Here is a 41369-nt window from a genome sequence, read left to right on the forward strand (position 1 = left end):
AAAGCAGAGGCGGAAAACTCTAATTTAGGCTGCCACTAAAAAAGGGATGTTTACATTGGGTTTTCTTATGGTCAAAGATCACACGGTAGCCATCATCGCTTTTATGCACCTCAGACCATGTTAGCTTTTGTATATCACTCCATCGCATACCTGTGAGACAACTAAACAAGAAGGCTCGTTTGAGAACGTCATAGCGGCACTCCGCGGCGTATATGGCCTTGATTTCATCCTCTACCAGGTAGCTCCGTTTGTTTTGCTTGGGTTGAATGCTTTTGACTTCGTTGACCGGATTTCGATGAATAATCCCCTGGTGAAAGGCTGCGCTCAGGGTTGCTCTGACCTTGTTGAAGTAAGAAGATGCCGTATTTTTGGAAAGCAGGGTGTCAGATTTTGTTCTTGCTTCGTCCAACAGGTAATGTCTGAAGCCTTTTAACCGTTCAGCATCCATGTCCTTGAAAGAGAGCTCCATGCTTCCGCAGTATCTGCGCAGATGCATCAGCGTTGATTCCCAGATAGAAACATTAGATTTGCTGTCCGTCTTGCGCTTTTCTTCGATGATCTGCTCCATATAATCAAAGAAGCTCTGCTGCTGTCGCTCAGCATCTTCAAAGTGATGTTCATTCCTGGCCAGGTCAACTATTGCCTGCGCCCGAATTTTCTCGGCCAGTGCCAGTGTGTCCTTGTTGTAATCTCGCTGTGATTTATCTTTAGGTTTGGCATAAATGAATAGATCAAGTGACTGGCGTTTACGCCTCTTAACCCGTTTACCCTGGTCATTGATGACTGAGCCATAATGTCTGGTCAGCAGCAATTGTTGCCGACCAGCACTGTCAGGTGATTTCTTTTCGATAGATAGTTTCATGAGTGTCCCCTTGATTGGTGGTCCAAAAGTGGCCCACTGAAATAAGGGTGGTGGGCCGTTAGAGGCCCATTAATAGCAATCAAGGAAAGGAATAGGAAGACAATGGCTAAGTTAAATATATGAATATATTAGATATTTTAACTTTGTTTGGTGTTTGTTTTCCTTTGTTTGACCCGGCTATTTACCGATACAGAATGAACTGAAAATCCGGCCTAACAGGTCGTCCGAGCTGAATTCCCCGGTTATTTCATTGAGATGCTGTTGCGTCAGTCGCAGCTCTTCTGCCAGCAATTCGCCAGCCAGGTGGTCATGCAACTGCTGTTCTCCTATGGCCAGGTGTTCGGCTGCGCGGGCTAATGCATCCAAATGACGGCGGCGGGCAATAAAGCTGCCTTCACCTGTTCCGTCAAAACCCATGCAGGCTTTTAAATGCTCACGCAGTTCAGCTATCCCAGAGTTGGTTTTGGCTGATATATGAAATACCGGGAACTCTCCACTGCTGCTGGCGCCGACAGTTTCACCTGTTAAATCTGCTTTGTTGCGAATGACGGTCAGGCCCAGATCTTTCGGTAAACGGGCAATAAAGTCTGGCCAGATTTCAGCTGGGCTGCTGGCTTGAGTGGTGGTGCCGTCGACCATAAACAACACGCGGTCGGCTTGCTCTATTTCCCTCCAGGCGCGCTCGATACCAATCTGTTCCACTTTGTCTGTGGCCTCGCGTAAGCCTGCGGTATCGATGATATGCAGCGGCATACCGTCAATATGAATATGTTCCCGCAACACATCCCGGGTGGTACCGGCAATTTCGGTCACAATAGCCGCTTCACGACCAGCCAACGCGTTCAGCAGGCTGGATTTACCTGCATTAGGGCGGCCGGCTATCACCACGCGCATGCCTTCACGCAAAATGCTGCCTTGGGTGGCCTGGCGCTGAATTGCGTTTAAATCACTGATAATGTCGCGTAAATCGCCTGAGACTTTGCCGTCGGATAAAAAGTCGATTTCTTCATCCGGAAAATCAATGGCCGCTTCGACGTACATTCGAAGATAAATGACTTTCTCTACCAGAGCATGAATTTTACGCGAGAATTCACCCTGCAAAGAGTGCATGGCTGAACGGGCTGCCTGCTCACTGCTGGCGTCAATTAAGTCGGCAATGGCTTCGGCCTGGGTTAAATCCAGCTTGTCATTGAGAAAAGCCCGTTCAGAAAACTCACCTGGGCGGGCGATGCGAACTCCTTTTAACATCAGCACCTGGCGCAACAACATATCCAGCAGTACAGGCCCACCATGACCTTGCAGTTCCAGCACATCTTCGCCGGTAAAGGAGTTAGGCCCAGGGAAGTACAGTGCTATCCCCTGATCGAGCACCTGACCCTGATGGTCGAGGAAAGGCAGGTATTCGGCATATCGTGCTTTGGGTACTTTACCTAACAGAGCCTGTGCCACCGCGGTTACAGCAGGGCCTGATACCCGGATAATACCTACGCCTGCCCGGCCTGTTGCGGTGGCCTGAGCGGCAATAGTGTCTGTACTGTACATAAAACCTCTTCTTTACCAACAGGTTGCAGATAAACAAAAGGCCTGTTGGTGAGGGTACCAGCAGGCCTTGGTCAGACGGTGACGCTTTTAAGCCCTGCTATACAGGCCTTTTTTCTCCATGCCACGATAAATGTAGAGCATCTGAGCCAGGGAAATCAGGTTGCTGACCACCCAGTACAGCACCAGGCCACTTGGGAACCAGAGGAAGAACACTGAGAACACCACAGGCATCCACAACATGATCTTCTGTTGCATAGGGTCTGTCACTGTCATGGGTGTCAGCTTTTGCATAATAAACATACTGATGCCATATAAAACCGGCAGTACGTAATAGGGGTCTTGTACGGATAAGTCTTGGATCCACAAGGCAAAAGGCGCTTGACGTAATTCAACACTTTCCACGAAGACCCAATACAACGCCAGGAAAATCGGCATTTGGATCAGCATTGGCAGGCAGCCCCCCATAGGATTAACTTTTTCCTTGCGGTACAGTTCCATCATGGCCGGGCCCAGTTTCTGCCGGTCATCTTTGTAGCGGGCCTGAATTTCATCCATTTTCGGCTTCAGGTTGCGCATCTTCGCCTGAGATTCGTACTGCACTTTGGTGAGAGGGAACATCAAACCTTTGATTAACAGAGTAATAATGATAATGGCCACACCCCAGTTACTGACAAAACCCTGGATCAGCGTCAACAGCGCAAACAAAGGCTGAGAAATAAACCAGAGGAAACCATAGTCCACTGTCAGATCCAGGCCATCTGCCAGGTTAGCCAGGTGGTCTTGATCTTTAGGCCCAGCATAAAAAACGGAAGTTAAAGTCTGGGTTTCACCCGCTGGAATAGTGACTTCCGGGCCTCGGGCTCCAATCACTCCATTGCCATTGCTCACCAGGCTGTACAGCTGATTATCGGTGTCTTTTTGTGGGATCCAGGCTGCAACAAAATAGTGTTCCAGCATGGCAACCCAGCCACCTTTGGTCGGAGACAGCAGGTTGGTTTCCTGCATATCTTCGAAGTCGTATTTTTCATAACGTTTTTCACTGGTGGAGTAAGCGGCGCCGCGGTAAATCGGCATCATCATGCTGCTGGTTTTGCCACCTTCAATGGTCTGGATCAGGTGTTGATAGGGCTGCACCAGTTTGGTCTGGTCTGAAGTATTTTTCAGCAAATATTCTACCCGGACATCGTATTTGCCTGCGGTAAATACGTAACGTTTTTCAATTTCCAGACCGTTGTGCTGGTAAGTCAGCGGAACAACCAGTTCTGTTTGCCCTTCGGCCAGCTGGTACTCCGTTTGACCTACGGTGTAAACAGGGCGACCATTGTTGCGCTTGTCATCTGGGCCGTCTGCCAGTAAACCTGATTGTGCTACATACTCAAAACCATTGAGTTTGCGCATCAGCTGATAAGGTTCAGGGTTGTTTAAGGCCAGAGTGAAAGCTGGCAGTTTCAGGTCAACAATGTCGCCGCCTTTGGTGTCTATCACCAGCTCCAGTACGTCAGTTCGTACCTTAACCTGTTGTGCTGTGGCGGGAGTCACTGCTGGCTTGGCGCTGCTACTGGTGTTACCCAGCTGTAATTCGGCAGAATTGCCCGCTGGCTGGCCATTTTGTGTCGCTGTTGCTGTGGCAGGTTTGGGCGCATGGTCCGTCTGCCAGGCTTGCCATAACAATAAGCTGACAAAAGCCAGGGCGATCACTAATAAACTGCGTTGAGAATCCATCTGTTAGTTAGTCTCTTTCTGCTGTTGTGGAACCGGGTCTTCACCACCGGGATGTAAAGGGTGACATTTTAATAGACGTTTGGCGGTTAACCAACTGCCTTTTACCGCACCAAAACGATCAATGGCTTCAATGGAATAGTGAGAGCAGGTTGGGTAAAAACGACAATTAGAGCCAAGCATGGGACTGAGCACCAGCTGGTAACCCCGAATGGCTTTAATCAGCAATTTTGCTGTAATGCCTGATATTGGCGTTTGATCTTGCCCCATAATTTTTCCAGTTGCTTATGCAATTCTGCATTCGGCGTTGTACTGATGTCGCCTTTGACCAAAAGCACCAAATCGACCGGTGGTAACTCATGCTGATGCAAACGAAAGTTATTGCGGCAGCAGCGTTTAATCCGGTTGCGTTGCGTGGCTAATTTAACACGTTTTTTAGCAATGGTCAGACCTAATCTGGGCGCAGGCCTTTGATTGGCTTTACAGAGGATGGTGAAAAGAGGAGAAGATACCCTGAAGGGTTCCTGGAAGACATTGTTAAATTCGCTGGGAGTTAACAGCCGTAACTCCCTGCTGAATGTGTAGCTGACCACGCAGCGACCAAGCTTAAACTTGAGTCAGGCGTTTGCGGCCTTTAGCACGACGACGTGCTAATACTTGACGACCATTTTTGGTAGCCATGCGAGCACGGAAGCCGTGATTGCGTTTACGTTTTAAAACGCTAGGTTGAAAGGTTCTTTTCATAACTTCGTCCGTCCGGTCGATATTTACTAAGGGTCTGTGTTTTAGTAAGTACCAAAACGCAGCGATTAAAAAAGAGCGCGAATTTTAAGGGAGCCTTTGCGCCTTGTCAACGCAGATCCTCACCTTTCCACCCTCTGATCCTTGTATTTTTTTCATTCAGCTGAAAGTTGTCCACAAGCAAGCCGTTTCGTATTGAATAAAATGTGACTAAATACCACCGGAGGTCTGCTCAGTTTAAGCAGAGACTGCGCTATTTCTAATTGGTATAACTAATTAATTTTCAATTAAATTAGTTAGTTATTTGTCATTTTTGGCCGCTGCCTGCTTCAGCAGTGATTTTTGCAAAAGTCAATATTGAAGTTGTGGATAAAGTCAGTTCATAATGCTGCTCGTTTCATTGACGCCGGCCCGACTTCATCAGAATAAACAGGGGCTTTCTGGAGATAAAGGTGTATCAATCCGTTTGGAAAAACTGCCTTGAAGCTTTGCAGGCTGAGTTACCTGCCCGCGATTTCGGTACCTGGATCCGTCCGTTACAAGCCGATAGTTCTGATGATGCCCTGACGTTGTATGCACCCAACCGTTTTGTACTGGACTGGGTTCGTGACAAATACCTGAACCGGATCAATGAGTTGATCCAGGGGTATTGTGGAGATCATGCGCCGCGTTTACGTTTCGACGTTGGCTCTTCGCAAAAAGTCAGCCCTGCACCTGTGCAGACATTGCCAAAAGTGGCCGTGGCTAATCCGGTGGCTGCCGTGGTCGAGCCAGCGCCAAAAACCATTGTGAACAGCAATGTGAACCCTAAACACAACTTTGATAACTTTGTCGAAGGTAAATCAAACCAGCTGGCTCGGGCGGCCGCCCGTCAGGTGGCCGACAACCCTGGTTCAGCGTACAATCCTTTGTTCCTCTACGGTGGAACTGGTTTAGGTAAAACCCACTTATTACACGCAGTCGGTAACGGCATTCTGGCGAAGAAACCCGATGCCAAAGTTATCTATATGCATTCTGAGCGTTTTGTACAGGACATGGTCAAAGCGCTGCAGAACAATGCCATTGAAGAATTCAAACGTTACTACCGTTCAGTGGACGCTTTGCTGATTGACGATATTCAGTTTTTCGCCAAAAAGGACCGTTCACAGGAAGAGTTCTTCCATACCTTTAATGCCCTGCTTGAAGGCAATCAGCAGATCATTCTGACCAGTGATCGTTATCCAAAAGAGATTGATGGTGTGGAAGAGCGGCTGAAAAGCCGCTTTGGCTGGGGTCTGACTATTGCGATCGAGCCTCCGGAACTGGAAACCCGCGTTGCGATCCTGATGCGTAAGGCTCAGGAAATTAACATTCGTTTGCCTGAAGAAGTGGCCTTTTTTGTCGCCAAACGGCTTCGTTCCAATGTTAGGGAATTGGAGGGGGCGTTAAACCGTATCTCGGCGAATGCCAATTTTACCGGTCGTCCTATCACCATTGATTTTGTCCGTGAAGCGCTTCGCGATATGCTGGCTTTGCAGGACAAGTTGGTCACCATTGAAAATATTCAGAAAACTGTGGCTGAGTATTACAAGATCAGGGTGGCTGACTTATTATCAAAACGCCGCAGCCGTTCAGTGGCTCGGCCCAGGCAAATGGCAATGGCGCTGGCGAAAGAGCTGACCAACCACAGTTTGCCGGAAATTGGTGATGCTTTTGGTGGCCGCGACCATACCACAGTGTTGCATGCCTGCCGTAAGATTGAGTCGCTTAAAGAAGAAACCCATGAAATAAAAGAAGATTTCCAGAATTTAATCCGGACTTTGTCTTCATAACACTAGGGACTGATGATGCAATTTACTCTTGACCGGGACGCTCTGCTGAAACCATTGCAAATGGTATCTGGTGCTATTGAGCGTCGTCACACTTTGCCTATTTTGTCGAATGTCTTAATTGAAGTCACTGCCGAAGGTCAGTTAGTGCTGACCGGGACCGATCTGGAAATTGAGTTGGTTGCCCATGCCCCGGTGCAGCAGGTCCAGGTGCCGGGCCGTATTACAGTGCCAGCCAAAAAGTTGCTGGATATCTGTCGTAGTTTACCGGACAGCAGTCTGCTTGACGTTGTCGTGCAGGGAGACAACTGTGTGGTCAGCACAGGCAAAAGTAAATTTACCCTGTCAACGCTGAGCGCTAACGACTATCCGAACCTGGAAAGCTGGGCTGGCGAAGTCGAATTGCAACTCGAACGTCAGCAGTTGCGGCATTTGCTGGATGACACGGCTTTTTCGATGGCGAATCAGGACGTGCGTTATTACCTGAATGGCCTGTTGTTTGAAGTGGACAATGGTGTATTGCGTGCTGTCGCCACAGACGGCCATCGTCTGGCGTTAAGCACGCTGGATGTTGCCGCGACATCTGGCCATCAGAAACAAATTATTATTCCGCGCAAAGGTGTGCTGGAAATTATGCGCCTGCTAAGCGCCGACGAGCAGCTAGTCCAGTTGAGTTTAGGGCAAAACCATATCCGTCTGACCGACAGCCAGTTTAGCTTCAGCTGTAAGCTGATTGATGGTCGTTTCCCTGATTACCGTCGTGTGTTACCACGTAACAGCACAAAAAAGGTAACGGCACATCGTGACGTCTTAAAAGACGCCTGTATGCGGGCGTCCATTCTGTCGAACGAAAAATACCGCGGCGTGCGTTTTACCCTGTCGGGCCAGAATGAGCTGCAGATAGTGGCGAATAATCCTGAACATGAACAGGCCGAAGAAGTGATCGAAGTGGAGTATGTTGGTGAGGCGCTGGAAATCGGCTTTAACGTGGGTTATTTGCTGGATGTCCTGAACACGCTGTCAACCGATTTGGTGATTATGAATTTAAGTGACGCCAACTCCAGTGCGTTAGTCGAAGGTGTGGGTAACCACACTGGTGCTATGTACGTTGTGATGCCAATGCGTTTGTAAATTATGGCGTTACGCTCGCTGCGGTTGCATCGATTCCGCAATATTGAACTGGCGGAATTAGCACCGCATCCCGGTATTAATCTGGTCTGTGGTGCCAATGGCAGCGGTAAAACCAGTGTGCTGGAAGCTGTGTATCTGCTTGCTCATGGCCGCTCTTTTCGTAGCAACCGTCTGGATAAAATCATTCGGCATCATACGGACGACTTTATTCTGCATGCCAGTATCGATCTGGCCGGTCAGGCCGCCAGTTTAGGTATACAACGCCAGCGGGAGCAGGATTTGCTGATGCGGTTGAACGGCGACAACCTGCAGCGTTTATCTGATTTGGCGTTGTTGTTGCCTGTGCAGCTGGTGACACCTGAGACCTTTAAGTTGTTACTGGGGGGGCCCAAAGAGCGGCGACAGTTTTTTGATATGGGGTTGTTTCACGTGGAACAACGGTTTTTTCCGTTGTGGAGCAAACTGCAACGTATCCTGAAACACCGTAATGCATTGCTGAAAACCCAGAAGCGTTACAACGACGAGTATGCTTATTGGGATCAGAATCTGGCAGAGTTGTCTTTTGAACTGCATGGTCTGCGCCAAAGTTATATTGAGACACTCACTCAGGCGTTAAACCCATTGATGACCACTATCAACTGGGCGGAACAGCTGGAACTGCAACTTTACGCCGGTTGGCCTGAACGGATACAGAGTGCTGCAGAGTTGCAACAACTGTGGCAGCAGAATTTCAGTCAGGATTTGCGTCTGGGGCATAGCCAGTATGGCCCACAAAAAGCTGATTTAAAGCTGAAAGTACAGCAGCAGGCAGTGGAAGAACTGCTGTCGCGCGGGCAACTCAAGGTTTTATTGTTTGCGCTGAAGGTAGCGCAAAACAACTTAATTTATAGCTACGGCCAGAAGCGGCCGGTGTTATTAATAGATGATTTGGCGTCGGAATTAGATGATAATTCCAAACGTCATATTTTTAGTTTTTTAAACACCATTAACTCGCAGGTGTTTATTACTGCGATTAATGCTGACCAGGTTTTACCATCAGTACCGGAACAAAACCCGGCATTGTTTCACGTGGAACAAGGGCAGATAACAAAACGGACAGAATGAGATGGCCGAAGAACATAATTACGATTCGTCGAGTATCAAAGTATTAAAAGGCCTTGATGCAGTACGTAAAAGACCCGGTATGTATATCGGTGACACGGATGATGGCTCAGGCCTGCACCATATGGTATTCGAGGTGGTGGATAACTCCATTGACGAAGCTTTAGCGGGTTATTGCTCTGACGTTTTTGTCACCATCCATTCCGATGGTTCAGTATCAGTACGCGACAATGGTCGTGGTATTCCAACCGATATGCACGAAGAAGGGGTGTCAGCAGCCGAAGTGATCATGACGGTGTTACACGCCGGTGGTAAGTTCGACGACAACTCTTATAAAGTGTCTGGTGGTTTGCACGGTGTGGGCGTGTCGGTGGTGAATGCTTTGTCTGACAAACTGGAACTGACCATTCGCCGAAAAAATCAGGTGCATTCTCAAATCTACCGCTTAGGTGTGCCGGATGCTCCTTTGGCTGTAGTTGGTGAAACTGATTCCACGGGAACTGAAATTCGTTTCTGGCCAAGCCCGACCATCTTCAGCGACATCAACTTCCACTACGATATTCTGGCGAAGCGTCTGCGTGAACTGTCATTCCTGAATTCTGGTGTCAGCATCATTCTGACCGATGAACGGGAAGATAAGCGAGACCACTTTAAATACGAAGGTGGTATCGAAGCCTTTGTGCAATACCTGAACCGTACCAAAACCCCTGTGCACCAGAAAGCTTTCTACTTTACGTCCCAGCGTGAAGAAGATGGTATCTCAGTGGAAGTGTCGATGCAGTGGAATGATTCGTTCCAGGAAAACATCTACTGTTTTACCAACAACATTCCTCAGCGTGATGGTGGTACTCACCTGGCCGGCTTCCGTTCTGCTTTGACGCGGGTACTGAACACTTATATGGAAGCCGAAGGTTTTGCCAAAAAGATGAAAGTGGCTACCACAGGTGATGACGCCCGTGAAGGTCTTACCGCCGTTATCTCTGTCAAAGTGCCAGATCCGAAATTCAGCTCGCAGACCAAAGATAAACTGGTGTCCAGCGAAGTGAAATCGGCGGTTGAAAGTGCGATGCACGAGAAGCTGAACGAGTACCTGCTGGAAAACCCGGGTGAAGCCAAAATCATCGTCAGCAAAATTGTCGACGCTGCCCGTGCCCGTGAAGCTGCCCGTAAAGCCCGCGAAATGACCCGTCGCAAAGGCGCATTGGATATCGCAGGCTTACCAGGCAAACTGGCTGACTGCCAGGAAAAAGACCCGGCGTTATCCGAACTTTACCTGGTGGAGGGTGACTCTGCAGGTGGTTCAGCCAAGCAGGGACGCAACCGCAAAAATCAGGCTATTCTGCCGCTGAAAGGTAAGATCCTGAACGTGGAAAAAGCCCGCTTTGACAAGATGATTTCATCGCAGGAAGTGGGGACCCTGATCACGGCCTTGGGTTGTGGTATTGGTCGCGAAGAATACAACCCGGACAAAACCCGTTATCACAGCATCATTCTGATGACGGACGCCGACGTTGACGGTTCCCACATCCGTACTTTGCTGCTGACCTTCTTCTATCGCCAGACGCCTGAGCTGATTGAACGGGGGTATATCTATATTGCGCAGCCACCACTGTATAAAGTGAAGAAAGGCAAGCAGGAACAGTATATTAAAGACGATTCAGCCTTAACTGAATTCCTGACCACTTTGGCGCTGGATGAAGCCAGCCTGCATGTGAATGCCGATGCACCAGGTATTGGCGGTGCCGCACTGGAAAGCCTGGTGCAGCAGTACCATAAGGTACAGAGCATTATTGCCCGCTTAAGCCGTAAGATCCCAATCAATCTGCTGACTGAGCTGGTGTATGTGCCAGCTGTCACTGTGGACATCTGCAAAGATGCCGCCGCGACAGAGGCCTGGGTGAAAAACCTGGTGACTCGTCTGCAAGAACGTGAGGGGGATGGTTCCAGCTACAGTTTTGCCGTCACAGAAGACCGTGAGCGTCAGTTATCTGTGCCAAAAGTGATTATTCGTCAGCACGGCATCGACAACGAATATGCTCTGCATTACGACTTTATCAACTCGGTCGACTATGGGCGTATTGTGGAGTTAGGCAACGCGATTCGTGACCTGATGGAAGAAGGTGGTTACATCCGTCGTGGTGACAAAACCAAACCAGTACAGAGCTTTGCTGAAGCGCTGGAATGGCTGATGGCTGAATCGAAAAAAGGTTTGTACATCCAGCGCTATAAAGGTCTGGGGGAGATGAACCCGGAGCAGCTGTGGGAAACCACCATGGATCCAAACACCCGTCGTATGCTGCGTGTCACTATTGAAGATGCCATCGCAGCCGATCAGTTGTTTAACACGTTGATGGGGGATGAAGTAGAACCTCGTCGTAACTTTATTGAAGAGAACGCACTGAAAGTCGCGAATCTGGACGTGTAACTGCTCTGTCTGAGAAAGGGCTCCGGGAACGGGGCCTTTTCTGTTTTATAAACCAGTAAAAACCCATAAAAATCACGGTCTACGGCTACAGTTCAAGGCCGCAAATGGGTATACTTTTCAGTCATTTTTTGAAGTCACAGGTCAGGCGAATGCAAAAGTACGACATCAAGACCTTCCAGGGGTTAATCCTGGCATTACAAGATTATTGGGCGCGTCAGGGCTGCGTTATTGTGCAGCCATTGGACCTGGAAGTTGGGGCCGGTACTTTCCACCCTATGACCTTCCTGCGCAGCTTAGGTCCAGAGCCAACCAACGTCGCTTATGTGCAACCATGTCGCCGTCCGACAGATGGCCGTTACGGTGAAAACCCAAACCGTCTGCAGCATTATTACCAGTTTCAGGTGATCTTAAAGCCATCGCCAGACAATATTCAGGAGCTGTATCTTGGCTCATTACGTGAATTGGGCATTGATACCCTGGTTCACGATATCCGTTTTGTGGAAGACAACTGGGAATCGCCAACGCTGGGCGCCTGGGGTCTGGGCTGGGAAGTCTGGCTCAATGGCATGGAAGTGACTCAGTTTACGTACTTCCAGCAGGTGGGGGGCTTAGAATGCCGCCCGGTCACAGGCGAAATTACTTATGGGTTAGAGCGTCTGGCCATGTATATTCAAGGCGTCGATTCTATTTACGACCTGATCTGGACGGACGGTCCGTTAGGCCGTGTGACCTACGGTGATGTGTTCCTGCAAAACGAGATTGAGCAGTCCACCTATAACTTTGAATACGCCGACGTACCGGCATTGTTTGCGTACTTCGACCAATGCGAAGCGGAAAGCCAGCGTTTGATTGAAGCGGGCCTGGCATTGCCGGCCTATGAAAAAGTGATGAAAGCCTCGCACGCCTTTAACCTGTTGGACGCCCGTCACGCTATCTCCGTGACTGAACGTCAGCGTTACATTTTGCGGGTTCGCACTCTGGCCAAGGCTTGTGCTGAAGCCTATTACGCCGCGCGCGAAAAGCTAGGCTTCCCGTTATGCCGTAGCAGTAAAGAAAGCCAGGAGGCCTGACAGTGGAACAAGATTTTTTTGTAGAAATTGGCACCGAAGAGTTGCCACCAAAGGCGCTGAAGACCTTAGCCACAGCGCTGCAACAGAATATCACGGATGAATTGGTTAAACTGGATTTAGCTTTCAGTTCTGCTCAATGGTATGCCGCACCCCGCCGTTTAGCTGTGCGCGTGAACGGCCTGGCGGAGCAGCAAGCCGATAAAGAAGTGGAAAAACGTGGTCCGTCCTTAGCCGGTGCTTTTGACGCCGCAGGCAATCCTACCAAAGCGGCCCAAGCCTGGGCTCAGGCCAATGGCATCACCGTCGACCAGGCACAAAAACTGGAAACCGATAAAGGCGCCTGGCTGGTTCATACCGCCAGGGTACTGGGTGCAGCGACAACAACTTTATTGGAACAGGTGGTCAATACCGCGTTGGCCAGGTTGCCAATTGCCAAACCAATGCGTTGGGGGGCTAACGACGCCGAGTTTATCCGCCCGGTTCATACCGTCATTATGCTGTTTGGTAAGGACGTGGTACCGGCCACAGTGCTGGGTAAAGTCGCAGGCCGTGTGACGCCTGGTCATCGCTTCCATGCGCCAGCTCTGGTTGAAATTGCTGATGCGGATGCCTATCTGCCGAACTTAGAACAAGCCTATGTGGTGGCAGACTACGACAAGCGTAAAGCCTTTATCCGCGCGGAAGTGGAGAAAACCGCCAGCAGCCTGAACGGTGTAGTGCCGATGGATGAAGACTTGCTGGACGAAGTGGCGTCCTTGGTCGAATGGCCTGTGGTGCTGGTGGGCAGTTTTGAAGAGCGCTTCCTGCAAGTGCCACCTGAGCCGCTGGTGTCCACAATGAAGGACAATCAGAAGTACTTTCCGCTGCTGGGTAAAGACGGCAAGTTGCTGAACAAATTCATTTTTGTCGCCAACATTGCCAGCAAAGACCCAAGCCAAATCATCAGCGGCAACGAAAAAGTGGTGCGTCCACGTCTGACCGACGCGCAGTTTTTCTTCCAGACAGACCGTAAAACCAAACTGGTAGAGCGTTTGCCGTCGTTGGGGACTGTGTTGTTCCAGCAAAAGCTGGGTACTTTGCTGGAAAAATCTGAGCGTATCGCCAAAGTGGCGGCTTTTATCGCCGGTAAAATTGGCGCCGATACACAGCATGCCGAACGCGCTGGTCTGTTGTCCAAAACGGATCTGATGACCGACATGGTTGGCGAGTTCCCGGAAGTGCAGGGTGTAATGGGGATGCACTATGCCAGGCTGGATGGTGAAGCTGAGGCAGTTGCCGTGGCACTGAACGAGCAATACAAACCTCGTTTTGCCGGCGACAGCCTGCCAAGCCAGCTGGAAGCTTGTGCTGTGGCTATTGCCGACAAGCTGGATTCGTTGGTCGGTATTTTTGGTATTGGTCAGGCGCCTAAGGGCGATAAAGACCCCTTTGCGCTGCGCCGTGCCGCCATTGGTGCTTTGCGTATTATGGTTGAGAAACAACTGCCACTGGACCTGGTCGAACTGATTGAGTTCAGTAAAACCACTTTTGCCGACAAACTGACCCAGGCGACAGTGTCGGATGAAGTACTGGACTTTATGCTGGGCCGCTTCCGCGCCTGGTATGAAGCCGAAGGTGTGAGTGTCGATGTGATCCAGGCTGTGTTGGCCCGTCGCCCGACCAACCCGGCTGATTTTGACCGTCGTGTCAAAGCGGTAGCGGAGTTCCGTAAACTCGACGCCGCTTTGGCATTGGCTGCGGCCAATAAACGGGTGGGGAATATTCTGGCCAAAGTGACCGAAGCGATCCCTGCGCTGGTTAATGAAACACTGTTAACTGAAGCGGCCGAAAAAGCACTGTACAGCGCCATCGTTGCGGAGCTGGCGTATCAGGCGAAAGTCGACAACTACACAGAAGCGCTGGCGCATTTAGCGGCGCTGCGTGACGTTGTGGATCAGTTCTTTGATCAGGTGATGGTGAATGCCGACGACGCTGCAGTGCGGTTAAACCGTCAGGCGTTATTGGCACAGCTGCGTGACTTGTTCCTGCGTGTTGCAGATATCTCCGTACTGCAATAACCTTGTCCGATCGCTAAATAAAAAAGGAGCTTAATCAGGCTCCTTTTTTTATGGTCTCATAAGGTCAAAGTCGTTCAGCTTAGTTTGCTGTGGTTTGTGGGGACTTCAGTTTAGCTTTGCGAGCCATAGTGTCGGTCAGCTTACCTGTAGCGGCCCAACCGATCAGTGCCGCCCAGGCAATCCAGGAAAATCCGGCCGGAATATTCAGCAGGGCAATTTTTCCCAAATGCTTGCGGTTAAACAGGCTGGCCAGCAGGGTGGGCAAAAACCACACCAACAAAAACAACACAATAAAACCTGCCAGAGTAAAGCCATTCATTGCCATCAACTTCGCAGTAAAATCATTTATAAATTCCATAAATCTCTCCATAAGTTTATTTAAATCAATTAGTTAACATTTTTCCCATGGGCAGGGCACTGACCCTCATAAGGGACTGAAGTATCCTTATGCACTTTATTGGGTTCGTTAAATAAGTCGTTGAATAATCGCGATCTGTTACAGAAAATAAATTTTTATTTTTTCGTAACAACTCCTTGGTTACGGCAGACTAGAAGAAAGTGAGATCCAAATTGATTCAGGGAAGAAAGCGGCAGAACTATGAGCAAAACAGCCCATCAGCAGGTGCTGGCATTATGGCAACAGTACAAAGCGGCTATCAGCCGAACCTTGTTGGGTTATGAAGCGGACCCTTCATTACGACAGGACCTGACGCAAGAATTGTACCTGGCCTTGTATCATTCGGCCGAACGACTGGCAGCCGCTGAAAATCAGCGCGCTTACCTGTTTCGGGTCATGCACAATGTGGCTGTGGATCATATAGCCAGGGCCAGCCGACAGCGCTGGCAGTCATTGGAAGAACAGGATTTACCGGACGAGTTGGTGGAGCCTTGCCCTTCAGAGCTGAGGGCTTCAGAGCAACAAAGTAACCTATTGTTGAAGGCGGTGCAGCAACTGTCGCCTGCACACCGTCAGGTTGTCTTACTGGCCATGGAAGATACAGACCCACAGCAGATAGCAGACATCCTGGGTTTAAGCCATGGCGCAGTGCGGGTTCGGCTAAGCCGGGCCAAAGTAGAATTACAGGAGTTGTTAGACCATGTCAGAGCCCGTTGATTTTTCTGAGTTAGCCAAAAGCTGGCAACAGCAGCAGCCCGAGATAGATCTGGACCTTGTAGGCGCCTTGCAGCGCCAGCAACGACGACGTTGGGTTGCAGTGGCTGAATTGATTGCCAGTGTGGTGATGCTGGCTGGAGCCGGAGCTGCCTGGCTGCTACTGCCAGCCTGGTTAGGGGGCTTATCTGCAGTGTTTTTGGCTGTAGGTGCGCTGGTGCAGGCAGTATTAAGCTGGAAGCTGCATTTACCTTTGTTGGCTTATGCCGACTGGAGCAGTTCGGGTTTGCTGCAGTTCAGGTTGCGCAGTCAGCAGGCATCAGTCCGTTATTTAAGTTACAACCAGTACAGCTGTGTCGCCCTGTTGTTTTTTATCCTGCTGATGTGGGGCTTAGCCTGGTGGCAGCCACAGCAGGTTCCTGATTCCTTGTTAAACGCATACAGTCTGCTGGTGACTCCGCTCTGTCTGACAGCTTGGCTCTGGTTAGAACAAAAGAAAAAAGTGGCCAAAGCACAGTTGGAGCATTTACAGACTTTGATCAGCGAGCTGGCGGCAGGCTGAGTTATTGATTCAGCCAGCGCCGGAACGCGGCGGTGCGGGTTTTACTGGTCAGCAGGGCCTCTTTGTTGCCGGCACAAAACACGGCCAGGCTGTCTTTATTGTAAGGCTCAATACGCACTACAGCGTCTATATGGATCAGATCACTGCGGTTCAGCCGGAAAAACTGCTCTGGGTCGAGTTGGGTTTCCAGCTCAGAAAGGTTCGTCTCCTGCAGCACATGTTGCCGTGCCTGCAGGTCTGTGGCAACCAGAGCACCGCCAGCAGCCTGGATCAGCCATACCTGTTCCACCGGTAGCACCAACAACTGCTGATTCTGACGAATCAAAAATCGTTTCTTAAACCCTGCTTTGTGGTGAACAGGCTGCTGCAAACGACGCTGTTCCAGATTCGACATCGCTTCAGTAAAACGACTGTAGGTATAGGGTTTCAGCAGATAATCCACCGCCTGATACTGAAATACCTGCATCCAGTACTGATCGTAGGCCGTGCTGAATAACACAGGGCAAGGCAGCTGCAGTCGCTCCAGCGCATGAAACACCTGGCCGTCCGTCAGTTCCACATCTGCCACTATTAAATCCAGAGGCTCCGGCGCCTGGAAAAATGCCAACACTTGTGCCACCGAGCTTAACTGCGCAACCATCCGCGCTTCTGGTTGGTAACGAGTCATAAACGCCTGTAGCTTTTCCGCCGCCAATACTTCATCTTCAATCAGCAAGTAACGCACCTGCGGCCTCCTTCCGTTGTAGCGGCAGCTTCACTTCGAAATGCTCGGTCCCGGCCAGAACTGCTATTGGCAAGCCGAGCATCTGCTGATAGCGCTGCTGCAGATTGGAGAGCCCGGTGCCGGTACCAGACAAAGCGTGAACTTTAGGTCGGCGCTGATGTGACACGCTCAGCATGTTTTGCTGGTAACTTATGCTGATCAGGAGCGGTTGTTCAGCGCTGGCCTGATTATGTTTTAACGCATTTTCCAGCAGCAGCTGCAAGCTGGCAGACACCAGTAACGCATCCATTTGTTCAAGCTCAGGCTCAACAGACAGCTGATAGGCCTGGCCAAAACGCTGTTGCTGTAACGCCATATACAGTTGTGCCAGAGTCAGTTCGTTTTGCAGACTGACCAATGGCTGACTGCTGTGCTGCAGCATCAGCCGGTAAAAATCGGCAAATTGCTGCAAGAACTCTTCTGCCAGGTCGGCATTTTTATGAATAAGCACCGATAAAATATTCAGGTTATTAAACAAAAAATGTGGTTCAAGTTGTTGCTGCAGGGTTTGCAGCTTGTAGCGCTGCGCACTTTGTTCGGCTTCGATCAACGTCAGCTGCTGCTGTTGTTGTTGTTTCAGGCTGCGCCAGAAGCAGTCTGCGCCTGCAATCAGGCTATGCAGCAGCAAATACATTAAGGCGACGCGCAGATACTGCTGTAACTGGGCAGGCTGCTGCCATGCCCAATCAATCAGCAGTTGCACAATCGTCATCAGACCGACAAACAACAGGGCACTGCAGGCAAAGCTCAGTGCGAAACCTTGCAACAATCCGGTCGGTTGGCAGACCAGCCTGAGCTGTCTGTCGACAGACCGGTTGAGCCAGAGCGCCAATGCTGCCTGCATGGTCAGCCAGACCGGCGCGTCCGGATGCCATTGCAGGCTTTGTCCTGGTGCTGTTTGCAGTAACGCCAGATACAGGCTGAACAGCAGCGAGACCCCGGCCAGCATTGCCAGGGTTTTCAGCCGCCTCATGGGTTCACCTGAGTGGTTTCAGGTAAGCGCAGCAGCTCGCTGCCGTCGGCGGCATAAAATACCAGTTGAGGTTGTCCGTCTTTACCCACTGCCATTTCTATACGCTTTTTACCTTGTGGATCATTAAGTTGTAGCATTGCCTTCCTGTCTACTGTGCCATAAAACGCGCGTCTGTGGCCATGAATATCCGGCTGTTGTTGTTCTAACTGCTGCAGCTTGCTCTGCGCTTCAGTGTCACCTTGTTGCACCGCCAGCATCAGCGTCATGTATTGATCAATAGGGTACTGTGGTCTGTCCACCAGATTCAGCCCTGTGATCAGCCGTCCATCTTGTTCTATGTGTTGTAAAGCCAGGGTCTGATCCTGATTGTAACGGTCGAACGATAAATGCAGGCCATGCTCGACTTTGCCGTCTTTTGCAAAGCCGCGAAACACAAAACCGCCATTTTCAGTGCCTTCGTCGTTATAGAAAATCATGCCTGGCCGTGGGCCCGGATCGAAAAACTCTTTGCCTTCTTTTATGGCCTTCGGGGCGTGGGCTGTATTGGCAATCACCAGCCGTGGGTGGCCGCTGGGCTCCATCACGTTAATCCGTTGCACGTTCAGTTCACGCACTGTGCTTTGGTCGCTTGGCAGCCACTGAGTTTTAATGGTCAAAGCGACCAGACCGGTCAGCATCAGCAGGTTCAGGTAGTGTTGTTTGGAATTTAAACGCATCAAAGTTCTCCTCAGGTTGATGCGTCTATCCTAAGAGCTCAGTGTTGCCAAGGCGCGCCGTTTCCAGTCAGTAGCGGATTTTTGCCAACAAAACGGCGAAATTGGCAGATAACGGGCGTTTAACCTTTTTTAATCAGATAGCGGTACGGTAAGGTGTCGGTGTCGCAGGCCAGTAGCTGGTGATCCATAAAACGGCAAAACGCCGGGATATCGCGGGTGGTGGCCGGGTCGTCAGCAATAATCAGCAGGGTGTCGCCTGACTGCAGTTTACGAATGGCCAACCTGGTCATCATCACAGGTTCCGGGCAGCGCAAACCCAAAGCATCCAGCTGCTCATTGGCACTGGTAAATAACTCTGCAGTTGGTTTGGTCATGGTATGTCCTGCTTTGCTGGAAAGGCCGCTATGGTAGCTGTGCGACGATATTTAGTCCATGCCGGAAAAGCAAAGGGCAGCTTGCGCTGCCCTTTGGGTTTACCCTTTGTGCTCCACAGGTTTTTGGAGCGCGCGCATTATTCCACGCGCTCGAATACTGTGGCAATACCCTGGCCTAAACCAATACACATAGTGGCCAGGCCATATTTACCGCCTTTGCTTTCCATCACGTTAATCAGTGTGGTGCTGATCCGTGAGCCCGAGCAGCCCAATGGGTGGCCCAGGGCGATAGCACCACCATTCAGGTTCACTTTCTGTTCCATCACTGGCAGCAAACCTAAGTCTTTCATGACCGGCAGCGCCTGTGCAGCAAAAGCTTCGTTCAGTTCAGCGTAGTCAATCTGGTCAATGCTGATGCCCGCCGCTTTTAAGGCTTTTTGCGAGGCCGGAACCGGGCCATAACCCATGATCGACGGGTCGCAGCCAGCCACGCCCATACCAATCACGCGGGCGCGAATGGGCAGACCCAGCGCTTTGGCCTTGTCTTCACTCATCACCAGCATGCCAGAGGCGCCATCAGACAAAGCTGAGGAAGTGCCTGCGGTCACAGTACCGTTGGCCGGGTCAAACACAGGACGCAGTGCCGCCAGTGCTTCTACTGTGGTTTCCGGGCGGATCACTTCGTCGGTATCAAACAGGCGCAGCGCGCCATCGGCGTCGTGGCCTTCCACCGGCATAATTTCGTTTTTAAAACGGCCTTGTAGTGTGGCTTCATGCGCCAGACGGTGCGAGCGGGCACCAAACTCGTCTTGCTGTTGTCGGCTGATGCCATGCATTTTACCCAGCAATTCTGCAGTTAAACCCATCATGCCAGCGGCTTTGGCCACAGAAGTGCCCAATTTCGGGTGGAAATCCACGCCGTGCGTCATAGGCACATGGCCCATATGCTCCACACCACCAATCAGATAGACCTCCCCCATGCCTGTTTGAATGGCTCGTACGGCATCGTGCAGCGCCTGCATGGACGAGCCACACAGACGGTTGACGGTGACCGCTGGCACTGAATGCGGGATACCCGCCATCAGGGCCGCATTACGGGCCACGTTAAACCCCTGTTCCAGCGTCTGCTGCACACAGCCCCAAATCACGTCGTCAATCTCGCTTGGGTTTAAGGCCGGGTTGCGTTCCAGCAGGCCGGCCATGACGGCGGCAGATAATTCTTCAGCACGAACATTACGGAAAATACCGGCCTTAGAGCGACCCATAGGGGTCCGGATACAATCGACAATCACTGCTTGTTTCATGGTGTAATTTCTCCGCCTTAAACTGGATAAAACAGGTCGCCGGCAGCAGCCATGGCGCGGGTTTTTTCGGTGACCTGATAGATTTCACCTAAATGGGCATACTTGTCAGCCAAAGCAACAAAGTTCGCCAGACCAATGGTGTCGGCGTAACGCAACGGGCCACCCCGGAACGGAGGGAAACCCAGGCCATAAATCAGACCCATATCCGCTTCAGCAGCCGTGGCCACAATACCTTCTTCCAGGCAGCGAATCACTTCGTTAATCATGGGTACCATACAGCGGGCAATGATATCGTCCGCACTGAATTCTTGTTTGGTGACACCGGCACCGCTCAGCAGGCCATAGGTCACTTCGTCTGTGGCCTTCTTCGGCTTGCCTTTAGCGTCTTTGCTGTAGGCATAGAAACCCACGCCATTTTTCTGACCATAACGCTGCGCCTGATACATCAGCGCGACCGGGTCTTTGTCCAGTTTGGCCATGCGGGCTGGGAAGCCGGCAGCCATCACGTCTGTGCAGTGGTAAGCTGTGTCCAGGCCGACCACGTCCAGCAGGTACGCCGGGCCCATAGGCCAGCCAAAGGATTTTTCCATCACTTTGTCCACTTGCGCAAAATCGGCGCCGTCCAGCAGCAACTTGCTGAAACCGGCGAAGTAAGGGAAGAGCACGCGGTTAACATAGAAACCCGGGCAGTCATTCACGACGATCGGTGATTTGCCCATTTTGGCGGCGTAAGCCACCACAGCCGCAACAGTGTCTTCGCTGGTGTCTTTGCCCCGAATCACTTCAACCAAAGGCATCTGGTGCACTGGGTTAAAGAAGTGCATACCGCAGAACCGGCTTGGGTCTTTCAGGTTAGCGGCCAGAGAGTCGATGGATATGGTCGACGTGTTGGAGGTAATAATGGCATCAGCGGCCACCAGTTCTTCCACTTCTTTGAGCACCGCACCTTTGATTTTCGGGTTTTCCACCACGGCTTCAACCACGATATCAACCGCTTTCACCGGTTCCATACTCAGGGTTGGCTGGATACTGGCAATGACTTTGGCCATACCCACAGCATCCAGCTTTTTGCGTTCCACTTGTTTATTCAGCAACTTAGTGGCTTCACCCATGCCTAATTCCAGCGCTTTGTCGGCGATGTCTTTCATCACCACAGGCACACCTTTCAGTGCGGACTGGTAAGCGATACCGCCACCCATAATACCTGCACCCAAAACCGCAGCTTTTTTCACTTCTTTGGTCGCGGTTTTGGCGGCTTTTTTCGCTTTGCCTTTAATCAGCTGATCGTTCAGGAACAGACCAATTTGGGCTGCGGCTGCCGTGGTTTTGGCCAGCTTGGCAAACCCCTGGTTTTCCAGTGCAATGGCACCGGCACGGTCTAAACGGGCAGCGGCTTCGATAGTCTCCACTGCAACCATAGGCGCAGGGTAATGCTTGCCTGCATTGGCAAACACCATGCCTTTGGCGGTGCTGAAGCTCATCAGCGCTTCGGTTTTATTCAGTTTCAGCGGCTGCAGTTTGGCGCTGCGTTTTTTCTGCCAGTTCAGTTTGCCGGCAATGGCATCTTTCAGCATGCTGATGGCGGCGTCTTTTAACTTCTCTGGCGCGACCACGGCGTCAACGGCGCCTTCTTTTAACGCCGCTTCGCCACCACGCTCTTTACCTGTGGTGATCCATTCCATCGCACCATCCGCACCAATCAGGCGTGGCAGACGCACTGTGCCACCGAAGCCAGGCATCAGACCTAACTTCACTTCTGGCAGGCCCACTTTGGCCGTGGTGTCGGCAATACGGTAGTCCGCCGTTAAGGTCCACTCGAAGCCGCCACCCAAAGCAAAACCACGAATGGCCGCAATAGTCGGAACTGGCAGGTCTTCCGCCAGGTCGAACACGTCAGAGGCGTTTTTAATCCATGGGATAAGTTCGGCTTCAGGCTGCTGGAAGGTCCCTAAAAATTCTGTGATATCGGCTCCGACGATAAAAGCATCTTTGCCCGTGGTGTAGACCACGCCTTTTAAGTTTTTATCTGCGTGCAGCAGATTTAAAGCGGCCCGACAATCTGTTAAGGTTTGCTGGTCGAATTTATTCACGGACCCGGCAGCATTAAAGCTAAACTCGGCAATACCGTCGGCCAGATAAGCCACGGTGATGCTGTTACTCTGGTAGATCATGCATGTTCTCCTTCGTCCGGCAGGGCGGATGATTGCTTGTTATCGCAACTGGTAAGATGAGTTCTGTCGCAGTTTCAGTGTGTCGTGCTTTGGCAAAAATTTCAACCGTTATTTAAACGCTTGTTTGAATTTGCGGTAGATGTCCCAGTAACTATAGGTGGTATTGGTTTTATGTGGCGCTCTGCTCTGGTTTTTCGTCCTGCGTTTTGGCTGCTGGCTGCAGCTGCATGCACCTCGCTGCCTGCTCTGGCTATCAATGATGTCATGCGTAAAAAATTTGAGCGTGCTGAAAACACTATTCACAAGCTGTCCGACACTCAGGCGAAAAAACTGCTGACGGAAATGCAGACTTATCCGCTCACGCCTTATTTAGAGCTCGAATACTTAAGCAAGAATCTGGATGACACCGCTGCTGTCGTGAACTTTATGCGGGAGCATCAGGGCACACCATTGGAGCGGACTATCCGGAAACGCTGGTTGATTGAGCTGAAACAAAAACGTCAGGCGGAGCTGTTTCTGAAAAACTACGACTATGGCTCTGACACAGTGCTGGATTGTTATGCACTGGAAATGCGGCTGGTGCGGGAAAAACCCGTCGATGTCTGGCCTGCAGTGCGGGATTTATGGGCCGTTGGTAAATCTCAGCCCGACGAATGTGACGCCATTTTTGAGCGTTGGCGTAAGGCCGGCCAGCGTAGTGCGGATGCCGTCTGGAAGCGGGTGCTGGCCGCTGTGGAAGCGGACAATCAACGTATGTTGCCTTATCTGCGCTCGTTATTGCCCCGCGAGCAACAATACCTGGCTGATAAATGGATCCAGGTGATGGACAATCCTGCGTTGGTGCAGCGCAAAAGTTTTCTTACCGGGAAACAAGCCAAAGAGCGCGATTTGGCGGCTTACGGCATGCAGAAACTGGTGTGGAAAAAACCGGATGCTGCAGTCGAAGTCTGGAAAAGATACCGTTCCGATCCGGCCTTCAGTAATGAAAACCGCTCAAAAACGGCGCGCCAGCTGGCTATCGCGTTGGCCAGTAAAGACAATGTTCAGGCTACGCCATTTTTTGCTGTAGTACAAAACGAGCACAAAGACCGCCTGTTTGTGCAGTGGCAACTGACGCACTTGTTACGCAAGCATGACTGGACCGGACTGATTGATGCCATAAAAGCCTTACCCGAGCCTTATGCCAGCGAAGATGGCAGTCTGTATTGGCTGGCACGCGCCCATGACGAGCTGAAACAAAAAGAAGCCGCACAACAGCTGTATCAGCAGTTGGCGAAAAACCGCAGCTACTACGGTTATATGGCGGCTGCCCGCATTGGCGCAGAACCTTCCTTGGCGCATAAACCGGTGCCAGTATCTGAAACCGATTATCTGGCCTTTAAAAGCAGTGGCCCGGTACGGCGGATCAAAGAATGGCAGGCGCTGGACAGACCCAATGCGGCCAAACGTGAACTGACCAGTCTGCAACGTTATGGTTCTGACCTGCAACGTTTCAGCGCTGCCAAGTATGCGGCAGAGATGGGTTGGCATGATAATGCGATTACCGCGCTGGCACAGGCCGGTTATTACGACGACGTGGAATTACGTTTCCCGACTTTGTATAAAAAAGAAATTCTGACTCACGCTAACAAAGTGAATGTGGATCCGGCCTGGGCTATGGCTATTGCGCGGCGGGAAAGTACTTTTATTCCCACGGCTAAATCTGCAGTGGGGGCTTTGGGCCTGATGCAGATTATGCCGAATACGGCGCGTCATATCACAGGCAAACGGGTGACTGAACAGCAATTGTACAACCCGGTCACCAATATCAATTACGGCACTTATTATCTGAATTATCTGCTGAAAAAACATGGCAATGTGGTGTTTGCGACTGCAGCTTACAACGCCGGGCCGAGCAGGGTGAATGCCTGGGTGCCGAAGCAGGGGCAGGTGCCGCTGGATATCTGGATTGAGACCATCCCCTTTAAAGAAACCCGCGATTACGTAAAAAATGTGCTGTTGTATTACCAAATCTATAGCCTGAAATTGCAGACTAAACAGCAGGTTTTTGCGCCACTTGCCCGCATGCAGGTGGGCTCCGGCAACCGGGTTCTGTGATAGACTCGGCACTGATTTAACCAAGGGGGAGACATAATTTCATGCGTCCGGCTTACCAAGAACTTTACGCCGCTCATTTATTTCAACTGCAGCAGCGCACCAAAGCGGTGTTGGCCAGGCAAAACCTGGACGGTCTGGTGATCCACTCTGGGCAGGCAAAGCGGCAGTTTCTGGACGATATGGATTACCCCTTTAAAGTGAATCCGCAGTTTAAAGCCTGGGTGCCAGTACTGGATAACCCGAACTGTTGGCTGATTGTCGATGGTGTCAACAAACCTAAGCTGGTGTTTTATTTGCCAAAAGACTTTTGGCATAAAGTGCCGGAAGCACCAGACAATTTCTGGTCAGGCTTTTTTGATATTCAGTTACTGGATAAAGCCAATCAGGTCGACAAATTGCTGCCATACGACAAGGCCCGCTATGCCTATATTGGTGAACATATTGAAGTGGCGCAGGCTTTGGGTTTTAGCGAAATTAACCCTGATGCCGTACTGAGTTACCTGCATTACCACCGCGCTTACAAAACGGACTACGAGCAGGCCTGTTTGCGTGAGGCCAGCCGTCTGGCCGTGGCAGGCCACCAGGCCGCCAAAACGGCCTTTTTTGCCGGTGGCAGTGAATTTGATATTCAGTTGGCTTACCTTGCTGCGGTGCGGCAGGGTGAGAATGACGTGCCTTACGGCAATATTATTGCACTGAATCAGAATGCGGCCATTCTGCATTACACAGTGTTGGAAACACAGCCTCCGGTGCAGCGCCATTCCTTTTTGATTGATGCCGGCGCCCAGTTTCATGGTTATGCCGCCGATATCACCCGTACCTACAGCTACCTGCAGGATGAGTTTGCAGAACTGATCGGTGCTATGGATCAACTGCAGCTGGAGCTGGTAGCGGGCCTGAAACCAGGCCTGAAATACCCGGATTTGCATCTCGAAGCCCATTTGCGGATTGCACAGGTGTTGTCCGACTTCGATTTTGTCCGCATGCCAGCAGCCGACATCGTCGAGTCCGGTTTAAGCCGGGTGTTTTTTCCGCACGGACTGGGGCATCACCTTGGGCTGCAAGTGCATGACGTCGGAGGCTTTATGGCGGATGAACGTGGCACCCATGTAGCAGCCCCTGAGGCACACCCCTTCCTACGTACCACCCGCACTGTGGAAGCCAATATGGTGTTTACCATTGAACCGGGCCTGTATTTTATTGATTCCCTGCTGGCTGAAGTGCGGGACAGCCAGGCGGGTAAAGCGGTGCACTGGGATAAAGTGGCGCAGTTTCGCAAGTTTGGCGGGATCCGCATTGAAGACAATGTCATAGTGCACAAAGACCGCAATGAAAATATGACCCGTGAGCTGCAGCTGAACTGATGTCCGGTTTTTGGTGGCTTGCTGCAACGGCTTCGTCTGAACAGGAAATCAAACGAAGCCGTTTTTTATGTACCTTATGGCCTATCAACAGCCTTGAACAGGGGCAGGCTATTATTCAACAGCAAAAACAACAACATAGTTCTGCAGCTCATGTCTGCAGTGCTATGCTGTTAGCGCCTGGAACCACTGGCCAACCGGCAGCCAGCAGCGATGACGGCGAGCCGTCCGGCACCGCAGGGCGGCCTATGCTGGCGGTGTTGCAGGGCTCTGGGCTGGTTGGCGTTTGTGCCACAGTGGTGCGTTATTACGGTGGGGTCCAGCTGGGCACTGGAGGCTTGGTCCGGGCATACAGTGATGCAGTGCGTCAGGCGCTGCTGCAGGCAGAGCGGCGTTTTCAGCCAGAACTACGTTGGGCCGAAGTGACCTTATCGTACCCGGCTTATGAAACGATGCAGCGTCAATGGGGGAAGCAGTGGCTCATTGAGCGGTATGAGTTTCAGGCGCTGGTGCAGCTGACTCTGGCTATACCCAAGCTGCAGCAGGCTGAATTTGAGGATGATTTGATGCGTTATTCCGACAGACAAGCGAGCCTGATGTGGCTGCAGAGGCAGGAGCCTTAATGCAATATCGCTCTATTATCCGTATTTTGGGGTTGCTGGTGGCTATATTCAGCATCACCATGATCCCACCCGCTTTGGTGGCTTATTGGTATCAGGATGGCGCCGGTGTGCCTTTTCTGTTGTCTTTTGTGTTGTCCATTGGCATTGGCCTGCTGATCTGGTACCCCAACCGGCAGGAAAAATCTGAGCTGAAAGTCCGTGATGGTTTTCTGATAGTGGTGCTGTTCTGGACAGTACTGGGGGCCGTAGGGGCTTTGCCATTCTGGTTGTCGGACAAACCGGAAATGAACCTGGCGGCTGCGATGTTTGAAGCCTTTTCCGGCCTGACCACTACAGGCGCCACAGTGCTGACGGGGCTGGAAACCCTGCCCAAAGCCATTCTGTTTTATCGTCAGCAGCTGCAGTGGTTTGGTGGTATGGGGATCATCGTACTGGCGGTGGCGATACTGCCAATGTTAGGTGTGGGGGGGATGCAGCTGTACCGGGCTGAAACACCCGGCCCCGTCAAAGACAACAAAATGACCCCGCGTATCGCCGATACTGCCAAGCATCTATGGTTTATTTATCTGGCGATCACTGTTGCCTGTACCCTGGCATTTTATGTGGCTGGCATGGACTGGTTTGACGCGATATGCCATGCATTTTCTACTGTGGCCATTGGTGGTTTTTCCACGTACGACGCGAGTATTGGCTATTTTAACAGTGTCAGCATCAATATGATTTGTGTGGTGTTTTTGCTGCTCAGTTCAGTGAACTTTCCACTGCACTTTGCGGCTATTCGCGGCAAAAGCGTGAAAACCTATTGGCGGGACCCGGAATTTAAAGCCTTTTTGTGGATCCAGCTCAGCCTGGTGATGTTGTGTTTTCTGGTGCTGCTGGAAGAGCAAATTTACCCGGACTGGCGCAGTGCGCTGAACCATGGTGTGTTTCAGGCGGTGTCGATGTCGACCACGGCCGGTTTCTCCACGGCAAGTTTTGTCGCCTGGCCATTGTTTTTGCCCATCTTATTAATTTTCGCCAGTTTTATTGGCGGTTGTGCCGGTTCTACCGCGGGTGGTTTAAAAGTGGTGCGGGTATTGCTGCTGTTTTTACAGGGCAAACGTGAACTGAACCGGCTGGTGCATCCGCGGGCTATCTACTCGATCAAACTGGGCCGCCGCCCTGTGGATGACCGCATAGTCGAAGCGGTCTGGGGCTTTTTCGCCGCTTATGCTTTTGTGTTTGTGGTGATTATGCTGCTGCTGTTACTGATAGGGCTGGACAATATCAGTGCCTTTACGGCCACAGCCGCTTGCCTGAATAACCTGGGCCCGGGCTTGGGTGAGGTCGCGGCTAACTTTGCTTCTGTACCGGACGCCGGCAAATGGGTGTTGGTGGTGGCGATGATTTTTGGCCGGTTGGAGATTTTTACTTTGTTGGTACTTTTTATCCCCGCCTTCTGGAAAGACTAATTTTCCCGTCGCCCTTGGCACTGTAGCTGCGTTGGCTGCAGTCTCTCGCCCCAATCGCATAGTCATCTATGCTCATGGGGTCTCGTTACTTTGCCGCCTTGCTACATCACCAATGGCTTAGGGAAAATGGGGCCAGAACGGCTGCGACTTCGTTGCACACTTTTCGTCACCCCCTCACATAGTGATCTATGTTCAGGGGCTGTCGAAAAGCTTGCGCCTTGTCTCGCTCGTTCTGGCTTCTGCAGTCAACGCAGCTGCATCACCCCTTCTCAGAGCAGGGTCTGAGATGGGGCTGAAGGGTTAGATAAAAATGGCGCTGACCTGAAAGAGGCGTTCCACTTCGGTGATGTATTTTTTATCGACCAGAAACAGAATCACATGGTCATTACTTTCAATCACCACGTTGTCGTGGGCAATCAAAACTTCATCACCCCGTACTATGGCCCCTATGGTGGCGCCCGGTGGCAACTTAATCTTACCAATGGCCTGACCCACCACTTTGGAGGTGGTTTTATCGCCATGGGCTACGGCTTCTATGGCCTCGGCTGCACCGCGGCGCAAAGAATACACGTTGACGATGTCGCCGCGGCGGATATGGGTCAGCAAGGCAGAAATAGTGGCTTGCTGAGGGGATACCGCAATATCCACTTCGCCGCCTTGCAGTAAGTCCACATAAGCGCCGCGTTTAATCAGCACCATGGTTTTCTGGGCGCCCATCCGTTTAGCCAGCATGGCCGACATGATGTTGGCTTCATCGTCATTGGTGACGGCCAAAAACACATCCACCTGCTCGATGTTTTCTTCTTCCAGCAGCTCAGGATCCGAGGCATCGCCAACATAAACCACAGTGTTATCCAAGGCACTCGACAGAAACTCTGCCCGCTCCCGGCTGCGCTCAATCAGCTTCACGCTGTGGTTTTTCTCCAGCGCCCTGGCCAGACCAAAACCGACATTGCCACCACCGGCAATCATAATGCGGTGGTAACTTTTCTCCAGTTTTTGCAGCTCGCTCATCACAGCGCGAATATGGCGTGTGGCTGCTACAAAGAAGACTTCATCGTCCGCTTCAATAACAGTCGTGCCTAGAGGTTTAATCGCATGGCCGCGCCGGTAAATGGCGGCAACCCGGGCATCAATATGCGGCATGTGTTGCTTCAGTGTCGACAGGGCATGGCCGACCAGCAAACCGCCGTAATAGGCTTTCACCGCCACCAGACTGACCTGACCTTCAGCAAATTCCACCACCTGCAATGCGCCAGGATAGTCGATTAAGCGTTTGATATAGTCGGTGACCAGGGTTTCTGGAGAAATAAAGTGGTCGACCGGCATGTCATCTTTATGAAACAACTGGTCGCGGTATTTCAGATACTGATTGGTGCGGATACGGGCAATTTTCAGTGGCGTGGAGAAAATACTGTAGGCCACCTGGCAGGCCACAATATTGACCTCGTCGCTGCTGGTGACGGCAATAATCATATCGGCGTCTTCGGCACCGGCGCGTTTTAATATATCCGGGTGGGCACTGTGGCCATGCACCACCTGCAAATCAAATCTGTCCTGCAAGGCGCGCAGTTTATCCAGATTGATATCCACCACGGTAATATCGTTTTGTTCCCCCACCAGGTTTTCCGCCAGGGTGGCGCCCACCTGACCTGCACCGAGGATAATGATCTTCATACGACCTCTGCGGTATTACCGCGTTGTTTTTCTGAGCTTAGCGTAATAAAAACCGTCCATTTGCTGCTGCCCTGGCAGAATTTGCCACTGGCTGTCGCTGTATTCAGCAGACAGAGGGATCAGTTCGGCATCCTGCTGAGACTGAACAAAAGCACTGATTTGCTGTTGATTTTCTTCTGGCAATACACTGCAGGTGGCATAGAGTAAGATGCCGCCAGGTTTCAGCAAAGGCCAGATTTGCTGCAGAATTTGCTGCTGCACTGCCGCCAGGGCGGCGATATCGGCTTTTTTGCGCAACCAGCGGATGTCCGGATGACGGCGGATCACGCCAGTGGCCGAGCAGGGCACGTCCAGCAAGATGCGGTCAAAACTGCGGCCATGGGCCCACAGCTCGGGTGTGGCGGCATCGGCGGCCAGCACTTCGGCATGGAGTTGCAAGCGTTCCAGGTTGGCATGCACCCGCTGCAACCGGCGCGGATCTTTGTCCAGAGCCAGCAGCTGCGCCTGCGGTGCCAACTCCAGAATATGGCTGGTTTTGCCACCAGGCGCACAGCAGGCATCGAGAATAGCGTCGCCATTGTGCGGCTGCAAAAAATAGGCAGCGTGCTGAGCGGCAGCATCTTGTACTGAAAACCAGCCGTCATCGTAGCCAGGTAGTAAGGTGACATCCTGTGCTTGCTCCAGCAGGATGGCGGTTGGTAAATAACTGAAAGGCTGGCTGGCACTCAGGCCTTCAGCCTCCAGTGCGGCCATAAAGGCATCAGGCCGGATCTGTTGCTGATTGACCCGCAACCACAGAGGCGCCTTTTGCTGATTGGCGTCAATCACCTCTGGCCATTGCTCTGGATAAGCTTGTTGCAGGCTGGTGACTATCCAGCCCGGGTGGTTGGTTTGCACCGCAACATGTGCCTGGCTGAAATCAAAGAGTTCTGGTTGTCGCTGCGCGTTGCGTAGCACGGCGTTGATCAGGCCGGTCAGCTTTTGGCCCTTGAGCAAGCGGGCTGCTTCCACGGTTTCACCTATGGCGGCATGATCAGGGATACGCAGAAACTTCAACTGATACAAACCAACGTAAATCAGAAACTGTAAAGGGCGCAGCTGTTTGACCAGCGGTTTGTCCATTAGCTTTTGACAGACAAACTCCAGCTGAGGTAACTGGCGCATCAGGCCAAAACAAATCTCTTGCAGCAATGCTTTGTCTGCCGGGTTTTTCAGTTGCAGCTGCGCTTTGGGCAGAACGTCAGACAGGGATTGGCCTAAGTCGACCACTTCATAACAACTTTGCGCCGCCAGCGCCCGCAGGTTAGTCAACATCTGGCATACTCAGTTGCTGGCCAACCACCAGCCAGTCAGCGCGGCCATTGAGGAAATCCGCCACTTTCATTGGTTTTTTACCGGCAGGCTGTAACTCGGTAATGGCAAGTACACTGTCAGCACATTGAATGGCAATACCTGTTTTATCCACCTGTACTACAGTGCCGACCGCTTTGTGCTGGCTGGGGCGCACTTCAGCTTTCCAGATTTTCAGTTGCTGGCTTTCCAGCTGCAAAATACTGATGGGCCAGGGGTTAAAAGCGCGGATTTCGCGCTCCAAGGCGGTAGCCTCTTTGCGAAAATTCAACACGGCTTCGGCTTTATCCAGCTTCTCGGCGTAATTGGCCAGCTGGTCTTGCTGCACTTCGGCTTTGGCCTGCAGTGCAGGTAAATCAGTTAAAGCGTCCAGTAAGGCGGCCGGGCCTACTTCTGCCAGCTTGTTGTACAGGCTGGTGCTGGTTTCATTGGCTGCGATAGGGCAGGCAACCTTGCTTAACATAGCGCCCGTGTCCAACCCCTCATCCATTTGCATAATGGTGACGCCGGATTCGGCATCGCCGGCCCAGATGGCCCGCTGAATAGGGGCCGCACCACGCCAGCGTGGCAATAAGGAACCATGCACGTTAATACAGCCTAACTTAGGTGCCTGTAACACAGCTAACGGCAGGATCAAACCATAGGCCACGACGACCATCAGGTCCGCATTCAGGGCGGCCAGCTCTTGTTGGGCCGGCGCTTTCTTCAGCGATTTAGGCTGGTAGACCGGGATTTTATGCGCCAATGCCAGTTGTTTGACCGGGCTTTGTTGCAACTGGTGGCCGCGCCCGGCCGGGCGATCGGGTTGGCTGTAAACAGCAATCACCTGATGCTCTGAATCCAGTAATGCCTGTAAGTGGCGGGCAGCAAAATCAGGTGTGCCCGCAAAGATGATACGCAGTGGAGTGGTCAAGGGATGTCCTGTCAGATTGCTTTAGCGAGCCGGGCTTCTTTTTCCAGTTTCTTTTTGATCCGGTCGCGTTTTAACGGCGACAGGTAATCGATAAAGAGTTTACCCACCAGATGGTCCAGTTCGTGTTGCAGACAAATAGCCAACAGGCCATCGGCGTCGAATTCGAACCACTCGCCCTGTTCATTCTGTGCTTTTACCCGCACTTCGGCGGCGCGCTCAACCTTGGCGTAACTTTGCGGTACCGACAGGCAGCCTTCTTCGTAGCAGGTGTCACCACTTTTCGCGATGATTTCCGGGTTAATAAATACCTGTGGCTGGTTACGCTCTTCTGACAGGTCAATCACCACCACCCGCTGATGAACGTTCACCTGGGTTGCTGCCAGACCAATGCCATTTTCGGCATACATGGTTTCCAGCATGTCTTTGCAAAGCTGGCGGATCTCGTCATTCACTTCAGCAACGGGCTTAGCCACGGTGCGCAAACGTTCGTCTGGGTAATGTAAAACGGTCAGTACTGTCATAGCCGGGAGAAAAATCCTGTCTGTTGTTAAGGCTGTGCTATGGTCTAATTTTAGCCATTTCTCTGGCGGATGGATAGCATAGCGGGCCGAAAAGGCCTGTCCGCAGGCGGGGATCGGATGAAACTTCAACTGATTGGGTTAATTTTCGGCGCTCTTTGGACCGGTCAAAGCCTGGCTCAGCAACTGACCTTAAAGGCGGATGCTCCGGCACAGTATCAGGTGAAAACCGGTGACACCTTATGGGATATTGCTGGTCTCTACTTAGCGAAGCCTTGGCTTTGGCCTGAACTCTGGCAAGCGAATCCTGCAGTGAAGAACCCTGATCTGATATATCCGGGTGATATTCTGGTGCTGAGGTTTGATCCAAATGGCAAGCCGGTGCTGCAAAAAAGTGAAAGTGAGCGTCCACTTACTTTGGTGGTGCAGCAGAACAGCACGGACACTGACGCAGTGATTAAACTGCGGCCACGGATCCGTAAACAACAGTCGGCCGCTGCGCTTGGGTTATTGCCGTCCTCTGTTATTCAATCTTTCCTGACCGGACACCAGTTGAAGGCTGAAGCTGAACTGCAGAAGGCCGCTTATGTACTGGGTGCGACTATGGCGATAAAAAACGCCGTCAGTGGGCATGTGCTTTATGTTCATGGGGAGCTGAGTGCCAAGGTGCAGTATGGTGTTTACCGTCAGATTGGGCCGGTTACAGATCCACAGACTGGCAACGAGCTGGGCACAGAATTGACCCCTTTAGCCCGGTTAAAAATTTTACCTGCGGTGGAGGGGCAAAGCAGTGAGGTACACAGGGCTGAATTGACTGACAGCAGGCAGGAAGTCCGGCAGGGGGATTGGGTGTTGCCGTTGCGACAGGCGACGGCTTTACCTGCCCGCTTCACACAGGTGGCTGACCAGGCCGCTACAGGTCAAATCCTTAGCAGTGCTTCGGGGCTGCGAGAGTTTGCATCCTGGGAAGTGGTACTGATCAACTTAGGGGCTGCACATGGCTTGCAATCTGGTCAGATTCTGCCGGTTTACCGCCGTTCTCCACAGGTGTTGGGTGAGCGGCCGCCACGTTACTCTGAAGACAGTGATGCATGGGGCCGGCTGGCGGGTGCTTTGTATAACAGAGTGGAGATGCCGTTTGAAACTGTAGGTCAGGTATTGGTACTGGAACCTCAGGCCTATGCCAGCTTTGTCATGGTGGTGGATGCACAGCAACCCCTGCGGCTGGGCGATCGAATAGGAGGGCAGGATGCCGTCGAGAAACATTCACAAACTGCTGGCGGTTCCGGGGCTGAACGGCCCTGATGTATGCCGCTGGTTAGCGCATTACGATCTGGACGAGCTGGTGGCGCTGCCCCCGCCGATACTAGTGCAACTCGGCTGGACGCCAGGGCAAATCGATGTGTTGGCTTCATTAACTCAGGAAAAACTAACACTGGCTGAGCAATGGTTGAGCCAAAGTGATACTCATCATTTGCTGTTGTACTCAGACCCGGACTACCCAGAACTACTGCGACAAACCAAAAACCCACCTTACCTGCTGTTTGTCCGAGGCGATAAGTCTCTGCTGGATCAGGCGCAGATTGCGATAGTCGGCAGCCGACATCCCACCGCCACCGCCAAACAAATAGCCCGTCAGTTTGCTGCAGAACTGACTCAGCTAGGGTTGGTCGTGACCAGTGGTATGGCACAAGGCATTGATGGCTGCAGTCATCAAGGGGCACTAACGGGTGGTGGAAAGACCCTGGCCGTTTTGGGCAATGGGTTGTTGCATGTCTACCCTAAGCAGCATCAGGCACTGGCTGAGCAAATTGCCGATCAAGGGGCATTGATTAGTGAGTATTGGCCGGATACACCGCCCAAAGCTGAGCATTTTCCGTTACGTAATCGCATTGTCGTCGGCATGAGTCTGGGGACTCTGGTGGTGGAAGCTGCAGAAAAAAGTGGCTCCTTAATCAGTGCCCGGCTGGCGGCTGACGAAGGTCGGGAGCTGTTCGCAGTGCCTGGGTCTATTTACAATCCGCAGGCAGCCGGTTGTCATCAGCTCATCCAGCAAGGTGCCAAATTAACCACTTGCGTGAAAGATATACTGGAAGAGTGGAGCTTTTTGCAAAAACCAGGTCTAACCCTACAAAAGGACAGTAAAAAAAATGCCCAAACAGGCTTGTTTGACTCCGCCATGTTGGCTAACGTAGGAGATGAGGCCACCGCTATTGATACCATAGCCGAGCGTTGTGGTTTACCGGTTGCGCAAGTCTCAATTGAATTACTTCAGCTGGAATTGGCCGGTGAAGTGGCAGCAGTACCTGGTGGTTACATCAGAGTGAGGAGGGCCTGACTATGTTTGATATCCTCATATACCTGTTCGAAAACTACATTCATAACGAATCAGAAATTTATGTTAACCACGCCGACCTGACTAAAGAACTCAGCAACGCCGGTTTTCATAATGACGATATATTCAAGGCACTGCGTTGGCTGGAAAGCCTGTCTGAGCTGCAGGAAAGCCACGTCAAACCTTATCTGACCAAAACTCCCAGTAACGCGGTGCGTATTTTCACCGTGGATGAACAACGCCGGCTGGATACTGAATGCCGGGGTTTTCTGTTATTTTTGGAACAAATTAATGTGTTAGATGCTCCAACCAGGGAAATGGTGCTCGACCGGGTGATGGATCTTGACCAGAACCATGTCAGTTTGGACGACCTGAAATGGGTGGTGCTGATGGTGCTGTTTAATGTGCCTGGGCATGAAAATGCTTATGCGCAAATGGAAGATTTGATTTTTGACGAACCGACAGGCCCTTTGCATTAGCGGGGGCTTCTTTGGCTGAAAGCCTGGACCGGCTCTGCACTGGCTTCAGGCTTTCGGTTATACTCCGCGCTGCTGCGTGAGCCGGAGGAAAATCATGTCCACAGAAACGCTTTTTTCCCATGAAAAAGCGGCGGAACCCTGCCCGCTGTGTTCCAGCCCTTTGCAGATTAAAAGTGGCAAAAATGGCCCCTTTTTAGGATGTTCGGCTTATCCTGTCTGTAATTACCTGAAAGCGCTGCATCCCCATGAAAATACAGTGGTCAAAGTGCTGGACAACGAACTTTGTCCAGAATGCCAGCACCCATTGGCTGTCAAAAATGGTCGCTATGGCATGTTCATTGGCTGCAGTAATTACCCGTCTTGCCACTTTGTGGTTCATCAACAGGAAGAAAGCCAGACCAGTGGGATCGCTTGCCCGTCGTGCAAAAAGGGAGAGCTGGTTGAGCGGATCAGTAAATATGGCAAAAGCTTTTATGGCTGCAACAGATACCCGGAATGTAAATTTCTGGTGAACTTAAAGCCTGTTGAAGGGCAGTGTGGGCATTGCGGTTTTCCATTGCTGCTGGAGAAACCTTCCGCCTCTGGTATAAAACTTATCTGTGCAGACAAAAAATGCCAGCAGTTGCAGAGCAGCCAATAAAAAGGGCCAGTCTGGCCCTTTAAACTCAGTGTTGTGCGGCTGTCAGACTTTGGCTGCCAGTGCTTTGGCCACGTCAGCCACTTCCGGAAAGGCGGCTTCTGGCAACAAAGCACTTAAAGCCAAAAAGCGTTCGGCCAGTTGAGCTGGCGTGTCACCACAGATGTTGATATGGCCCATTTTACGACCAGGTCTTTTGCCTTTACCGTACCAGTGCAGGTGGCAGCTTGGCAGGCTGAGTATGGCAGAATTCACTGTATCTTCGCCCAGAATGTTGACCATTACGGTCGGGCGCACCAGAGCTGTGCTGCCCAGCGGTAATCCGCACACCGCGCGTAAATGGTTCTCAAACTGGCAGGTGTCCGCGCCTTGCTGAGTCCAGTGTCCTGAGTTATGCACCCGCGGCGCAATTTCGTTGACCAGTAACTGATCGCCTACCTGGAAGAACTCCAGCGCCAATACGCCGACATAATTCAGCTGGTTGGCTACAGCATCAAACATCTGTTTAGCCTGAGCTTGCAGGCCTGTATCGCCCGGCAGTGCTTGTGAGACGGCCAGTACGCCATTGACATGATGATTTTCTGTCAACGGATAAACCACTGTTTCGCCCACAGCATTGCGGGCGCCGACCAGGCTGACTTCGCGGTCAAAGCGGACAAACTGCTCTGCAACAATGGCTTGGGGCAGGCTATGTTCTGCGCCGGCCATAAAGGCGGCAATATCGGCCCAAACATCGGCTGCATCCGCAGGCTGTTTTAAGCGCCATTGGCCTTTGCCATCGTAGCCAGCTAAGGCGCTTTTCAGCACTAAAGGTAACCCCAACTGTTCTATGGCGGCATAAAATTCGCTTTCGGTGTGAATGATTCGATAAGCGGCGTTGGCTACACCTGCCTGATCCAATAAAGCTTTTTCCTGACGACGGTCACCACCGGCTTTAATGGCGGTGCTGTTGGGCAGAAATTTCCCACTGGCTTCACACACAGCTTGCACTGGGTATGGGATATGTTCGAATTCAGAGCTGACCACGTCGGCAGCGGCGACAGCCTGTTCCAGAGTGAGTGGATAGACTTCGCCCGTGACCGGATGTTGTACTTTGGCTGAGTTCACATCATAGGCTGTGACTTTGATGTTCAGTGGTGCACCGGCCAGTGCCATCATCCGCGCCAGCTGTCCGGCGCCCATTACTAACACATTCATCAGTTGTCCTCGGCCGGGTTGGGGTGAGCCAGTACTGAGTCTGTTTGCTCTTTACGGAAGGCATCAATCTTCGCCATCAGGGCATCGTCTGAGGTGGCCAGAATTTGAGCCGCCAGCAAACCAGCGTTTGCCGCGCCGGCGTCACCAATAGCCAAAGTACCGACAGCCACACCTTTAGGCATTTGCACTATGGACAGTAAGGAATCCAGGCCTTTTAAGGCTTTCGATTGCACCGGAACGCCTAACACCGGCAGGCTGGTAAAAGCGGCTGCCATGCCTGGTAAGTGAGCGGCACCGCCAGCACCTGCGATAATCACTTTTAAGCCACGGCTGGCTGCAGCGCCGGCATAGTCAGCCAGTAGCTGTGGGGTTCTGTGCGCGGAAACGACAGTTGTTTCATAGGGAATTTGAAATCTGTCGAGCATATCGGCGGCGTTTTTCATCGTTGGCCAATCCGATTTAGACCCCATGATAATACCTACTTTCATTGTCGTTTCCTTAAAGCATTGCAGAACTGGCATAATTAAAGGCGCTATTATAGCCAGCTCGCCTGTAGCGGCCAACTTAAGACGTGGACTTTATGAGTAAACACCCCCAATTGAATGACGCCGTGGCTGCGTTGCAGCAAGGCAAAGTCATTGCTTATCCGACCGAAGCCGTGTTTGGCGTAGGTTGTGACCCGGACAATACGGACGCCATTGCTTTGTTGTTGCAGATCAAACAACGACCAAAAAGCAAAGGTCTGATTCTGATAGCGGCAGACTTTGCCCAATTACTGCCTTATATTGCCGCCGAACAGATCACGGATGAACAACGTCAGCTGATGTTTGCCAGTTGGCCTGGTCCTGTGACCTGGGTGGTGCCGGCGTCATCACGTTGCAGTGAATGGCTGACCGGTCAATTCAGTACTATCGCGGTACGGGTCAGTGATCATCCACTGGTGCAGCAGCTGTGTCAGGCTTTTGGCAAACCTGTTACCTCTACCAGCGCCAATTTGTCAGGGCTGGAGCCTGGGCGCTGTGCGGCAGAGGTTGTAGAGCAATTAGCGGATCAACTGGCGGTCATTATTGATGCGCCAACAGGTGGCCGGACTGCGCCTTCAGAAATTCGTGACTTAGCCACAGGGCAAATATTCAGAGCGGGATAAAGATGCAACAGGTCGACAAACAACAGGTTAAGCAGTTCTTGCTGGCGCTGCAGGAAAACATCTGTGAACAGCTAAGCGCTGTGGATGGCACAGCACATTTTGTGGAAGACAGCTGGGACAGAGCCGAAGGTGGTGGAGGCCGTTCACGGGTGCTGACGAATGGGGCCGTGTTTGAACAGGCTGGTGTGAATTTCTCGCATGTGTTTGGCGACAAGATGCCGGCTTCAGCGACGGCGCACCGACCAGAATTAGCTGGCCGCCAGTTTGAAGCCATGGGCGTGTCTCTGGTGATCCACCCGTCCAATCCTTATGTGCCAACCAGCCATGCCAATGTGCGGTTTTTTATTGCTGAAAAAGAAGGTGAAGCACCGGTCTGGTGGTTTGGTGGTGGTTTTGACCTGACGCCTTATTACCCATTTGAGGACGATGTGCTGCATTGGCACCAGGTCGCCAAAGGCTGCTGCGACATTTTTGACGCAAGTTACTACCCCAAATACAAAGCCTGGTGTGATGACTACTTCTATCTAAAACACCGGGGTGAAACCCGTGGTGTGGGCGGCTTGTTTTTTGATGATTTGAATGAAGCTGGTTTCGAACAAAGTTTTGCTTTTATGCGGGCCGTTGGAGAAGCCTATTGCCGGGCTTACATCCCTATCGTCGAAAAACGCAAATCAACCGAATACGGTGAAAGGCAGCGGCAATTCCAGTTGTACCGTCGTGGCCGCTATGTCGAATTCAATCTGGTGTTTGACCGCGGTACTTTGTTTGGTTTGCAGAGTGGTGGCCGCACCGAATCCATTCTGATGTCGATGCCACCTTTGGTGCGTTGGCAATATGGCTACCAACCTGAAGCAGGTTCGCCGGAAGCGAAGTTATATGAGCGTTATCTCAAGCCACAAAACTGGTTAAATCTCTAACATGTAAAAGGCGGCAAGGGCCGCCTCTTTAGTTATCGCTGTTGATCATATGACTGGCCAGTTGGCTCAGGGCTTCTTTTAAACCGCCGCGCAGCAGTTTGTCTTCCACCACTTCATCCAGTGCCTTGTTCATGCAGAACATCCACTGGTCGCGTAGTTGGGGTGTCACAGTAAAAGGCATATGCCGCATCCTTAATCGCGGGTGACCGTATTTCTGCTCAAAGAGCGAAGGGCCACCCAGCCAACCAGATAGAAACTCGTAGAACTTTTGCCGGATAGCGTCCAGTGGCAACGGATGAATGGCATACAGCTCGGCACTTTCCGGTGCTGCAGCCATAATGTCGTAGAATAGGTTGGCCAGCCGGCGGGTTGCTTCTTCGCCGCCAATTAATTCATAAGGGGTGACTTGTGGCGTGGGGTGACGCTTGTTATCGTCCGGTTTAAGCATTTTTTTCAGCAACTTCAACATAGGATTATCGTGGACCGTTACGCAGTATTTGGGCATCCGATTGCACATTCAAAATCGCCGCTGATCCATAGCTGGTTTGCCGAACAAACCGGGCAATCTTTGAGTTACGAGGCCATTCTAGCACCGAAGGATGGCTTTGCCGAATCCTGGCAGGCCTTTGTCGCTGCCGGTGGTAAAGGCGGAAACGTGACCGTGCCCTTTAAAGAACAGGCGTTTGCGTTGGCAAGTCAGCTCAGTGACAGAGCCAGGCAGGCTGGGGCGGTCAACACCCTCTATATAGATAACACTGGTGTTTTGTGTGGTGACAATACCGATGGGCTGGGTTTGGTGGCTGACTTACGCCGTTTAGCTGTGCCTCTGGCCAATGCCAATGTGCTGGTCCTTGGTGCCGGAGGCGCTGCCCGTGGTGTCGTCGGGCCCTTAGTAGCGGCTGGTGTTGCCCGCGTGCATCTGGCCAACAGAACGGCCAGTAAAGCGGAGCAGATCGCCGCTTTGTTCCCGCAGCAGGTCAGTGCTTCTGGTTATCAGGAGATCCCTGAGGAGCCCTGGCATTTGGTGATCAACGCCACCTCCAGTGGTCTGATGGCTGAACGCCCGCTGCTGGACCAGGTTCATCTAAAGCATGCTTTGTTGGCGTATGACATGTTGTATGGCAAAGAACCTACCGCATTTCTGACATGGTGTGCAGAGCAGCATGTACGCTGTGCCGATGGGTTGGGGATGTTAGTTGGCCAGGCCGCCGAGGCTTTTGCAATCTGGCGTGGGGTGAAACCTGCGGTTGAACCGGTATTGGCACGGCTACGTCAGGAGCTAGGGTTATGAATCAGCAACTGATCTTTAATCACGATTTTGCCTGGCACCAGGCTGAGCAGGCCGTGCAGTGCAGTTGCCTGCAGTCCGGCCTGAAGATTGTGGTTTATATCAAGAAGCCGGAAGGCTGGTTGGAGGACGCCTGGGTTCTTCAGGTAAAAGAAGACTGGTTTTTCTGGGAAGAAGAAATAGAGGCTGCATTAGAAGCACAACCTCTGGGCCATGATGCGGTGCTGCGATTAGAGGGGGCGGCTTAACACTCAGCCAGATACTCGTCTTTTAGCCGCACATAGTTTTCTGCTGACTGGGGCAGGAATGCTAACTCAGCTTCTGTCAGTGGGCGGGCCTGTTTGACTGGACTGCCTACATAAAGGAAGCCGGATTCCAGCCGTTTACCTGGGGGTACCAGGGAGCCTGCACCAATAATCACATTATCTTCTACTATGGCGTCATCCATCACTATGGCACCCATGCCAACCAAAATCTTATTTCCCAGCTGGCAGCCATGCAGCATGACTTTATGACCTACAGTGACTTCATCCCCAATAATGAGTGGCGAACCTGAAGGATTCTTTGATGTTGGCCTGGATACATGGAGCACAGAGCCATCCTGCACATTGGTCCGGGCTCCTATGCGAATTCGGTTCACATCACCGCGGGCGGCGACCAAAGGCCAGATACTGCTGTCTTTACCAATTTCAATATCCCCCACAATAACTGCGGAGCCATCTATATAGACGGCTTCTGCAAGAGTGGGCGCTATACCTTTATAAGTGCGTAGGGACACAAAAACCTCCTGAATTTAGCCTGAGTATGCTAGAAATGTTTAAAAAAAGCACCTTTCGTTCAAAAGTCAGGCGAACGAGCTTAGATTTATAAGTTTTCTTGTTTTTCCTGTTGCGTGAGTTCAAAAACTCCCTATAATGCGCGCCATGCCGACGGGGTGAAGCGAAAGCGA

41 protein-coding genes are annotated in these 41369 nt (G+C 51.7%); 20 read left to right on the plus strand and 21 right to left on the minus strand.

Translation table 11 applies throughout. From position 1 onward, the window contains the following. Positions 1 to 19 precede the first annotated feature (19 nt). From WKJ04_RS16825 to rpmH, 6 genes are all read right to left on the minus strand, one after another. Positions 20 to 862 carry a site-specific integrase gene (locus tag WKJ04_RS16825; RefSeq protein ID WP_337881475.1) on the minus strand — a complete coding sequence of 281 codons (843 nt, stop codon included), beginning with the start codon at positions 860 to 862 and terminating at the stop codon, positions 20 to 22. 177 nt (positions 863 to 1039) lie between these two features. Beyond that, positions 1040 to 2404 (minus strand): tRNA uridine-5-carboxymethylaminomethyl(34) synthesis GTPase MnmE, encoded by a 1365-nt coding sequence (gene mnmE / locus WKJ04_RS16830; RefSeq protein WP_337881476.1) that lies wholly within the window; start codon positions 2402 to 2404, stop codon positions 1040 to 1042. Between the two features lie 87 nt (positions 2405 to 2491). Then, entirely contained in the window at positions 2492 to 4126 is a 1635-nt protein-coding gene (yidC, locus tag WKJ04_RS16835; protein WP_337881477.1) for a membrane protein insertase YidC, read from the minus strand. A 3-nt stretch (positions 4127 to 4129) separates the two neighbouring features. Further along, positions 4130 to 4393 carry a membrane protein insertion efficiency factor YidD gene (yidD, locus tag WKJ04_RS16840; protein WP_337841901.1) on the minus strand — a complete coding sequence of 88 codons (264 nt, stop codon included), beginning with the start codon at positions 4391 to 4393 and terminating at the stop codon, positions 4130 to 4132. Continuing rightward, entirely contained in the window at positions 4345 to 4716 is a 372-nt protein-coding gene (gene rnpA, locus WKJ04_RS16845) for a ribonuclease P protein component (protein ID WP_337841902.1), read from the minus strand. Before rnpA ends, yidD begins: the two co-directional genes overlap by 49 nt. A gap of 13 nt (positions 4717 to 4729) precedes the next feature. Further along, entirely contained in the window at positions 4730 to 4867 is a 138-nt protein-coding gene (gene rpmH, locus WKJ04_RS16850) for a 50S ribosomal protein L34 (RefSeq protein WP_337841903.1), read from the minus strand. 449 nt (positions 4868 to 5316) lie between these two features. Here rpmH and dnaA point away from each other — a divergent pair, with 449 nt between their 5' ends. From dnaA to glyS, 6 genes are all read left to right on the plus strand, one after another. Further along, positions 5317 to 6675 (plus strand): chromosomal replication initiator protein DnaA, encoded by a 1359-nt coding sequence (gene dnaA, locus WKJ04_RS16855; RefSeq protein WP_337841904.1) that lies wholly within the window; start codon positions 5317 to 5319, stop codon positions 6673 to 6675. Between the two features lie 15 nt (positions 6676 to 6690). After that, on the plus strand, positions 6691 to 7803 hold the full coding sequence (gene dnaN / locus WKJ04_RS16860; RefSeq protein WP_337841905.1) for a DNA polymerase III subunit beta: 1113 nt from the start codon (positions 6691 to 6693) through the stop codon (positions 7801 to 7803). A 3-nt stretch (positions 7804 to 7806) separates the two neighbouring features. Then, entirely contained in the window at positions 7807 to 8907 is a 1101-nt protein-coding gene (recF, locus tag WKJ04_RS16865; RefSeq protein ID WP_337881478.1) for a DNA replication/repair protein RecF, read from the plus strand. 1 nt (position 8908) lies between these two features. Further along, entirely contained in the window at positions 8909 to 11329 is a 2421-nt protein-coding gene (gene gyrB / locus WKJ04_RS16870) for a DNA topoisomerase (ATP-hydrolyzing) subunit B (RefSeq protein ID WP_337881479.1), read from the plus strand. Between the two features lie 149 nt (positions 11330 to 11478). After that, positions 11479 to 12399 carry a glycine--tRNA ligase subunit alpha gene (glyQ, locus tag WKJ04_RS16875; protein ID WP_337881480.1) on the plus strand — a complete coding sequence of 307 codons (921 nt, stop codon included), beginning with the start codon at positions 11479 to 11481 and terminating at the stop codon, positions 12397 to 12399. 2 nt (positions 12400 to 12401) lie between these two features. After that, positions 12402 to 14456: a glycine--tRNA ligase subunit beta gene (glyS, locus tag WKJ04_RS16880; RefSeq protein ID WP_337881481.1), complete on the plus strand. Its 2055-nt coding sequence runs from the start codon at positions 12402 to 12404 to the stop codon at positions 14454 to 14456. 79 nt (positions 14457 to 14535) lie between these two features. Here the strand turns inward: glyS and WKJ04_RS16885 are convergent, their stop codons facing one another. Continuing rightward, complete coding sequence (locus tag WKJ04_RS16885) at positions 14536 to 14814, minus strand: superinfection immunity protein (protein WP_337881482.1); 279 nt, start codon at positions 14812 to 14814, stop codon at positions 14536 to 14538. 240 nt (positions 14815 to 15054) lie between these two features. Here WKJ04_RS16885 and WKJ04_RS16890 point away from each other — a divergent pair, with 240 nt between their 5' ends. After that, on the plus strand, positions 15055 to 15570 hold the full coding sequence (locus WKJ04_RS16890) for an RNA polymerase sigma factor (protein ID WP_337881483.1): 516 nt from the start codon (positions 15055 to 15057) through the stop codon (positions 15568 to 15570). Next, entirely contained in the window at positions 15554 to 16129 is a 576-nt protein-coding gene (locus WKJ04_RS16895; protein WP_337881484.1) for a hypothetical protein, read from the plus strand. The genes WKJ04_RS16890 and WKJ04_RS16895 overlap by 17 nt, the downstream gene beginning before the upstream one ends. Before the next feature lies 1 nt (position 16130). On the opposite strand, the gene WKJ04_RS16900 is transcribed toward WKJ04_RS16895, so the two are convergent. The 6 genes from WKJ04_RS16900 to fadB all read right to left on the minus strand — a co-directional run bounded on the left by WKJ04_RS16900 (position 16131) and on the right by fadB (position 22430). Then, on the minus strand, positions 16131 to 16853 hold the full coding sequence (locus WKJ04_RS16900; RefSeq protein WP_337881485.1) for a LytTR family DNA-binding domain-containing protein: 723 nt from the start codon (positions 16851 to 16853) through the stop codon (positions 16131 to 16133). Next, positions 16834 to 17865 carry a histidine kinase gene (locus WKJ04_RS16905; protein WP_337881486.1) on the minus strand — a complete coding sequence of 344 codons (1032 nt, stop codon included), beginning with the start codon at positions 17863 to 17865 and terminating at the stop codon, positions 16834 to 16836. The genes WKJ04_RS16900 and WKJ04_RS16905 overlap by 20 nt, the downstream gene beginning before the upstream one ends. Next, the gene (locus tag WKJ04_RS16910) at positions 17862 to 18581 is read right to left on the minus strand and encodes a hypothetical protein (protein WP_337881487.1); all 720 of its coding nucleotides are present in this window, start codon (positions 18579 to 18581) and stop codon (positions 17862 to 17864) included. Before WKJ04_RS16910 ends, WKJ04_RS16905 begins: the two co-directional genes overlap by 4 nt. Positions 18582 to 18700: 119 nt before the next feature. Continuing rightward, on the minus strand, positions 18701 to 18955 hold the full coding sequence (gene tusA / locus WKJ04_RS16915) for a sulfurtransferase TusA (protein WP_337881488.1): 255 nt from the start codon (positions 18953 to 18955) through the stop codon (positions 18701 to 18703). 137 nt (positions 18956 to 19092) lie between these two features. Next, the gene (fadA, locus tag WKJ04_RS16920) at positions 19093 to 20259 is read right to left on the minus strand and encodes an acetyl-CoA C-acyltransferase FadA (RefSeq protein ID WP_337881489.1); all 1167 of its coding nucleotides are present in this window, start codon (positions 20257 to 20259) and stop codon (positions 19093 to 19095) included. Positions 20260 to 20276: 17 nt separating this feature from the next. Beyond that, on the minus strand, positions 20277 to 22430 hold the full coding sequence (gene fadB, locus WKJ04_RS16925; protein ID WP_337881490.1) for a fatty acid oxidation complex subunit alpha FadB: 2154 nt from the start codon (positions 22428 to 22430) through the stop codon (positions 20277 to 20279). A gap of 264 nt (positions 22431 to 22694) precedes the next feature. Here fadB and WKJ04_RS16930 point away from each other — a divergent pair, with 264 nt between their 5' ends. From WKJ04_RS16930 to WKJ04_RS16945, 4 genes are read left to right on the plus strand one after another with little or no spacing between them, the layout of a single operon-like run. After that, positions 22695 to 24527 carry a transglycosylase SLT domain-containing protein gene (locus WKJ04_RS16930; protein WP_337881491.1) on the plus strand — a complete coding sequence of 611 codons (1833 nt, stop codon included), beginning with the start codon at positions 22695 to 22697 and terminating at the stop codon, positions 24525 to 24527. A gap of 41 nt (positions 24528 to 24568) precedes the next feature. Continuing rightward, positions 24569 to 25891: a Xaa-Pro dipeptidase gene (gene pepQ / locus WKJ04_RS16935; protein WP_337881492.1), complete on the plus strand. Its 1323-nt coding sequence runs from the start codon at positions 24569 to 24571 to the stop codon at positions 25889 to 25891. Beyond that, positions 25891 to 26511, plus strand: a complete 621-nt coding sequence (locus tag WKJ04_RS16940) for a YigZ family protein (protein ID WP_337881493.1) — start codon at positions 25891 to 25893, stop codon at positions 26509 to 26511. Before pepQ ends, WKJ04_RS16940 begins: the two co-directional genes overlap by 1 nt. After that, positions 26511 to 27962: a TrkH family potassium uptake protein gene (locus WKJ04_RS16945; protein ID WP_337881494.1), complete on the plus strand. Its 1452-nt coding sequence runs from the start codon at positions 26511 to 26513 to the stop codon at positions 27960 to 27962. Before WKJ04_RS16940 ends, WKJ04_RS16945 begins: the two co-directional genes overlap by 1 nt. Positions 27963 to 28262: 300 nt before the next feature. Here WKJ04_RS16945 and trkA read toward each other — a convergent pair whose 3' ends face one another. From trkA to def, 4 genes are read right to left on the minus strand one after another with little or no spacing between them, the layout of a single operon-like run. Next, positions 28263 to 29639 (minus strand): Trk system potassium transporter TrkA, encoded by a 1377-nt coding sequence (gene trkA / locus WKJ04_RS16950; RefSeq protein ID WP_337841925.1) that lies wholly within the window; start codon positions 29637 to 29639, stop codon positions 28263 to 28265. 15 nt (positions 29640 to 29654) lie between these two features. Further along, on the minus strand, positions 29655 to 30953 hold the full coding sequence (gene rsmB, locus WKJ04_RS16955; protein ID WP_337881495.1) for a 16S rRNA (cytosine(967)-C(5))-methyltransferase RsmB: 1299 nt from the start codon (positions 30951 to 30953) through the stop codon (positions 29655 to 29657). Continuing rightward, the gene (gene fmt / locus WKJ04_RS16960; RefSeq protein ID WP_337881496.1) at positions 30943 to 31902 is read right to left on the minus strand and encodes a methionyl-tRNA formyltransferase; all 960 of its coding nucleotides are present in this window, start codon (positions 31900 to 31902) and stop codon (positions 30943 to 30945) included. Before fmt ends, rsmB begins: the two co-directional genes overlap by 11 nt. Positions 31903 to 31913: 11 nt before the next feature. After that, the gene (def, locus tag WKJ04_RS16965) at positions 31914 to 32423 is read right to left on the minus strand and encodes a peptide deformylase (protein ID WP_337841928.1); all 510 of its coding nucleotides are present in this window, start codon (positions 32421 to 32423) and stop codon (positions 31914 to 31916) included. 117 nt (positions 32424 to 32540) lie between these two features. Between def and WKJ04_RS16970 the strand changes: the two genes are divergently transcribed. The 4 genes from WKJ04_RS16970 (at position 32541) to WKJ04_RS16985 (ending at position 35874) form a co-directional block, all read left to right on the plus strand. After that, on the plus strand, positions 32541 to 33725 hold the full coding sequence (locus tag WKJ04_RS16970; protein ID WP_337881497.1) for a LysM domain-containing protein: 1185 nt from the start codon (positions 32541 to 32543) through the stop codon (positions 33723 to 33725). Continuing rightward, a complete protein-coding gene (dprA, locus tag WKJ04_RS16975; protein WP_337881498.1) occupies positions 33670 to 34758 on the plus strand; it encodes a DNA-processing protein DprA in 1089 nt (362 codons plus the stop codon). The genes WKJ04_RS16970 and dprA overlap by 56 nt, the downstream gene beginning before the upstream one ends. Before the next feature lie 2 nt (positions 34759 to 34760). After that, positions 34761 to 35234 carry a DUF494 family protein gene (locus tag WKJ04_RS16980; RefSeq protein WP_337841931.1) on the plus strand — a complete coding sequence of 158 codons (474 nt, stop codon included), beginning with the start codon at positions 34761 to 34763 and terminating at the stop codon, positions 35232 to 35234. 94 nt (positions 35235 to 35328) lie between these two features. Continuing rightward, positions 35329 to 35874 (plus strand): topoisomerase DNA-binding C4 zinc finger domain-containing protein, encoded by a 546-nt coding sequence (locus tag WKJ04_RS16985; protein ID WP_337881499.1) that lies wholly within the window; start codon positions 35329 to 35331, stop codon positions 35872 to 35874. A gap of 42 nt (positions 35875 to 35916) precedes the next feature. On the opposite strand, the gene WKJ04_RS16990 is transcribed toward WKJ04_RS16985, so the two are convergent. Further along, on the minus strand, positions 35917 to 37068 hold the full coding sequence (locus WKJ04_RS16990; protein ID WP_337881500.1) for a 5-(carboxyamino)imidazole ribonucleotide synthase: 1152 nt from the start codon (positions 37066 to 37068) through the stop codon (positions 35917 to 35919). Continuing rightward, on the minus strand, positions 37068 to 37556 hold the full coding sequence (purE, locus tag WKJ04_RS16995; RefSeq protein ID WP_337841934.1) for a 5-(carboxyamino)imidazole ribonucleotide mutase: 489 nt from the start codon (positions 37554 to 37556) through the stop codon (positions 37068 to 37070). Before purE ends, WKJ04_RS16990 begins: the two co-directional genes overlap by 1 nt. A gap of 92 nt (positions 37557 to 37648) precedes the next feature. On the opposite strand from purE, the gene WKJ04_RS17000 reads away from it, so the two are divergent. Together WKJ04_RS17000 and hemF are read left to right on the plus strand one after the other, a co-directional pair. Further along, complete coding sequence (locus WKJ04_RS17000; protein WP_337881501.1) at positions 37649 to 38215, plus strand: L-threonylcarbamoyladenylate synthase; 567 nt, start codon at positions 37649 to 37651, stop codon at positions 38213 to 38215. A 2-nt stretch (positions 38216 to 38217) separates the two neighbouring features. Next, complete coding sequence (gene hemF, locus WKJ04_RS17005) at positions 38218 to 39132, plus strand: oxygen-dependent coproporphyrinogen oxidase (protein ID WP_337881502.1); 915 nt, start codon at positions 38218 to 38220, stop codon at positions 39130 to 39132. Between the two features lie 28 nt (positions 39133 to 39160). Here the strand turns inward: hemF and WKJ04_RS17010 are convergent, their stop codons facing one another. Next, a complete protein-coding gene (locus WKJ04_RS17010; protein WP_337881503.1) occupies positions 39161 to 39601 on the minus strand; it encodes a group II truncated hemoglobin in 441 nt (146 codons plus the stop codon). A gap of 9 nt (positions 39602 to 39610) precedes the next feature. Between WKJ04_RS17010 and aroE the strand changes: the two genes are divergently transcribed. Next, complete coding sequence (gene aroE / locus WKJ04_RS17015; protein ID WP_337881504.1) at positions 39611 to 40423, plus strand: shikimate dehydrogenase; 813 nt, start codon at positions 39611 to 39613, stop codon at positions 40421 to 40423. After that, positions 40420 to 40668 carry a DUF1488 domain-containing protein gene (locus tag WKJ04_RS17020; protein ID WP_337881505.1) on the plus strand — a complete coding sequence of 83 codons (249 nt, stop codon included), beginning with the start codon at positions 40420 to 40422 and terminating at the stop codon, positions 40666 to 40668. Before aroE ends, WKJ04_RS17020 begins: the two co-directional genes overlap by 4 nt. Here the strand turns inward: WKJ04_RS17020 and WKJ04_RS17025 are convergent. Beyond that, the gene (locus WKJ04_RS17025) at positions 40665 to 41198 is read right to left on the minus strand and encodes a gamma carbonic anhydrase family protein (RefSeq protein WP_337881506.1); all 534 of its coding nucleotides are present in this window, start codon (positions 41196 to 41198) and stop codon (positions 40665 to 40667) included. The two genes, WKJ04_RS17020 and WKJ04_RS17025, sit on opposite strands and share 4 nt — an antisense overlap. Between the last annotated feature and the right edge of the window lie 171 nt (positions 41199 to 41369).

This window comes from Rheinheimera sp. (assembly GCF_037442345.1).
GTDB lineage: Bacteria > Pseudomonadota > Gammaproteobacteria > Enterobacterales > Alteromonadaceae > Pararheinheimera.

Excerpts from the sequence above, each read along its gene's own strand:
- WKJ04_RS16885 (WP_337881482.1), bottom strand. The coding sequence starts at position 14,814 with ATGGAATTTATAAATGATTTTACTGCGAAGTTGATGGCAATGAATGGC.
- WKJ04_RS17010 (WP_337881503.1), bottom strand. The coding sequence starts at position 39,601 with ATGTTGAAGTTGCTGAAAAAAATGCTTAAACCGGACGATAACAAGCGT.
- WKJ04_RS16945 (WP_337881494.1), top strand. The coding sequence starts at position 26,511 with ATGCAATATCGCTCTATTATCCGTATTTTGGGGTTGCTGGTGGCTATA.
- WKJ04_RS16825 (WP_337881475.1), bottom strand. The coding sequence starts at position 862 with ATGAAACTATCTATCGAAAAGAAATCACCTGACAGTGCTGGTCGGCAA.
- fadA (WP_337881489.1), bottom strand. The coding sequence starts at position 20,259 with ATGAAACAAGCAGTGATTGTCGATTGTATCCGGACCCCTATGGGTCGC.
- def (WP_337841928.1), bottom strand. The coding sequence starts at position 32,423 with ATGACAGTACTGACCGTTTTACATTACCCAGACGAACGTTTGCGCACC.
- rpmH (WP_337841903.1), bottom strand. The coding sequence starts at position 4,867 with ATGAAAAGAACCTTTCAACCTAGCGTTTTAAAACGTAAACGCAATCAC.
- glyQ (WP_337881480.1), top strand. The coding sequence starts at position 11,479 with ATGCAAAAGTACGACATCAAGACCTTCCAGGGGTTAATCCTGGCATTA.
- pepQ (WP_337881492.1), top strand. The coding sequence starts at position 24,569 with ATGCGTCCGGCTTACCAAGAACTTTACGCCGCTCATTTATTTCAACTG.
- hemF (WP_337881502.1), top strand. The coding sequence starts at position 38,218 with ATGCAACAGGTCGACAAACAACAGGTTAAGCAGTTCTTGCTGGCGCTG.
- WKJ04_RS16910 (WP_337881487.1), bottom strand. The coding sequence starts at position 18,581 with ATGCGTTTAAATTCCAAACAACACTACCTGAACCTGCTGATGCTGACC.
- WKJ04_RS16940 (WP_337881493.1), top strand. The coding sequence starts at position 25,891 with ATGTCCGGTTTTTGGTGGCTTGCTGCAACGGCTTCGTCTGAACAGGAA.
- WKJ04_RS16890 (WP_337881483.1), top strand. The coding sequence starts at position 15,055 with ATGAGCAAAACAGCCCATCAGCAGGTGCTGGCATTATGGCAACAGTAC.
- WKJ04_RS17000 (WP_337881501.1), top strand. The coding sequence starts at position 37,649 with ATGAGTAAACACCCCCAATTGAATGACGCCGTGGCTGCGTTGCAGCAA.
- WKJ04_RS16970 (WP_337881497.1), top strand. The coding sequence starts at position 32,541 with ATGAAACTTCAACTGATTGGGTTAATTTTCGGCGCTCTTTGGACCGGT.
- rsmB (WP_337881495.1), bottom strand. The coding sequence starts at position 30,953 with ATGTTGACTAACCTGCGGGCGCTGGCGGCGCAAAGTTGTTATGAAGTG.
- WKJ04_RS16895 (WP_337881484.1), top strand. The coding sequence starts at position 15,554 with ATGTCAGAGCCCGTTGATTTTTCTGAGTTAGCCAAAAGCTGGCAACAG.
- gyrB (WP_337881479.1), top strand. The coding sequence starts at position 8,909 with ATGGCCGAAGAACATAATTACGATTCGTCGAGTATCAAAGTATTAAAA.
- WKJ04_RS16980 (WP_337841931.1), top strand. The coding sequence starts at position 34,761 with ATGTTTGATATCCTCATATACCTGTTCGAAAACTACATTCATAACGAA.
- WKJ04_RS16990 (WP_337881500.1), bottom strand. The coding sequence starts at position 37,068 with ATGAATGTGTTAGTAATGGGCGCCGGACAGCTGGCGCGGATGATGGCA.
- yidD (WP_337841901.1), bottom strand. The coding sequence starts at position 4,393 with ATGGGGCAAGATCAAACGCCAATATCAGGCATTACAGCAAAATTGCTG.
- recF (WP_337881478.1), top strand. The coding sequence starts at position 7,807 with ATGGCGTTACGCTCGCTGCGGTTGCATCGATTCCGCAATATTGAACTG.
- fadB (WP_337881490.1), bottom strand. The coding sequence starts at position 22,430 with ATGATCTACCAGAGTAACAGCATCACCGTGGCTTATCTGGCCGACGGT.
- purE (WP_337841934.1), bottom strand. The coding sequence starts at position 37,556 with ATGAAAGTAGGTATTATCATGGGGTCTAAATCGGATTGGCCAACGATG.
- WKJ04_RS16930 (WP_337881491.1), top strand. The coding sequence starts at position 22,695 with ATGCGTAAAAAATTTGAGCGTGCTGAAAACACTATTCACAAGCTGTCC.
- WKJ04_RS16985 (WP_337881499.1), top strand. The coding sequence starts at position 35,329 with ATGTCCACAGAAACGCTTTTTTCCCATGAAAAAGCGGCGGAACCCTGC.
- mnmE (WP_337881476.1), bottom strand. The coding sequence starts at position 2,404 with ATGTACAGTACAGACACTATTGCCGCTCAGGCCACCGCAACAGGCCGG.
- yidC (WP_337881477.1), bottom strand. The coding sequence starts at position 4,126 with ATGGATTCTCAACGCAGTTTATTAGTGATCGCCCTGGCTTTTGTCAGC.
- dprA (WP_337881498.1), top strand. The coding sequence starts at position 33,670 with ATGCCGTCGAGAAACATTCACAAACTGCTGGCGGTTCCGGGGCTGAAC.
- WKJ04_RS16905 (WP_337881486.1), bottom strand. The coding sequence starts at position 17,865 with ATGAGGCGGCTGAAAACCCTGGCAATGCTGGCCGGGGTCTCGCTGCTG.
- dnaN (WP_337841905.1), top strand. The coding sequence starts at position 6,691 with ATGCAATTTACTCTTGACCGGGACGCTCTGCTGAAACCATTGCAAATG.
- tusA (WP_337881488.1), bottom strand. The coding sequence starts at position 18,955 with ATGACCAAACCAACTGCAGAGTTATTTACCAGTGCCAATGAGCAGCTG.
- WKJ04_RS17020 (WP_337881505.1), top strand. The coding sequence starts at position 40,420 with ATGAATCAGCAACTGATCTTTAATCACGATTTTGCCTGGCACCAGGCT.
- trkA (WP_337841925.1), bottom strand. The coding sequence starts at position 29,639 with ATGAAGATCATTATCCTCGGTGCAGGTCAGGTGGGCGCCACCCTGGCG.